General features: G+C 62.9%; 48 protein-coding genes and 3 tRNA genes (1 of these 51 cut by a window edge). 39 read left to right on the top strand and 12 right to left on the bottom strand.

Translation table 11 applies throughout. The annotated features are described in order from the left end of the window. From AB5Y53_RS03975 to AB5Y53_RS03945, 7 genes are all read left to right on the top strand, one after another. Positions 1-1,110, top strand: the 3' portion of a protein-coding gene (locus tag AB5Y53_RS03975; protein WP_368181166.1) for a M3 family metallopeptidase. 741 nt of this gene lie to the left of the window's left edge; the window shows 1,110 of its 1,851 coding nt (coding positions 742-1,851); its start codon lies off the left edge, out of view; its stop codon occupies positions 1,108-1,110. Positions 1,111-1,509: 399 nt separating this feature from the next. Then, a complete protein-coding gene (locus AB5Y53_RS03970; protein ID WP_029313677.1) occupies positions 1,510-1,986 on the top strand; it encodes a murein L,D-transpeptidase family protein in 477 nt (158 codons plus the stop codon). A gap of 121 nt (positions 1,987-2,107) precedes the next feature. Then, entirely contained in the window at positions 2,108-2,821 is a 714-nt protein-coding gene (locus AB5Y53_RS03965; RefSeq protein ID WP_161469990.1) for an AzlC family ABC transporter permease, read from the top strand. 2 nt (positions 2,822-2,823) lie between these two features. Continuing rightward, positions 2,824-3,159: an AzlD domain-containing protein gene (locus AB5Y53_RS03960; RefSeq protein ID WP_010672834.1), complete on the top strand. Its 336-nt coding sequence runs from the start codon at positions 2,824-2,826 to the stop codon at positions 3,157-3,159. A 122-nt stretch (positions 3,160-3,281) separates the two neighbouring features. Next, complete coding sequence (locus tag AB5Y53_RS03955; protein ID WP_368181165.1) at positions 3,282-4,811, top strand: YjjI family glycine radical enzyme; 1,530 nt, start codon at positions 3,282-3,284, stop codon at positions 4,809-4,811. Between the two features lie 10 nt (positions 4,812-4,821). Then, a complete protein-coding gene (locus tag AB5Y53_RS03950) occupies positions 4,822-5,703 on the top strand; it encodes a YjjW family glycine radical enzyme activase (protein ID WP_368181164.1) in 882 nt (293 codons plus the stop codon). A 117-nt stretch (positions 5,704-5,820) separates the two neighbouring features. Further along, positions 5,821-6,144: a DUF1820 family protein gene (locus AB5Y53_RS03945; protein ID WP_010672837.1), complete on the top strand. Its 324-nt coding sequence runs from the start codon at positions 5,821-5,823 to the stop codon at positions 6,142-6,144. 16 nt (positions 6,145-6,160) lie between these two features. Here the strand turns inward: AB5Y53_RS03945 and AB5Y53_RS03940 are convergent, their stop codons facing one another. After that, a complete protein-coding gene (locus AB5Y53_RS03940; RefSeq protein ID WP_042880335.1) occupies positions 6,161-7,093 on the bottom strand; it encodes a LysR family transcriptional regulator in 933 nt (310 codons plus the stop codon). 58 nt (positions 7,094-7,151) lie between these two features. Then, a complete protein-coding gene (locus AB5Y53_RS03935) occupies positions 7,152-8,348 on the bottom strand; it encodes an aromatic amino acid transaminase (RefSeq protein ID WP_368181163.1) in 1,197 nt (398 codons plus the stop codon). 393 nt (positions 8,349-8,741) lie between these two features. Between AB5Y53_RS03935 and bcsG the strand changes: the two genes are divergently transcribed. From bcsG to bcsC, 7 genes are read left to right on the top strand one after another with little or no spacing between them, the layout of a single operon-like run. Continuing rightward, the gene (gene bcsG, locus AB5Y53_RS03930) at positions 8,742-10,388 is read left to right on the top strand and encodes a cellulose biosynthesis protein BcsG (protein ID WP_368181162.1); all 1,647 of its coding nucleotides are present in this window, start codon (positions 8,742-8,744) and stop codon (positions 10,386-10,388) included. Between the two features lie 14 nt (positions 10,389-10,402). Next, complete coding sequence (gene bcsR, locus AB5Y53_RS03925) at positions 10,403-10,627, top strand: cellulose biosynthesis protein BcsR (RefSeq protein ID WP_042014611.1); 225 nt, start codon at positions 10,403-10,405, stop codon at positions 10,625-10,627. After that, positions 10,624-11,286 carry a cellulose biosynthesis protein BcsQ gene (bcsQ, locus tag AB5Y53_RS03920; RefSeq protein ID WP_368181161.1) on the top strand — a complete coding sequence of 221 codons (663 nt, stop codon included), beginning with the start codon at positions 10,624-10,626 and terminating at the stop codon, positions 11,284-11,286. The genes bcsR and bcsQ overlap by 4 nt, the downstream gene beginning before the upstream one ends. Further along, positions 11,283-13,850 carry a UDP-forming cellulose synthase catalytic subunit gene (bcsA, locus tag AB5Y53_RS03915; protein ID WP_368181160.1) on the top strand — a complete coding sequence of 856 codons (2,568 nt, stop codon included), beginning with the start codon at positions 11,283-11,285 and terminating at the stop codon, positions 13,848-13,850. Before bcsQ ends, bcsA begins: the two co-directional genes overlap by 4 nt. Beyond that, a complete protein-coding gene (bcsB, locus tag AB5Y53_RS03910) occupies positions 13,850-16,072 on the top strand; it encodes a cellulose biosynthesis cyclic di-GMP-binding regulatory protein BcsB (RefSeq protein ID WP_368181159.1) in 2,223 nt (740 codons plus the stop codon). Before bcsA ends, bcsB begins: the two co-directional genes overlap by 1 nt. Positions 16,073-16,075: 3 nt before the next feature. After that, a complete protein-coding gene (gene bcsZ, locus AB5Y53_RS03905; protein WP_234936730.1) occupies positions 16,076-17,185 on the top strand; it encodes a cellulose synthase complex periplasmic endoglucanase BcsZ in 1,110 nt (369 codons plus the stop codon). Then, positions 17,170-20,610: a cellulose synthase complex outer membrane protein BcsC gene (gene bcsC / locus AB5Y53_RS03900; protein ID WP_368181158.1), complete on the top strand. Its 3,441-nt coding sequence runs from the start codon at positions 17,170-17,172 to the stop codon at positions 20,608-20,610. Before bcsZ ends, bcsC begins: the two co-directional genes overlap by 16 nt. 28 nt (positions 20,611-20,638) lie before the next feature. Here bcsC and AB5Y53_RS03895 read toward each other — a convergent pair whose 3' ends face one another. Continuing rightward, positions 20,639-20,914, bottom strand: coding sequence for a metal/formaldehyde-sensitive transcriptional repressor (locus AB5Y53_RS03895; protein WP_041214512.1), 276 nt, complete (start codon positions 20,912-20,914; stop codon positions 20,639-20,641). Between the two features lie 71 nt (positions 20,915-20,985). On the opposite strand from AB5Y53_RS03895, the gene dmeF reads away from it, so the two are divergent. Then, positions 20,986-21,927, top strand: a complete 942-nt coding sequence (dmeF, locus tag AB5Y53_RS03890; protein ID WP_103260817.1) for a CDF family Co(II)/Ni(II) efflux transporter DmeF — start codon at positions 20,986-20,988, stop codon at positions 21,925-21,927. 15 nt (positions 21,928-21,942) lie between these two features. On the opposite strand, the gene AB5Y53_RS03885 is transcribed toward dmeF, so the two are convergent. Further along, positions 21,943-22,344 (bottom strand): hypothetical protein, encoded by a 402-nt coding sequence (locus AB5Y53_RS03885; protein ID WP_201927438.1) that lies wholly within the window; start codon positions 22,342-22,344, stop codon positions 21,943-21,945. Between the two features lie 261 nt (positions 22,345-22,605). On the opposite strand from AB5Y53_RS03885, the gene pulA reads away from it, so the two are divergent. Next, a complete protein-coding gene (gene pulA, locus AB5Y53_RS03880; protein WP_368181157.1) occupies positions 22,606-26,658 on the top strand; it encodes a pullulanase-type alpha-1,6-glucosidase in 4,053 nt (1,350 codons plus the stop codon). Positions 26,659-26,851: 193 nt separating this feature from the next. On the opposite strand, the gene AB5Y53_RS03875 is transcribed toward pulA, so the two are convergent. Beyond that, a complete protein-coding gene (locus AB5Y53_RS03875; protein ID WP_368181156.1) occupies positions 26,852-29,269 on the bottom strand; it encodes a zinc/cadmium/mercury/lead-transporting ATPase in 2,418 nt (805 codons plus the stop codon). A gap of 253 nt (positions 29,270-29,522) precedes the next feature. On the opposite strand from AB5Y53_RS03875, the gene tpx reads away from it, so the two are divergent. Further along, positions 29,523-30,023: a thiol peroxidase gene (gene tpx / locus AB5Y53_RS03870; RefSeq protein ID WP_010672853.1), complete on the top strand. Its 501-nt coding sequence runs from the start codon at positions 29,523-29,525 to the stop codon at positions 30,021-30,023. 146 nt (positions 30,024-30,169) lie between these two features. After that, positions 30,170-31,390: a DEAD/DEAH box helicase gene (locus AB5Y53_RS03865; RefSeq protein ID WP_368181155.1), complete on the top strand. Its 1,221-nt coding sequence runs from the start codon at positions 30,170-30,172 to the stop codon at positions 31,388-31,390. A 96-nt stretch (positions 31,391-31,486) separates the two neighbouring features. On the opposite strand, the gene AB5Y53_RS03860 is transcribed toward AB5Y53_RS03865, so the two are convergent. The 3 genes from AB5Y53_RS03860 to AB5Y53_RS03850 form a co-directional block, all read right to left on the bottom strand. Further along, positions 31,487-33,046 (bottom strand): PAS domain-containing methyl-accepting chemotaxis protein, encoded by a 1,560-nt coding sequence (locus AB5Y53_RS03860; protein ID WP_042864414.1) that lies wholly within the window; start codon positions 33,044-33,046, stop codon positions 31,487-31,489. A gap of 151 nt (positions 33,047-33,197) precedes the next feature. Beyond that, positions 33,198-33,497 carry a hypothetical protein gene (locus AB5Y53_RS03855; protein ID WP_323922242.1) on the bottom strand — a complete coding sequence of 100 codons (300 nt, stop codon included), beginning with the start codon at positions 33,495-33,497 and terminating at the stop codon, positions 33,198-33,200. Between the two features lie 110 nt (positions 33,498-33,607). Next, positions 33,608-35,212, bottom strand: a complete 1,605-nt coding sequence (locus AB5Y53_RS03850; protein ID WP_368181154.1) for an ABC transporter substrate-binding protein — start codon at positions 35,210-35,212, stop codon at positions 33,608-33,610. A 173-nt stretch (positions 35,213-35,385) separates the two neighbouring features. On the opposite strand from AB5Y53_RS03850, the gene AB5Y53_RS03845 reads away from it, so the two are divergent. Together AB5Y53_RS03845 and AB5Y53_RS03840 are read left to right on the top strand one after the other, a co-directional pair. Next, positions 35,386-36,093 carry a ParB-like protein gene (locus AB5Y53_RS03845; RefSeq protein ID WP_368181153.1) on the top strand — a complete coding sequence of 236 codons (708 nt, stop codon included), beginning with the start codon at positions 35,386-35,388 and terminating at the stop codon, positions 36,091-36,093. A gap of 85 nt (positions 36,094-36,178) precedes the next feature. Next, positions 36,179-36,607 carry a DUF2753 family protein gene (locus tag AB5Y53_RS03840; RefSeq protein WP_010672859.1) on the top strand — a complete coding sequence of 143 codons (429 nt, stop codon included), beginning with the start codon at positions 36,179-36,181 and terminating at the stop codon, positions 36,605-36,607. Positions 36,608-36,609: 2 nt separating this feature from the next. On the opposite strand, the gene AB5Y53_RS03835 is transcribed toward AB5Y53_RS03840, so the two are convergent. Then, a complete protein-coding gene (locus AB5Y53_RS03835) occupies positions 36,610-37,359 on the bottom strand; it encodes an enoyl-CoA hydratase-related protein (protein WP_368181152.1) in 750 nt (249 codons plus the stop codon). Positions 37,360-37,448: 89 nt separating this feature from the next. On the opposite strand from AB5Y53_RS03835, the gene AB5Y53_RS03830 reads away from it, so the two are divergent. From AB5Y53_RS03830 to AB5Y53_RS03820, 3 genes are all read left to right on the top strand, one after another. After that, positions 37,449-37,889: a copper chaperone PCu(A)C gene (locus tag AB5Y53_RS03830; RefSeq protein ID WP_039039478.1), complete on the top strand. Its 441-nt coding sequence runs from the start codon at positions 37,449-37,451 to the stop codon at positions 37,887-37,889. A 92-nt stretch (positions 37,890-37,981) separates the two neighbouring features. Further along, on the top strand, positions 37,982-38,611 hold the full coding sequence (locus tag AB5Y53_RS03825) for a TIGR04219 family outer membrane beta-barrel protein (RefSeq protein ID WP_010672862.1): 630 nt from the start codon (positions 37,982-37,984) through the stop codon (positions 38,609-38,611). A gap of 18 nt (positions 38,612-38,629) precedes the next feature. Further along, positions 38,630-39,310, top strand: coding sequence for an SDR family oxidoreductase (locus tag AB5Y53_RS03820; protein WP_069652447.1), 681 nt, complete (start codon positions 38,630-38,632; stop codon positions 39,308-39,310). Between the two features lie 194 nt (positions 39,311-39,504). Here AB5Y53_RS03820 and AB5Y53_RS03815 read toward each other — a convergent pair whose 3' ends face one another. The 3 genes from AB5Y53_RS03815 to AB5Y53_RS03805 all read right to left on the bottom strand — a co-directional run bounded on the left by AB5Y53_RS03815 (position 39,505) and on the right by AB5Y53_RS03805 (position 44,202). After that, positions 39,505-40,134, bottom strand: coding sequence for a PolC-type DNA polymerase III (locus AB5Y53_RS03815; RefSeq protein WP_368181151.1), 630 nt, complete (start codon positions 40,132-40,134; stop codon positions 39,505-39,507). Between the two features lie 196 nt (positions 40,135-40,330). Further along, positions 40,331-42,055, bottom strand: a complete 1,725-nt coding sequence (locus AB5Y53_RS03810) for a proline--tRNA ligase (RefSeq protein ID WP_124244076.1) — start codon at positions 42,053-42,055, stop codon at positions 40,331-40,333. Between the two features lie 137 nt (positions 42,056-42,192). Further along, positions 42,193-44,202 (bottom strand): methyl-accepting chemotaxis protein, encoded by a 2,010-nt coding sequence (locus tag AB5Y53_RS03805; protein WP_368181150.1) that lies wholly within the window; start codon positions 44,200-44,202, stop codon positions 42,193-42,195. 232 nt (positions 44,203-44,434) lie between these two features. Between AB5Y53_RS03805 and ruvA the strand changes: the two genes are divergently transcribed. The 16 genes from ruvA to AB5Y53_RS03725 all read left to right on the top strand — a co-directional run bounded on the left by ruvA (position 44,435) and on the right by AB5Y53_RS03725 (position 56,536). Then, positions 44,435-45,049 carry a Holliday junction branch migration protein RuvA gene (gene ruvA, locus AB5Y53_RS03800; RefSeq protein WP_368181149.1) on the top strand — a complete coding sequence of 205 codons (615 nt, stop codon included), beginning with the start codon at positions 44,435-44,437 and terminating at the stop codon, positions 45,047-45,049. Positions 45,050-45,057: 8 nt separating this feature from the next. Beyond that, positions 45,058-46,068, top strand: coding sequence for a Holliday junction branch migration DNA helicase RuvB (gene ruvB / locus AB5Y53_RS03795; RefSeq protein WP_041211014.1), 1,011 nt, complete (start codon positions 45,058-45,060; stop codon positions 46,066-46,068). A gap of 941 nt (positions 46,069-47,009) precedes the next feature. After that, on the top strand, positions 47,010-48,566 hold the full coding sequence (locus AB5Y53_RS03790) for a cytochrome ubiquinol oxidase subunit I (RefSeq protein ID WP_010672869.1): 1,557 nt from the start codon (positions 47,010-47,012) through the stop codon (positions 48,564-48,566). A gap of 12 nt (positions 48,567-48,578) precedes the next feature. Next, a complete protein-coding gene (cydB, locus tag AB5Y53_RS03785; RefSeq protein WP_010672870.1) occupies positions 48,579-49,715 on the top strand; it encodes a cytochrome d ubiquinol oxidase subunit II in 1,137 nt (378 codons plus the stop codon). A gap of 14 nt (positions 49,716-49,729) precedes the next feature. Next, positions 49,730-49,846, top strand: a complete 117-nt coding sequence (gene cydX, locus AB5Y53_RS03780; RefSeq protein WP_005331536.1) for a cytochrome bd-I oxidase subunit CydX — start codon at positions 49,730-49,732, stop codon at positions 49,844-49,846. Further along, complete coding sequence (locus AB5Y53_RS03775; RefSeq protein ID WP_039039483.1) at positions 49,833-50,144, top strand: cyd operon YbgE family protein; 312 nt, start codon at positions 49,833-49,835, stop codon at positions 50,142-50,144. The genes cydX and AB5Y53_RS03775 overlap by 14 nt, the downstream gene beginning before the upstream one ends. Positions 50,145-50,430: 286 nt before the next feature. Then, positions 50,431-50,838: a tol-pal system-associated acyl-CoA thioesterase gene (ybgC, locus tag AB5Y53_RS03770; protein ID WP_010672872.1), complete on the top strand. Its 408-nt coding sequence runs from the start codon at positions 50,431-50,433 to the stop codon at positions 50,836-50,838. Next, the gene (tolQ, locus tag AB5Y53_RS03765) at positions 50,828-51,514 is read left to right on the top strand and encodes a protein TolQ (protein WP_010672873.1); all 687 of its coding nucleotides are present in this window, start codon (positions 50,828-50,830) and stop codon (positions 51,512-51,514) included. The genes ybgC and tolQ overlap by 11 nt, the downstream gene beginning before the upstream one ends. Beyond that, on the top strand, positions 51,514-51,960 hold the full coding sequence (gene tolR / locus AB5Y53_RS03760; RefSeq protein WP_010672874.1) for a protein TolR: 447 nt from the start codon (positions 51,514-51,516) through the stop codon (positions 51,958-51,960). The genes tolQ and tolR overlap by 1 nt, the downstream gene beginning before the upstream one ends. A 5-nt stretch (positions 51,961-51,965) precedes the next feature. Then, positions 51,966-53,096: a cell envelope integrity protein TolA gene (tolA, locus tag AB5Y53_RS03755; protein ID WP_042014603.1), complete on the top strand. Its 1,131-nt coding sequence runs from the start codon at positions 51,966-51,968 to the stop codon at positions 53,094-53,096. Positions 53,097-53,188: 92 nt separating this feature from the next. Beyond that, the gene (gene tolB, locus AB5Y53_RS03750; RefSeq protein WP_010672876.1) at positions 53,189-54,514 is read left to right on the top strand and encodes a Tol-Pal system beta propeller repeat protein TolB; all 1,326 of its coding nucleotides are present in this window, start codon (positions 53,189-53,191) and stop codon (positions 54,512-54,514) included. A 48-nt stretch (positions 54,515-54,562) separates the two neighbouring features. Then, positions 54,563-55,087, top strand: a complete 525-nt coding sequence (gene pal / locus AB5Y53_RS03745; protein ID WP_010672877.1) for a peptidoglycan-associated lipoprotein Pal — start codon at positions 54,563-54,565, stop codon at positions 55,085-55,087. 157 nt (positions 55,088-55,244) lie between these two features. Next, complete coding sequence (gene ybgF, locus AB5Y53_RS03740) at positions 55,245-56,054, top strand: tol-pal system protein YbgF (RefSeq protein ID WP_041211017.1); 810 nt, start codon at positions 55,245-55,247, stop codon at positions 56,052-56,054. Positions 56,055-56,228: 174 nt separating this feature from the next. Next, a tRNA-Lys gene (locus AB5Y53_RS03735) sits at positions 56,229-56,304 on the top strand. A gap of 32 nt (positions 56,305-56,336) precedes the next feature. After that, positions 56,337-56,412 (top strand) — tRNA-Val (locus AB5Y53_RS03730). A 48-nt stretch (positions 56,413-56,460) separates the two neighbouring features. Beyond that, positions 56,461-56,536 (top strand) — tRNA-Lys (locus AB5Y53_RS03725). The last annotated feature ends 9 nt before the right edge of the window (positions 56,537-56,545 follow it).

Raw genomic sequence — 56,545 nt, 5'->3', positions numbered from 1 at the left:
CAGCTCGACCCTTACGTGCCCTTCTCCCGGGCGCTGAAGGATTGGGTCGAGAGCTTCCGCCGGCTCGGCATTCAGTACCGCGGCGCCACCCTCACCCTGGATCTGCTGACCCGGGAGGGAAAATACGAGAACGGCTTCTGTCACGGCCCGGTGCCGAGCTTCTGGCAGGAAGGGGAGTGGGTACCGGCGGTGGTCAATTTCACCAGCCTGGCCAATCCGGCCCAGGTGGGCAGCGGCTGGAGCGGGCTCAACACCCTGTTCCACGAGGGAGGCCACGCGGCGCACTTTGCCAACGTCACCGGCAACGCCCCCTGCTTCTCCCAGGAGTTTCCGCCCACCTCCATGGCCTATGCCGAGACCCAGTCTATGTTCTGCGACAGCCTGCTGGACGACGCGGACTGGCTCAAGCGCTACGCCAGAAACGCGGCGGGAGAACCCATCCCCGATGCGCTTATCCAGGCCATGATTGAAGCGCGCCAGCCATTTCGCGCCTTCAACGAGCGCCAGATCGCGCTGGTGGCCTACTTCGAGCGGGATCTCTACGCCATGGCAGATGGCGAGCGCACCCCGGCAGCCGTGCTGGCACTGGCCCGCCGCTGGGAGCGCCAGATCCTGGGGGTGGAGAGCCCGCGCCCGCTGCTGGCCATCCCGCATCTTCTGAACCAGGAGTCGGCCTGTGCCTATCACGGCTATCTGCTGGCGCTGATGGCGGTGGAGCAGACCCGCGCCTACTTCCTGAAACGCGACGGCTACCTCACCGACAACCCGCGCATCGGGCCGGATCTGGCCGCCCACTACTGGGGACCGGGCAACGGCATGACCCATGACGAGACGCTGCAGAGCCTCACCGGCGAGGGGTTCAGTGCGGTGCCGCTGGCAGAGGCGTGCAACCGGAGTGCCGCCGAGGCGTGGCAACAGGCACAGACGTGCATGGCGGCGGCGCGGCAGCGCCCACCGGCAGGGGAGGGTGCGCCCCTCGACGCCCATATCCGGGTGGTACACGGGGCCGAGCTAATCGCCGACAACAGCGAGTCCGAGGCGCGCATGCTGGCAGACTTCGAGGCCTGGATCCGGCGCCTTGAGGCCGCCGAACCAGTGACCCTGACCTGAGCCCGGTATCGCACCGTCAAAAGAGCCCCATAAGGGGCTTTTTTTTTGTGGGTTGAGATGGGCTGACCCCATGGTGCCAGCCGGGGATTGGCGGGTGGACAGGCTCAAGTGTCCCTGGCGGCGCTGCCCGCTGGTTTTTCTTCCTGCGCCATCTTCCTGGCCTTGACGATCAGCGCTGAGGCGCCCGGTTGCGGGCAAGAGGCGACGCCCTGCCCTTGGCAGGGTGTCTGCATGGCGGGTTGACGGCCATTTCCCCCTGCTGGCCACAGATATGTTTCTCCCGATATATTGAGTATTCACGGCGATCCCATATCATGGCGCTCGCTCGCCACCAGAGGGTGGCGGCATTCAGATGATTTGCTAACAAGAGAGCCCAGAAGGCTCGCAGAGGGATGGATAGTGAGAGCCGTATTGCTGTGTTTGCTGGGGCTGTGGCCCGCGTTGAGTTTTGCCACTCTGTCCGCCGATATGGTGGTGGTGAAGAAGTCGAGTTACAGCCTGACCCTGATGAAGGATGGCAAGGAAGTGAAGCGCTACTGGATTGCCCTGGGCCCGGCTCCCAAGGGACACAAGCAGCGTGAAGGGGATCAGCGTACCCCGGAAGGTCGCTATACCCTGGACTACAAGAAGAGCAACTCCGGTTTCTACAAGGCCATTCACATCAACTACCCGAATCTGGACGACATCAAGCGCGCCAACGAGCTGGGTGTGAACCCGGGCGGCATGATCATGATCCACGGCCAGCGCAACAGCCTGGGGGATCGCAGGGTGCAGCCGTCCAACTGGACCAATGGCTGCATCGCGGTGCTGAACCACGAGATGGACGAGATCTGGAACGCCATCGAGCCCGGCACTCCCATCATCATCGAGCCCTGATCCTGTCTGCCAACGCCCGCTCTCATGCGGGCGTTGCATTTGTCGCAGACCATGACGTGACACTGCCTCCTGCGCCGTGTTAGTTTTTCCGGTTCGCATTGGCTGTGACAAGGATGATCCCATGATGTCGGAAACCCGCCTCCCTGTGCCCGAGCGCACGGGGGCGCTCTGGTGGCGTGCCACCCTGGATATGCTCCCGCTCTCCATTTCCGTCATCCCCTGGGGAATACTGTGTGGCGCCCTGGCGCTTCAGGCGGGTATGAGCCCGCTCCAGGCACAGCTGATGTCGCTGCTGGTCTATGCGGGGGCGGCCCAGCTCTCGGCCACCACCTTGTTCGGGGCGGGGACGCCGCTGCTGCCCATCATGGGCTCCACCATGGTGATCACCTCCCAGCATCTGCTCTATGGCTTTACCTTCCGGCGCGACGTGCTGCCCCTCTCCCTGCGCTGGCGGGCCAGCCTCGCCTTCTTCCTGACCGACGAGATGTTTGCGGTGGCGCTGAAAGACAGGGAGCGCAGCGGCGCCTTCAATCCCGCCTATGCGCTCATCGCGGGCTTTGTCTTCTATCTGTTCTGGAACATGGCGACCCTGCTCGGCATCGCCGCCGGCCAGTACATTGACGGGCTGGACAAGATGGGGCTCGACTTTGCCATTGCCGCCACCTTTATCGCCATGACGCTCCCCGCCATGAAGAACCTGCCCATGGTGGCGGCCACTCTGGTGAGCGGCGGGACGGCGCTCGTCACCAAGCCGCTGCTGGCGGAGATCCATATCATCGTCTCGGCCCTGGCCGGCATGGTGGTGGGCTATGTGCTGCACCGGATGAGGAGGTGATCATGGGCTGGCTGATGATAGGGCTGCTGGCCCTGATCACTTTCTTCAACCGTTTTGCCTTCTTCTCGCGGTTGACCCGCTATCAGCCGGGGGCCGAGATGGGGGCTTTCCTCAGCTTCTCGGCCCAGTCGGTGCTGACCGCCATCTGGCTGCCCATCGTCTTCAGCTATGAGCCCGGCCACGGGCTGGACTGGGATCCGGACTACCTGGCCGCCACCCTGCTGGTGACGGTGCTGACCCTGCTGCGCCTGCCTACCCTGGTGGTGGTGGTGGTCGGCATGGGGGGCTTCTTCCTGCTGCGCTGGCTGGGGGGAGTGGCTCTGTTCTGGCCCTGGTGAAGGGCGTGCCGTGATCCGGCATGGCGGATGTCTTGATGGGATATCCGCCCTGTTGGGAATGTCACTTCAAAAAAGGCCTCTCAAGTGTGAGGATTTTGGTTCCACCCGCCGAGGAGCGAGCCATGTCCTTCACCGAAACCTGCCAGCGCATCGTGCGCGACCCCCTGCTGTCACCGGCCCAGAAGAGCCACGCCCTGGCGCTCGCCGCCGAAAACGCGTTGCCTTACCCCGAGTTGCCTGCCGCCGTGCAGGATGCCATGGCACAAGGGGTGCTGTGCGACATGTTCGAGGGACACGCTCCCCACAAACCGCGCTATGTGCTGCCGGATTACGAGCGGTTTCTGCGCCTGGGCTCGGCCTGGCTGGAGCTGGCGCCCCCCCTGGACTTCGACGAGGCCCTCGATGCCCTGCGCATCCTCTACCACCACGTGCCCTCCGTCACCGGCATGCCGGTCTGGCTGGGGCGCCTCGATCAGCTGCTGCTCCCCTTTGTCGGCGAGCTGGATGACGAGACTCTCTACCGCAAGCTGAAAGGGTTCTGGATCTATCTGGACCGGGTGCTGCCGGACGCCTTTATGCACGTCAACATTGGTCCCGACGACAACCGGATCTGCCGCCTGATCCTGCGCATCGACAACGAGCTCAAGCAGGTGGCCCCCAACCTCACCTTCTTCCACGATCCGGAGCAGACTCCCGACGATCTGCTGCTGCTGCTGGCGGTGAAGAATATCGCCGAGTGCAGCAAGCCGCATATCGCCAACTACCCGGTCCATCGCGATACCTTCGACCAGCGTGGTTTTGGCATCGTCAGCTGCTACAACGCCCTGCCGCAGGCCGGTGGCGCCAACACCCTGGTGCGGATCTCCCTCAAGCGAGTCGCCGAGCAGGCACAGGGGATCGATGATTTCCTCGGCTGTCTGCTGCCCCACTACTGCCGTCTCACGTCCCAGCTGATTGCGGTGCGCGCCGCCTTCCTGCACGAGGAGTCCGGTTTCTTCGACAGCTTCCTGGTCAAGGAGGGGCTGCTGGATGAGGATCGCTTCGTCCCCATGTTCGGCATCTACGGCATGGCGGAAGCGGTCAACATCTTGATGGATAAAGAGAATCTGCCGGGCCGCTACGGTCACGACGAAGAGGCAAATCAGCTTGGCTATCGCATCTCGGCCCAGCTTTCGGAATATGTCACTACGACGCCGCAGGCCCATGCCTGGGGTGGGCACGCTCTGCTGCACTCACAGGGCGGCCTCAGCATCGATGTGGCGGTGACCCCGGGGGTGCGGATTCCCTACGGGCAGGAGCCGGATCCGGCCAGCCATGTGCTGGCGCTGGCGCCGCACCACGGCTACTACCACTCGGGGATCAGCGAGATCCTGACCCTGGATCCCACCATCCGCCAGAATCCGCAGGCGCTGCTGCAGCTCTGCAAGGGGGCGCTCGCCATCGGCATGCGCGAGTTCACCGCCAACGTGGCCGACAGCGATCTGGTTCGGGTGACCGGCTACATGATCCGCAAGAGCGACGTGGGCCGCTTCGCAGAGGAGGGCTCGCGGTTGCAGACCACCTGTCTTGGTGCCGAGGCGAGTGACGTGACCGCTATTCGCCAGCGGGCACCGCGAGTGGTGGCCAATGAGTCGACCATCAGCCAGTACTGAGCCGAGTCCGATGGATGAAGCTCTGCTGACGCGCAGCGCCCTGGTGAGCAGGGTGCTGCCTTTTTCCTGCGTAGACGGCCCCGGCAACCGGCTGGTGCTGTTTTTGCAGGGCTGCAACTTCCGCTGCCCCGGCTGCCACAACCCCCACACCATGGGGTTGTGCGATCACTGCGGTGACTGCGTGCCCGGTTGCCCGGGCAGAGCCCTGGCGATGCAGGAGGGGCGGGTGAGCTGGCAAGCCGAGCTTTGTGCCCACTGCGACCGTTGCCTCGATGTCTGCCCTCGCCACGCCAGCCCCAAGACGCGCCAGATGTCGGTGGCCGAGGTGCTGGCCCTGCTGCGCCGCTATGGCCCGCTGCTCACCGGCGTCACCGTCTCCGGCGGGGAGGCGACCACCCAGTTGCCGTTCGTGATCGCCCTGTTCACGGCCATCAAGGCTGCGCCGGATCTGGCCCGTCTCACCTGCCTGCTCGACAGCAACGGATCCCTGGGGGAAACGGGTTGGCAGCGGCTGATGCCGGTGCTGGACGGCGCCATGATAGACCTCAAGGGGTGGCGCGAGCCTGTGCATCTGGCCCTGACCGGGCGGGGCCGCGAGCGTGTGCTGGCATCGCTGCAACTGCTGGCGCAGGCGGGCAAGTTGGCGGAGGTGCGGCTGCTGCTGGTGCCGGGGCGGAGCGATTTTCTCGATGCCACCGGCGCGCTGGAGGAGGCGTTGACGGCCTTCTTGCTGTCGCTGGGGCCCGTGCCCATCCGCCTCAACGGCTTTCGCCACCACGGGGTGAGAGGGGAGGCGCTGTCATGGCCAGAAGCCGGGTCGGCTGACCTGACAGTGCTGGCCAACGCATTGAAGGCCAAGGGTTTTGGGTCGGTGATGCTGCCTGCGATCTGAGCTCTGCGGCACGTCGGGATGCTGAGACCCGATATGACGCAACTGTGAACTCTGTCTATAGGGGCTGTCCGAGGGGACGGCTAGAATGGGCAAACCGTCCATCACCAACAGATACCCATGAGTGAATCCAACGCCCTTTATCGAGTGCAGTTCATTTGTCACAGCGAGCGTTACGAAGTCTATGTAAGAGAGGTGAATCAGGGCCAGCTGTTCGGCTTCATCGAGATCGCCCACTTCGTGTGGGACAACCACACGGCGCTCATCGTCGACCCCAGCCACGAGAAGCTGAAGAGCGAATTTGCCGACGTCACCCGCACCCTTATTCCCATGCACCACGTGCTGCGGGTCGATCAGGTGCGCAAGCAGGGGGCCGCCCGCATCACCGAACTGGGCAACAACGTCACCTCTTTCCCAGGCCCCATCTATACCAAGAAGCCCTGATTCCTGCGGCCAGGCATCATTTTGGGGCGTCCAGCTCCCGGGCCAGTTGCAGGATGCGCTGACGGAACCAGCGCAGGGCGGGATCTTCCCCCAGGGGGCCATACCACACCAGGCTGTGGGTCACGGCGCCGTAATCGAAGGGAACGGGGCGGCTCACCAGCCCCTGGGTACAAGCCCGGGTAGCCCAGCCCTTCACGGCCGTGAGAATGAGATCGCTCTGGCGCAGCAGGGCGGCGGCGCTGCCAAAATCCGGCAGGGTGGCCCCCAGTCTGCGCCGTACCTGGCGCTGGGCCAGACTCTGCTCGAAGAAGGGATCGGCCAGCTCCTGATCGCGAATGGCGATGTGGCGCCAGCTCAGGTAGGCATCGAGATCCCAGGGGCGCGTCAACGCCGGATGATCCGCGCGCATCAGGCAGACCAGCTCGTCCTCCCGCAAGGTTTCCCAGACGAGGCCGGGCTGATTGACCCCGGGCTGGCTCTGATCGTGGGGCAGGATCACGAAGTCGAGCTTGCCCGCCGCCAGAGCAGCCAGTCCCTGCTCGTCCTTGTTACGCACGACGGGCATCAGCCCCGGCACCTCCTGCATCAACTGACCCAGTACGGCCCCCATGGGCCAGATCATGCTGCTCTCCCGCATCGCCAGGTTCAGCTCCCCCTGCCAGTTGGCAGGGGCAAATCCTTCCTGGCTGGTTAGGCCGTTGAGCTCCCCCAGCAGGCGGCGCAGAGTCGGGCCGAGGCGCTCGGCAAACGGGGTCAGCAGCAACTGGTTGCCCTGGCGGTAGAGCAGTTGATCCCCCAGCAGTTCGCGCAACTGGTTGAGGGTCTTGCTGACGGTGGAGGGGGTGGTGCAGAGGCGCTCGGCGCTGCGGGTGACACTGCGGGTGTCGAGCAGCAGATGCAGGGTCACCAGGTGGCGACCGCCGAGGCGGGAGAGGGCAATGAGATCCATCACGGTTCCACGGGCAAGGGGACAAATGAAAAGCCCCGCCTGAGCGGGGCTTGCGGGCTTAGCCCTTGAGCACGGCGGCCATGGCGTCGGCCACGTAGTCGACGTTGCGGCTGTTGAGGCCCGCCACGCACATGCGACCGGAGCGCACCAGGTAGACGGCGAACTCTTCCCGAAGGCGGTCCACCTGCTCCGGCGTGAAGCCGGTGTAGCTGAACATGCCGCGCTGGTTGATGAAGTAACTGAAGTCGCGGCCCGGCACCTTGGCACTCAGCACCTCGAACAGCTTCTGGCGCATGGCCTTGATGCGGGTGCGCATCTCGGTCACCTCACCGACCCACATGGCGTGCAGTTCGGGCTGGCTCATCACGGCCGCGGTGATCTGACCGCCGTGGGTGGGGGGGCTGGAGTAGTTGCGGCGCACGGTGGCCTTCATCTGGCCGAGCACCCGGCTCGCCTCTTCGGCATCCTGGCAGATGACCGACAGGCCGCCGCAGCGCTCGCCGTAGAAGGAGAGGTTCTTGGAGAAAGAGTTGCTGACAAAGAAGCTGACACCGGCGGCCACCATGGCGCGGATGGCATAGGCATCCTCTTCCAGCCCGTCACCGAAGCCCTGATAGGCGATGTCCATGAAGGGGATCAGGTTCTTCTCGACCACCAGGGCGATCACCTGGTCCCACTGGGCACGGGAGAGATCCACCCCGGTCGGGTTGTGGCAGCAGGGGTGCAGCAGCACGATGCTTTTCGCCGGCAGGCTGCTCAGGCAGTCGATCATGGAGTCGAACAGCACGCCGCCGGTGGCCGCATCGTAATAGGGGTAGTCGTGCACCTTGATGCCGGCCCCCTCGAACATCGCCTTGTGGTTGTCCCAGGTGGGATTGCTGACCCACACCTCGGAGGTCGGGAAGTAGCGCTTGAGCAGATCGGCACCGATCTTCAGGGCGCCGGAGCCGCCGATGGTCTGGATGGTGGCGATGCGACCCGCCTTGACCGCTTCGTGGTCGGCGCCAAACAGCAGGTGCTGCACCGCGGTGCGGTAGTTGGCGGCGCCTTCCATCGGCTGGTAGGGGCGCGGGGCCGGGGCGGCGGCGCGCTGCGCTTCGGCCTGTTGCACCGACGGCAGCAGCGGAATGCGGCCCTGCTCGTCGTAATAGAGGCCAATCCCCAGGTTCACCTTCTGTTCGCGGGTATCTTTGTGGAAGGTTTCGACTAGCGTCAGTATGGGGTCGCCAGCATAGGCATCGACGTGTTCAAACATGGGGGGTCCTTGAAGTTGACTGTCCAATTCGGCCGGCCATCAGCCGGGCCGATATGATGGCGCAATCCAGAGGTGGCCTCAAGTTGTTCGAGATGGCGACAGGGCTGACAAAGTCTGTCGCAGTGGTGAATGCGGGGCCCTTGCCAGGATCCTGCATCCCGTCTGCACGTTCCCCCCATTTTGTCAGAGAAGGCTGCCTTATCGGCATCGTTTGGATAATATATGGATGCATACGGCCCCTCTCATTCCCCTCCCACCCATCCGGGGGAGCCAGGTTCGGCGCCGCCTGAGACAAAAGAAATAGTTGCATAATAGTCAGGCTATTCTTTTGACAACCATTGCAGTGTGCCCGGCCCCTTCGGGGGGTCCACGATAACAGGTGACTCATCGCCGATGACCCGACATGTTTCTGATGCCGATTCCCCCTGGCTGGACTGGCACGGCCTGGGTGGCTGGAATGTCTATTTTCTTGCCAAGTTCGCCCTGCTCTGGGGGGGATATCTCAACTTCCACCCCCTGATCAACCTGGTGTTTGCCGCCTTCCTGATCTTTCCTCTGCCAAGGGCCGGGTGGCGCCGTGCGCGGCACTGGCTGGCGTTGCCGGCGGGGGCGGGGATCTTCTATCACGATACTTGGTTGCCGGGGATAGAGAGCATTCGTGCCCAAGGCAGCCAGGTCTTCTCCTTCACCCTGGATTACTGGGCTGAGCTACTCGGGCGTTTCATCAATTGGGAGATGGTCGGCGCGGGGTTCGTGCTGCTGACGCTCTATCTGTTCATCGCCCAGTGGTTGCGCTTCACCCCCTGGATCCTGCTGGCGCTGCTCTGGCTCTGGGTCTCTCCCCAGGTGAGCAATCCCTTCGCGAGCAGCAAGGGGGCGAGCGAGCACGTCGTGAACACGTCCCGGGAGGAAACCCGCCCCTCAGTGCTGCCCATGGAGGAGCAGCTTGACCAGAGTGCCCCGCCGACCAACGAGAACCTCAACGCCTATCTCGATGACTTCTATCGGGAGGAGCAGGAGAGGCTGGTGCACTTCCCGGAGAGCCTGCCAGCCCAGGCGACCCCCTTCGATGTGCTCATCATCAATGTCTGCTCCCTGGCCTGGCGTGACGTGGAGGCGAGCGGCCTGACCGGGCACCCGGTCTGGTCCCACTTCGACATTCGCTTCAACCGCTTCAACTCCGCCACCTCCTACAGCGGCCCGAGCTCCATTCGCCTGCTGCGGGCCAGTTGCGGGCAGACCAGCCACCAGGGGCTCTATGTGACGGCGCCGAAGCAATGCCTGCTGTTTGAGAACCTGGCCCAGCTCGGCTTTGCCAAACAGGTGGCCATGGAGCACTCGGGGGATTTTGGCAACTACCTGACCGGCCTGCAGCAGTATGCCGGGCTGGATGTGACCCCCATGGACAAGAAGGGGTTGGCCCATGACCTCGCCTCCTTCGATGGCGAGCCCATCTATCGCGGGGATGCCCTGTTCGGCCGCTGGCTGAACGAGCGGACACAGAGTCAGGCGGCACGCAACGTCACCTTCTTCAACCTCATCGCCCTGCACGATGGCAACCGCTATGTGGCGAGCCGCCAGATAGCGCCCTACAAGGCGAGGCTCAAGACCCTGCTGGATCAGCTGGACGACTTCATGACGACGCTGGAGCAATCCGGCCGCAAGGTGGCCGTGGTGATGGTGCCTGAGCACGGCGCCGCTCTCACCGGCGACAAGATGCAGATGGCCGGGCTGCGGGACATTCCCAGTCCGAGCATCACCCAGGTGCCGGTGGGGGTTGCCCTGCTTGGTACCAAGGCGCCCCACGAAGCGACCCGCAACGTGGACACCCCCAGCAGCTTCCTGGCGGTATCAGAACTGGTCTCCAGGCTGGTGGGGAAGGATGTGTTCGGGAGCGAGACCATCGATTGGGATGCCTTGCTGGGCGACCTGCCGCAGACCCCGTCGGTGTCCGAGAACCAGGGCTCGGTGGTGATCGAATATCAGGGCAAGTACCACATCAAGCTGGGGCAGGGGGACTGGGTCCCCTATCCCCAATGAAACCGGAAGTGACGATGCGCAGCGAACGGCAATCAGACATGCAGACCCCCTTCGGCGTCCCGGTGGAGGGGTCGGTGATCAATGACGTGGCCATGGTCCAGCAGGCCTTTGGTGTCAGCCTCTCCTACCAGGATATTGCCGCCAGGGAGCGGCTCGCCGCCTTGTGCGCACGCTTCCCCCTGCTGGCGGAGGTGGCCGTGAAAGGGCCCGAGGGGACTGGCGAGGGGAGGTCTGCATGAAGGTGATCGCCCTGCAGGGGATCCGGGGAGGTGTGGGGACCACCGCCATCGTGGCGGGGCTTGCCCAGGCTGCTCATGAGCAGGGGGCAAGGGTGCTGGCGGTGGATCTCTGCCCGGACAACCAGCTTGGCATCCACCTTGGCCTGCCCCATGACGATCCGGGAGGCTGGAGCCGGCTGACCCAGCCGGCGCGGGAGTGGCGAGGTGCGCTTCACCGCCGGGAGGAGGGACTGGATCTGCTCTCCCATGGCGGGGGGGAGGGGGCGTCGGCCGAGTGGCTGGCGGTGATCGATGGCTATGATCTGGTGCTGCTGGATCTGCCCCGGGGCATGGCCCCCGTCATCCCCTGCAGGCGCTTGCTGGTGGTCAATGCGGATGCCAACTGCCATGTGCGGCTTCACCGCCACCTCTGGGCGGCCGATGAGCGTCTGCTGGTGACCCAGTTCTCCAGCCAGCGGGCCCTGCAGCAGGGGTTGCTGGATCTCTGGCTGGCAGGGGGGCTCCCTCTGCTCAATCTTCATCTGCACAGGGACGAAGCCATGGCGGAGGCCATGGCCGCCAAGCTGCCGGTCGGCCGCTATGCCCCCACCAGTCTGGTTGCCCACGAGCTGGCCGCCCTGGCGACCTGGTGTCTGGCAGAGGGGGAGGCCCCCCGATGAGAGTGCGGCTGCTGACGCCGGCTGCGGGCCTCTGGTGCTCGCAGCGCTATCGCACACTGCGTGAGCGGGGGGCTTCCCGCCCGGGGGCGGCCGCATTGACCCTGGGCTGGCTGCTGGCCTGGGCTCTCTTCCCCCTCGAGCGTCATGGCTGGCAATGGGTGCTGGGCCATGCCCGGGGGCTCTATCCCCAGTTGACGCACCCCCGGGTGGGGGATCCCCTGCGCGTTCTGTTGCAGAGCCTCTGGATGATAGTGCGTCGCCCACAGCCCATCCCTCTGCGCTGGCCTGCCTCCTGGCAACGGCTCTGGCACCGGGGCACTCAGACTCTCGGTGCCTTCCTGGCCCGTCAGGAGGAGAAAGGGCTGGCCGCCGCCAGGGCCACGCCCCGCGAGGCGCGCTGGAAGAGCGTGCTGCTCTGCGTGGTGGCCGGGAGCCTCTCCCTGCTCTGCGTCACCCAGCCGTTCACCCTGCAGGCGCAACTGGTGTTCGTCCTCTTGCTGGCGGCCATGGCCTTCATCCTGCGCGCCGTGCCGGGCCGTTATCCCATGCTGATGATGATGGTGCTCTCCCTCACCATCTCCTGCCGCTACATCTGGTGGCGCTACACCTCGACCCTCGACTGGTTCGACCCCGTCAGCCTGGCCTGCGGCCTGCTGCTGCTGGCCGCCGAGACCTATGCCTGGCTGGTGCTGCTGCTCGGCTACTGGCAGACCGCATGGCCCCTGCACCGCCCTCCGGCACAACTGCCGACGGATCCGGCCCAGTGGCCCAGCGTGGATCTGATGATCCCCACCTACAACGAGGATCTCGCCATCGTGAAGGGGACTGTCTACGCCGCCATGGGGCTTGACTGGCCCGCCGACAAGCTGACCATCTGGCTGCTTGACGACGGGGGGCGGGCAGCGTTTCGCGACTTCGCCGAGGAGGCCGGGATCCGCTATGTGGCCCGGTCGACCCATGAGCACGCCAAGGCGGGCAACATCAATCACGCCCTCAAGATGGCCACCGGGGATCTGGTCGCCATCTTCGACTGTGACCACCTGCCGACCCGCTCTTTCCTGCAGATGACGGTGGGCTGGTTCTACCGGGATCCCCGTCTGGGCGTAGTCCAGACCCCCCACCACTTCTTCTCCGCCGATCCGTTCGAACACAACCTGCAACGGTTTCGCAAGATGCCGAACGAGGGGGCTCTCTTCTACGGCCTGGTGCAGGATGGCAACGACATGTGGGACGCCAGCTTCTTCTGCGGCTCTTGCGCCGTCATCAAGCGCACCGCCCTTGACGAGATCGGCGGCATCGCGGTGGAGACGGTCACCGAGGATGCCCACACCTCCCTGCGGCTGCACCGCCTCGGCTACACCTCGGCCTATATCCGGATCCCGCTGGCGGCGGGACTGGCCACCGAAAGCCTCTCTGCCCACATCGGTCAGCGCATCCGGTGGGCGCGCGGCATGGTGCAGATCCTGCGTCTGGACAACCCCCTCTTCGGCAAGGGGCTCAAGCTGGGGCAGCGGCTGTGCTACTTCAATGCCATGCTGCATTTCCTCTCGGGCATACCGAGGCTCATCTTCCTGACGGCACCGCTCGCCTTCCTGATCCTGCACGCCTACATCATCTATGCCCCGGCGGCGGCCATCGCCCTCTACATGTTGCCGCACATCTTCCACAGCGCCCTGACCAACTCCCGGTTGCAGGGCAAGGTGCGCCACTCCTTCTGGGGCGAGGTCTATGAGACGGTGCTGGCCTGGTACATCGCCAGGCCGACCACTGTGGCGCTCTTTGCACCCCACAAGGGGACGTTCAACGTGACTGCCAAGGGGGGGATGACGGAGGAGGTGTTCCTCGATCTGTCGGTCTCCCGCCCCTATCTGCTGCTGATCCTGCTCAATCTGTGCGGGCTGGGGTTCGGCCTCTGGCGCATCGGCACCGGCCCTGCCGACGAGGTGCCGACCCTGATCCTCAGCATGATCTGGACCCTCTACAACATGACCATACTGGGCGGCGCCCTGGCGGTGGCCTTCGAGTCGCGGCAGGTCCGTGCCAACCCCAGGGTGGAGATGGTGATGCCGGCGGCCATCAGGCTGGCGAACGGTCACCTCTACCCCTGTACCGTCAGGGATTACTCCAACGGGGGGGTCGGGGTGCTGCTCGAGGCGCCCCTGCCCCTGGCCGACAAGGAGAGGGTCTGGTTGCTGCTGCGCCATGACCAGCGGGAGCAGGCGTTCGCCGCCAAGGTGCAGCGGGTGTTCGGCTGCAAGCTGGGACTGGAGCTGGAACCCATGGCGCAGGCGCAGCATGTCGAGTTCATCCAGTGCACCTTCGCCCGGGCCGATACCTGGTCCCTGTGGCAGCAGCGTCTGGGCAAGGATCGCCCCCTCCACAGCCTGATCGACATTACCCTGCTCGGCTGGGGGGCTTACTGGCGTCTGGCCCGTACCTCACCCTTCGGCTTTGTTTGTATCCTCCTCGAGAAGCTGGCTCGCTGGCTCCTCTCCTTCGTTCCCCGTCGCGTCTCCCCAGATTTCCGGGCCGGGACTCCGACCTCACAGACAGTGAAAGGATGATGAAACCACAACGCTACCTTATTCCTCTCCTGCTGATGGCGCAGGGTGCGACCGCCGCCGAGGCCGTCGGCCCCCTGCCGCCCGTTCCCGCTCCGGTGCGCACCCAGGGGATGAGCTTCGAACAGATGGCGTCATCGCCAGGCACCCTGTCCCTGCGCGGCAATGCGCCAGACGGACTGGCCGACTTCACCGTGCGGCGGGACGAGGTGGTGACCCGGGCCACCCTGGACCTGAACTTCACGCCATCGCCCTCCCTGCTGCCGCTCATCTCCCAGGTCAAGGTCTATCTCAATGACGAGCTGATGGGGGTGACGGCCCTCAACCAGGATCAGATGGGGACGATGACCCATGCCAGCATCGAGCTGGATCCCCGCTATGCCAAGGATTTCAACCGCCTCAAGGTGAGTTTCGTCGGCCACTATCAGAAAGTGTGCGAGAACCCGGCGAGCGATACCCTCTGGCTCAACGTCAACCGGGACAGCAAGCTGACCCTGCAGTTGCAGACCCTGCCGGTGCGCAACGAACTCTCCTTCTTCCCCATGCCGTTCCTCGACGTGCGGGACAATGGCAAGCTGACTCTGCCCATGGTGTTCACGGGCTCAGTGCCCCCGGAGCAGCAGCAGGCGGCGGCGGTGCTGGCCTCCTGGTTCGGCACCAAGGCCCAGTGGCGAGGCCAGCATTTCCCGGTGCTCATCAACCAGTTGCCGGATCGCAACGCCGTGATCTTTGCCACCAATGACGCGCGCCCCGATTTCCTGGTGGACTATCCCGAGGTGAAGGGACCCACCATCGACATGATCAGCTCCCCCGACAATCCCTATGTGAAGCTGCTGCTGATCCTGGGGCGGGATCAGCAGGATCTGCTGACGGCGGTGCAGGGGCTGGCGCGAGGCGATGTCATGCTGCGTGGCCAGAGCGTCATGGTGGACGAGGTGAAGCCGCTCTCGCCGCGTCAACCCTACGATGCCCCGAACTGGGTGCGACTGGATCGCAAGATGCGCTTTGACGAGCTCACGGAGTACCCGGGCCAGTTGCAGGCAACGGGGCGCACGCTGTGGCCCATGAGCCTGACGCTGCGCCTGCCGCCGGATCTCTATCTGCTGGGGGAGAACGGCATCAGGACGGAGCTGAAGTATCACCACACCTCGCCCACCCTGCGCGACGGTTCCCGGCTGGATGTGGGGGTCAACGGCCAGCTCATGAAGTCGTTCACGCTCGAGCCCGGCGAGGTCAAGAGTGAGCGGTTGCTGACCCTGCCGCTCTGGTTTGCCGACGACGGCGACACCATGGCGCTGCGCATGCCCGGGCTCAAGACCACCCAGGCCAACAGCCTGAGCTTCTCGTTCGAGTATGCCCAGCAATACATGGGAGGAACGGAGGATGGCCGTTGCGACCTGGTGATGCCGCCTGCCCATCAGGTGCGCATCGACGAGGGCTCCACCATCGACTTCACCGGCTATCGCCACTTCATCGAGATGCCCGACCTCAAGGCGTTCGCCTATGCCGGCTTCCCGTTCAGCCGGATGGCGGATCTCGCCGACACCCAGATTGTCATGCCGGCCAGACCCCATCCCGAGCAGATCACCACCTTGCTCGATGCCGTCGGTGCCATCGGGGCCGAGACCGGGTATCCGGCGCTCTCCCTGCAGGTTCTGGACGACTGGGAGCGGGCGCGCACCGCGGATCGGGATACCCTGCTCATCGGCACCCTGCCGGAGGAGTTTCGAGGGGAGCTGGCTCCCGACGCCCTGCTGCAATCCACGCGCAGCTGGGTCAACGAGCCAACCCGCCAGCACAAGGGGGATCTGCTGCACACCATGGCCGATCGCCAGCCCCAGGCCCGGGTGGGCATGACGGGCAACAGGGCCATCGCCGTCATCCTGGGGCTGCAATCGCCGACCCATGATCAGCGCAGCCTGGTGGCCTTGCTGGCGGATGGACCGGCGGGGGTCACATTGCTCAATGATGCCCTGCAGACCCGGACCCTGCGCGATCAGGTGGCAGGCTCGGTGGCCATCATCCGGGAATCCGGGGTGAAGAGCCTGGTGGTGGGGGATCGCTACGAGGTGGGTTACCTGCCGTGGTGGGAGCGTCTCTGGCAACTGTTTGCCCGTTATCCGGTGCGTCTTGCCGGGCTGACCCTGCTCTGCATGCTGGTACTGGGCTGGGGCCTGCGGGTGCTGCTTGCCAGTGCCAGCCGCCGCCGTCTGAAGGAAGATTAAGAGATGACTCAGATGAAAAATGTCTGTGGTGCCCTGCTCCTCTGGGCCCTTTGTTCCCTCCCGGCGCAGGCCGTCTGCCACTGGCCGGAGTGGGATCACTTTCGCCAGCACTACATCAGCGAAGAGGGCAGGGTCATCGATCCTGCCGACGGGCGCCGCATCACCACCTCGGAAGGCCAGAGCTATGCCCTCTTCTTCGCCCTGGTCAACGATGACAGGGAGACCTTTGCCCGCCTGCTCGACTGGACGGAGCGGCAGCTCGCCCGCGGGGATCTGACCGGCTTCCTGCCATCCTGGCTCTGGGGCAGGCAGCAGGACGGCAACTGGGGCGTGCTGGACGCGAACAGCGCGTCCGATTCGGATCTCTGGATAGCCTACAGCCTGCTGGAGGCAGGTCGCCTGTGGGACAACCACAGCTACTCTGCCCTCGGCACCCTGTTGCTGCGCCGCATCGCCCGGGAAGAGGTCGCCACGCTGCCGGGTCTCGGCCCCGTGTTGCTGCCCGGGGCGAAAGGCTATGAAGGGGAGGGACGCTGGACCCTCAATCCCAGCTATCTGCCTCCACAACTGCTGGCCAGATTCGCCTCCTTCCAGGGGCCCTGGGGCGAGATGCGGGCCCTCTTGCCCAAATTGTTGCAGGAGAGTGCGCCCCGAGGCTTTGCGCCGGACTGGGTGGACTGGCAGGCCGACAAGGGATGGCAGGTGACGGCGGACAAGGGCGACACCGGTGGCTATGACGCCATCCGCGTCTATCTCTGGCTCGGCATGCTGAGCGAGGAGGATCCCGCCAGGGCTTCCCTGGTGGCCCATTTTGCCCCCATGCTGGCGCAGCTGACCGAATCGGGTCATCTTCCCGAGCGGGTCTCCAGCCAAAGTGGACAGGTTCAGGGCAAGGGGCCGAGCGGCTTTGCCGCCGCCCTCCTGCCCCTGTCACGGGGCTTGCCGGCGCAGGTCACCTTGCGCAAGCAGGTCTCCGATCACGGGCTGGATGCGGATGCCTACTACGGCAGCGTGCTGACCCTGTTCGGCGCAGGCTGGGATCAGGGGCGTTATCGCTTTGCCGCCGACGGTACCCTGCAGCCGGATTGGAGCGAGTCATGTCAGGCAGAGTGACCCTGGGGTGCCTGCTCGCCTGCCTGATGAGCGGAGCCCTGGCGCAAGGGACGGTACAGCCGGTGGCCTGGCTGCTGGAGCAGGTCAGGATTGGCGAGGCCCGTGGGCGGGAAGATCTCGTCAGCAACAGCCTCTATTCTCTCTCCCTGGTGGAGCCCGATCATCCGGAGCTGCTGGCAGCCCAGGCCCGTCAGGCCCTGCGCCAGGGCAAGGTCAAGGAGGCTGGGGCACTGCTGGCCCGCCTTGGCAAGCAAGACCCCGACTCTGCGCTCTATCGTCAGGGCATGGCCAACCTGGCCCTGAACGAACCGGCCAGGCGCCAGCAACTGCAACAAGCCAGGCTGCTGACCAGCGCCGGCAGGCTGGAGGAGGCCGAGCGTCTCTATCGCTCCCTGTTCTCCGGTGATTTGCCCCCCAATCTCGACGTGGCGGTGGATTATGCCCTGTTGCAGACACGGATCCCGGCCATGAAGGCAAAGGGGCTGGCGGCCCTGGAGGCACTCAACCGGCAATATCCGGGTGAGCCCAGAGTGCGGGGCGGGCTGGCTCGCCTCTATCTGGCGGAGGGTCGGCGCCAGGGGGCGCAGAACCTGTTGCGCGAGATGGCACGAGATCCCTATCAGCGGGACGAGGCCGCCGAGATCTGGCTCGCGGACATCGAATCCCTGCCCATCGGTCCCGGGAGCATCGCTGCCTTGCAGGAGTACATGGTGCTCTTTGGCGAAGGGGATACCACCAAGGCGGAACAGCTGCTCGCGGCCCAGGAGGAGAAGTGGGCCTCGCCCGCCTATCGCGCACGCCAGTCGGCGCTCGCAAGCACAGCGGGAGGTGGTGCCTCCATCTCCCGCTTGCAGCGTGCCCTGGCTGCCAACCCGGGGGATCCTGAACTCATGGGCGCTCTCGGGCAGGCCTACTCCCGCAACGATCAGCGAGCGCTGGCCATCGCCCAGTTTGAACGGGTGCTGGCACACCCCGAGGTGACCGACAAGGACAAATGGCGCAACCTGCTGGCCACCAACCGCTACTGGCTGCTGGTGAGCCAGGGGCGCAGCGCCCTGGAACGGGAGCAGTGGGATGAGGCGGCGACCCTGTATCGCCGTGCCATCGCCCAGGATGGGCGTGAACCCGAAGCCTGGCTGGGGCTCGGAGACAGCGAGCGTGGCCGTCATCGCGATGCCGACGCGGAGTCCGCCTACCGCAAGGCGCTCGCCATGGGGAGCGCGCGGGAGCGGGCACTGGCCCGCCTGTTCGATCTCTACAAGGAGCAGGATCCGGCACGTGCCCTGGCCCTGCTGGAGCAGCAGGGCACCCCCGGGATGCAGGCCGAAGGGCGGCGGCTCAAGGCCGGGCTGTTGCAGGAGGAGGCCGATCAGCTCGATCGGACCGGCAAGCTGGCGGCGGCGCTGCGCCTTCGCGAGCAGGCACTTGCGCTGACCCCGGAAGAGGTGTGGCTGGCCTATCGAGTGGCCGATACCCGGGCCCGCCTCGGGGAGGCTGGCAGCGGGGAGCTGCTCTTGCGGGAACGGCTGGCGGCGCACCCGCAGGATGCCACCCTGCGCTACGCCACCGCCCTCTATCTCTCGGGGCAGGACAAGATGGTGGAGGCGAGAGGGGTGCTGGCCGCCATCCCTAGGTCCGGCTGGACACAGGACATGGATGCGCTGGATCAGCGCCTCGCCCGTGACGAGGTGCTCGCCAGGGCGAGGGCGCGTCACGAGGCCGGGGATGATGAGGGGGCCGAACGCCTGCTTCAGCCGTTGCAGCCGGATGAAGAGGTAAGCCTGATGCTGGCGGAGTGGGCCACGGATCGGGGGGCCTATGCACTGGCGGAGCAGCGCTATCAGGAGGTACTTGCCCGCACGCCGCAACAGCCCGAGGCCAGGCTTGGCATGGCCGAACTGGCCCAGGCCAGGGGCGATCTGGCAAAGGCCCGTCACTGGCTGCCCGCCTGGCCGGTCAGCCCGCTGCCCCCTGAGGGGGCCAACTACTACCGCCGGGTAGCCAATCTCTATCAGGCGCTGGGAGAGGGCGAGACAGCCCGCGCCATCTTCACCGACTACGAACCCCTGGTGGCGCTGCAACCGGCCTCCCAGCAGGCGGCACTGTTCTGGCGCGATGCCGCCCGCCAGCGCGTTGCCGAGCATGATGTGGAGGAGGCCCTGGTGCGGGATCGCAAGGGGCTGGTGGCCGCAGGTCTGGCCCCCCGCGAGGATCTGGAGGGGGGCGAGCTGACCCGGCTGGCCCGCAGTCAGGATGGGGAGGGGTGGCTGACATCCGGCCTGCGCAGCGATCTCGACAGGCATTACCGGCAGAGCCAGACCACCTTCTCCCTCGACAGCGATTACTGGGGCTCCAGCGGTACCGGGGGCTACTCGGATTTGCGGGCGCTGACCCAGATGGCGCAACTGGATACGCCGCTGGCCGGTGGTACCGCCTTCGGCCGCCTTGAACTGGTCGACATGGATGCCGGAGATCTGCCGGACTCCCCTTACCGGGCGCAGTTCGGTACCTGTGCGGCCAGGGACTGCCGCGGGGACGCGCACCAGCAGAGCCGGGGGACCACCCTGGCGGCAGGCTGGCAGCGGGGGGCCTGGGCGTTCGATCTGGGGACCACGCCCCTCGGTTTCGAGGTGGTGGACTGGGTCGGGGGCGCCACCTTGACCGGTGACTGGCACACGCTGGGGTGGGGGATGACCCTCTCGCGTCGGCCCGTCAGCAGCTCGCTGCTCTCCTATGGGGGAACGGTGGATCCGGGCACGGGCATCAGCTGGGGCGGGGTGCGGGCGAACGGGGTCCGCCTCGATCTCAGCCGGGATCTGGGAGGGGCCGTCGGGTTCTGGGGCAGCGCCCAGCAGCACCTGCTGACCGGCAAGAACGTGCCCGACAACTGGCGCACCCGGCTCATGGGAGGGGGCTATTACAAGTTCGTCAACGAGACCCATCGCCGTGCCAGCGTGGGGATCAGCACCATGCTGTGGCACTACCAGCAGGATCTGGGGGGCTATACCCTGGGGCAGGGGGGGTATTACAGCCCGCAGGGGTACTTCTCGCTCTCGGTGCCGGTCAGCTACCGGCAGCGTACCCCGGACTGGTCATGGGAGCTGGGGGGATCGGGATCCTGGTCCTACGCCCGAACCGACGACAGCCGTCGCTACCCGCTGGAAGGCCTGCTGCCCGCCGGTTTGCCAGACAGAAATGCGCCTGTGAAAGGAGGCAGTAGCAGTGGATTCGGCTACACCCTGAATGGTGTGGTGGAACACAGGCTGACGGAACACTGGCGCATCGGTGGCCGGGTGGACATCCAGCAGGCGGATGACTATGCCCCCAGCCATGTCACCCTGTTCCTGCGCTACACCTTCAAGCCCTGGCAAGGGGATCTCGACATGCCGCCAAGGCCTCTCACCCCCTACGCGGACTTCGACTGACAGGGGCGCCCGTCATCACCGGGCGCCCTTATTTCAGATAGGAACGCAGTACCCTCACCACCTGATCCAGATCCTCCAGCCGCTCGGCATGGGTCGCCTCCTCGGCGCCAAGATGCTCGCGCATGTGTCCCTCCAGCACCTCCAGCATCAGGCCGTTGACGGCGCCGCGGATGGCGGCGATCTGCTGCAGGATGGCGGCGCAGTCTGTTTCCTGTTCCAGGGCGCTCTCCAGGGCGCCGGTCTGTCCCTTGATGCGCCTGACCCGTGCCAGCAGCTTCTTCTTGTCGTGAACCGTGTGTGACATCCAGGATCCTCTCGATTAATAAAACTATACTGGGGTATAGTATATAGCATCCTTGTTTTCAGGAGAAATCCATGCCATCCCTCGCCTCATCCCACTGCCACCACCCCGTCGTCCACGAAGGGAATCCCCTGGCCGAACAGAAGACCCGCTGGGCCGTGCTGCTCACTGTCGTCATGATGGTGGCGGAGATCGGTGGCGGCTGGTTCTACAACTCCATGGCGCTGCTGGCCGACGGCTGGCACATGAGCTCCCATGCCCTGGCCCTCGGCCTCTCGGTGCTGGCCTATCGCGCTGCCCGCCACTTCGCGCGGGATCACAGGTTCAGCTTCGGTACCTGGAAGATAGAGGTGCTGGGGGGCTTCAGCAGCGCCCTGCTGCTGGTGGGGGTGGCGGGATTGATGCTGTTCGAGTCGGTGGCCAGGTTGCTGGACCCCAGCCCCATCCATTATCAGCAGGCGATCGGCATTGCCCTGCTGGGCCTGCTGGTGAATCTGGCCTGTGCCTGGCTGCTCAGGGACGATCACGGCCATCACCATGGTCACGACCACCATCACGGTCATCACGACCACTCGCACGATCACCACCACGGCCATCAGGATCTCAACCTGCGCGCCGCCTACCTCCACGTGCTGGCGGACGCGGCCACCTCGGTGCTGGCGATTCTGGCGCTGGTGGGAGGCATGTTGTGGGGGGCGGACTGGCTGGATCCCCTGATGGGCATCGCCGGGGCCGTGCTGGTGGCGGTGTGGGCCAGGGGGCTGCTGCGTGATACCGGGCGCGTCTTGCTGGATGCGGAGATGGATGCGCCCCTGGTGGACGAGATCCGCGAGGTGATTGCCGAGCTGCCTGGCGCCGAGATCCGCGATCTGCACGTCTGGCGGGTGGGGCAGATGCAGTATGCCGCCGCGATGTCGTTGCAGATGGCGACCCCGGTCCCGGCACAGGCGATCCGCGAGCGCCTCGCCATCCACGAGGAGCTGGTGCACCTGACCATCGAAGTGTCTGCCGACTGACACCCCTGGCGGGTGTCAGCGGGGAGGCTCGCTCCCCTGATCCTGCCAGAGGGAGCCCAGCATCAGCCTCAGCAGCAGTCCCGGCGGGTCGTCGAGCAGGCGGCCCGGCTCCAGCAGCAGGTGGCCGTCGGCACGAAAGCCCAGGCTGGCGTGGACCTTGCCTTCCTCGCCACACACCTGGAGGAGGCCGTTCAGGGACCCCCTCTCGCCGGGTTGACAGCGCAGCCGCAGCTCCCGTGGTTCCCCCAGCAGGGTGAAGGCGCGGGCGAGGGGAGGGCTCTCTTCATAATCCGGCCAGTTGAAGAAGTGATAGCGTTCGGCGAGCACGCCGGCCTGCTGGCAGAACTGATCGAACAACTGGGCAATGCCCTGATACTCCTGGTCCAGCCGCCTGGCCTGCTCCTCAATCCGTTTCATCACCCAGCCCCCTCTATCCATTTGATTGGACATTGATTTCGTCACTCGCTCCCCTCTTCCCGCTGGTATGGGCCGAAAGCGGTGCCAGGTCTGTGAGCGCGATCGAATTTTCGTTATGAAAACGTTATCTTGTTGATGCGGATTGGTTTTTTTTGCCCATCCGCTCACATTTACGGCAATTCCCGCTGATTAATATGACACCGCTCGGCAATGACCGGGTACTCGGATATCGAGACTAACTACAGCGGGAATTATAAAAAAATGGATATGAAAAAGACCAAAGTGGCGCTGGTAACAGCCTCACTGCTCGCGCTTTTGTCAGGCTGTAACGACAACAGTTCTTCTGCTCCTGCCCCTCAGGATGAGCCCGTCGCTCGTCTTCCCAACGTCCAGCCCCCGGCCGAACTGCTGACGGCCGGCCCCGACGAAGCGGTCATCGCCCTGGTGGATACCCAGACCAGCGCGGCGCGCGGTGTCACCGGCCCGTTCGCCAGCCACAGCCTGCACCTGTGGAACAACGATGCCTGCAACTCGACCTCGGAGGGCGGCCTCAACACCGGTTGGGATGACAAGAGCAAGACGCCGTCCGCGGCGGACAGTTTTGGTCCGGCCTGGGTCGTACCGCTCTCCAAGATGGAAGGCTGCATCAACTTCATCGCCCGCAACGGCGATCTCGCGAACCTGACCGGCAGCGACATGAAGGTGGTCTTCAGCGATCACCCGGATCGCACCGTGGCCATCGTCGCCGGCAAGAACGAGATCTTCGGCAGCCGGGCGGAAGCCTTCACCGCCGCCTTCGGCGTGGCGGGGGCCAGTGCCCACCTCATCGACGACAACACCCTGATTTGGCAAGGGGGCAAGGACAAGCCCTATGTGCGCCTCTACTACACAGAGTCAGGCACCATCACCGCAAACAGCGAGGGTGTATTCGATTTCCCCTACCTCAAGCTGACTCCGACCAGCCTGACCGAAGAGCAGCAGGCCAAATACCCGCACCTCAAGGATGCCGCCGCCTTCGCCCTGCCTGCGGGGAAAGATCTCAAGCCCCTGCTCAAGGGTGAGCTGGTCGCCATCGGGACCGATGCGGACGGCATCCTGCAGGGGGCGACCCTGGTGCAGAGTGCCGGTGCCCTCGATGCCCTTTACAGCGAAGCGGCTACCAAGCTGGCCTACGGCGCCGTGGTGGAGGGAGGCAATGTCACCTTCCGGCTCTGGGCACCGACTGCCAAGTCGGTCAAGCTGGCGCTGTTCGACGAGCAGCACAAGTCGCTTGGCGAGCGCGCCATGACTCTGGACGAGGCCAGCGGCAGCTGGAGCGTGCAGGGGGGCAGCGATCTTGTCGGCAAATACTACCGCTACGACATCCAGGTCTATCACCCGGTCAGCCGCAAGCTGGAATCCTATCAGGTGACCGACCCCTACTCCCTGAGCCTGGCGATGAACTCCGAGTTCAGCCAGGTGGTGGATCTCGACGATCCGGCCCTCAAGCCGGAAGGCTGGGACAGCCTCAAGGCGCCCCACAGCCAGAAGAACCCCGCCGACATCACCATCTATGAGGCCCACGTCCGGGATCTGACCGGCAACGACGAGTCGACGCCGGTGGAGCACCGCGGCAAGTTCCTCGGGCTGACCGACAGCGACAGCGTGCCCGTCACCCACCTGAAATCCCTGGCCAAGAGCGGCGTCAGCCACCTGCACCTGCTGCCGGTGTTCGACATCGCCACCGTCAACGAAGATCCGGCCAAGGTGGCCAACATCGGTGATGACTTCAGCAAGCTGTGCGAGGTCAATCCCGAGGTCAAGAACTCCAGGTTTGCCAGCCACTGTGGTGGCGGCGAGACCATCGAAGCCGTGCTCGGTGATCTGCAAGCCAGCGACAGCAAGGAAAACCCCGTGGTGCAGGAGCTGTACGGCTACCTGCGCGGGGTGGACTCCTTCAACTGGGGCTATGACCCCTACCACTACACCACCCCGGAAGGCTCCTACGCCACCAATGCGGAGGGGACGACCCGGATCAAGGAGTTCCGCGAGATGGTGCAGGCCATCAAGCAGAACATCGGCATGAACGTGGTGATGGACGTGGTCTACAACCACACCAACGAAGCGGGTCTCGGTTCCAAATCCGTGCTCGACAAGATTGTGCCCTGGTACTACCAGCGCCTCAATCCGGAGACCGGTTCGGTGGAAAACTCCACCTGCTGCTCCAACACGGCGCCGGAACACGCCATGTTCGCCAAGCTGATGGATGACTCCCTGGTCACCTGGGCGCGGGACTACAAGATCGATGCCTTCCGCTTCGACCTCATGGGCCATCACCCGAAAGATCAGATGGTGCAGGCCCTGGCCGAGGTGAAGAAGGTCAATCCGGACATGTACTTCTACGGCGAGGGGTGGAACTTCGGCGAGGTACAGGATGACAAGCGCTTCGTACAGGCGACCCAGAAGCACCTGGCCGGTACCGGCATCGGCTCCTTCTCCGACCGGCTGCGTGATGCGGTGCGCGGCGGCAGCCCGTTCGACGGCGGCGAAGCCATTCGCAAGACCCAGGGCTTTGGCAACGGCGCCCTGGTGGATGCCAACGAGCTGGACGGCGTCGATCTCGCCACCGCCCTGCATCAGTCCGATCTGGTGCGCCTCGGCATGGCGGGCAACCTCAAGGAGTTCGTGCTGACCGACAAGGACGGCATTCCGAAGAAAGGCTCCGACATCGACTACAACGGTCAACCGGCGGGCTATGCCCAGGATCCGACCGAAATCCAGAACTATGTCGACAAGCACGACAACCAGACCCTGTTCGACAACCTGGTGTACAAGGCACCCGACGGGGCCGACCTGGTGCGGATGCAGGGGGTCTCTCTGGCGACCGCCATGCTGGGTCAGGGCATTCCCTTCACCCACGCGGGTGTCGAGCTGCTGCGTTCCAAGTCCATGGAGCGGGACAGCTACGACTCCGGTGACTGGTACAACCGGGTCGACTACACCCTGGGCGACAACAACTTCAACAAGGGCTTGCCGCGCAAAGACAAGGACGAGGCCAACTACGAGCTGCTCGAGCAGGTGCTTGGCCAGCACGCCAAGCCGGGTTCGGCCGAGATGCATCAGATGGTGAACTTCTACCAGGAGCTCTCCGAACTGCGTCAATCCTCTCGTCTGCTGCGTCTTGGCAGCGGCGCCGAGGTGATCAAGCGGGTCGACTTCCGCAACACCGGCCCTGAGCAGATCCCGGGTCTCATCGTGATGAGCGTGGATGACGGGGTGGGCGCCGGTGCGGATCTGGATCCGGCCATCGACGGCCTGGTAGTGATGATCAACGCCACCAATCAGCCCCAGAGCATCGGCGATTTCCGTGACGGCAAGGATCAGCCCATCGATCTGACCGGCATGGTCCTGAGCGGTGCCCACCGTGACTCCGACAGCATCGCCAGCGGGGCGGCCAATGACAGCGGTCAGCTGACCCTTGGCGCCTGGTCGGCGGCGGTGTTCATCAAGCCGCAGAGCGGTGCCCAGGGCGCGGGGCTGCCGGTGAGCAAGAAGACGGATCTGAGCACCTTGCCTCCCTTCGGTGACACCGAGGTGTTCGTGCGCGGTTTCCTGAATCAGTGGGATCCGGTCAACAAGATGAACTTCAGTGGCAATTTCACCTATGAGTTCACCACCGAGGTGACGGCGGATCAGCTGGGGTCGACCCAGGTGAAGATCGCTGGCAACGAGTGGAGCGGCCCCGTCAATTACGGCAAGTGCAGCGATACCGACCAGCTTGCGACCGGCCAGGTCAATACGCTCTGTGCCAATGGCGGGGATCTGCCGTTCAACGTGGAGAAGGCTGGCACCTACAAGTTTGTCTTCACCGCTATGAACAAGGACAAGCCCACCCTGAGCGTCAGCTACACCGAACCGGCGCAGAGCTGCAAGGTGCTGGATACCGTCGCGGGCAATCCGCTCGGCTTCCCGCTCTATGTGCGCGGCAGTCTGAGCGACTGGAACGCCCAGCCGGCCTACCAGCTGAGCTACAAGGGGATGGAAGGCAACCTCGCCATCTACCAGGCCGCCTTCAACTACGCGGGCAGCTTTGACTTCAAGTTTGCCAACGACGATGGCAACTGGAGCAAGCAGTTCTTCGTGAAGGATGCCGGTGGCACCCTGATCGCACTGGAGCCCGAGCAGGTTTACCCGCTCCAGCACGGCGACGGTGGCATGGGCAACAACAGCATCACGCTGGAACAGGGTCTGTGGAGCTTCCTGGTGAAGGTTGACCCGACACAGACTTCCGGCGAGGTGGGCAGCGTCATCATCCAGGAGTGCAGCGCCAAGTAAGTCTTTCCCATCGAGCCCGGGGCTGGCTCGGCAGCCCCGGGTTGAATTCCGCCTCGCCAAGGGCGGGATAACACCGAGAGAGTAAGCAAAGCGCGACTGCCGACCGGCAGCCGCGCTTTTTCTTTGCTGTGGGCGAGGCAATAAAAAAGCCGCCCCGTTGGAGCGGCTGTTGGTTGTGCAGTTTACGGCCGGCCTAGCGTTTTCGCAGCAGGCGCAGAGCGTTGGCGGTGACCAGGGCGGTGGCGCCGGTGTCGGCTAGCACCGCAATCCACAGGCCGGTGATGCCGAGCAGGCTGGTGACCAGGAAGATGGCCTTGAGCCCCAGCGCCAGCGCGATGTTCTGGTGGATGTTGGCCAGCGCCGCGCGGGAGAGCCGGATCATGGCGGCGACCCCGCCGAGCTGGTTGTGGGTCAGCGCCGCATCGGCGGTCTCCAGCGCCACGTCGGTGCCACCTCCCATGGCGATGCCGATGCTGGCCCGCTTCATGGCCGGGGCGTCGTTGATGCCGTCGCCGATCATCGCGACTTTCTGGCTGAGGCCGAGCTTGGCGATCTCATCGACCTTGCCCTCCGGCAGCAGGCCGGCGCGCCAGCCCATGCCGAGCTCGCCGGCGATGGCCTCGGCGGCGCGGGGGTTGTCACCGGTCAGCATGATGCTCTGCAGGCCGAGCTCGCTCAGCTCTTGCAGCGCCGCAGCCGCCTCCGGCCGGATCTGGTCGCGCAGGGCCAGCAGGGCGGCCGGGGTGGCGTCAGGCTGACCGAGCACCACCACCGTCTTGCCTTGCTGTTCCAAGGTGGCGACCCGGGCCTGCATCGCGGCATCCAGAGTAGCGACCCGGCTCGGTGCCAGCAGCTGCCAGAGGGTGCCGTCGATGCGACCTTCCACGCCCATGCCGGGCAGGGCGCGCAGCGCCTGGGCGGCAGCGAGGCTGAGGCCCCGTTCGCTGGCCGCCGTCACCACGGCGCGGGCCAGCGGGTGGTGGGAGCCCTGCTCGATGGCTGCCGCCAGCGCCAGCAGGTCGGCCTCAGGCTGGCCATTGAGGCTCACCAGTTCGGTCAGTTGCGGCTTGCCCAGGGTCAGGGTGCCGGTCTTGTCAAAGGCCAGGGTATCGATGTGGGCGAGGCGCTCCAGGGCGGCGCCCCCCTTGATGAGGGCCCCCTGCCGGGTGGCTGCCGCCAGCGCCGAGGTGACCGCCGCCGGGGTGGAGATGACCAGGGCGCAGGGGCAACCGATCAGCAGCAGCGCCAGCCCGCGATAGACCCACTCGTCCCAGCTCTGGCCGAAGGCGAGCGGCGGTACCAGCACCACCAGCAGGGCGACCAGCATCATGGCCGGGGTATACCAGCGACTGAAGCGGTCGATGAAGCGCTCGATGGGGGCGCGTTGGGTCTCGGCCTCCTCGATGAGGTGCAGGATGCGGTCGATGGCGTTGTTGCCGGGTTCGGACACCACCTCGAGGCGCAGCACCCGATCCGCCGCCAGACTGCCGGCGGGGACCTTGTCACCCCGGCGGCGCTCCACCGGGATGGATTCGCCGGTCAGGGCGCTCTCGTCAAAGGCGCCGAGGGGGTCGAGCAGGCGGGCATCGGCGGCCAGGCGGGCGCCCGGGGCGATTTCGATGATGTCACCGGGGCGCAGCTGGTCGGCAGCGACTTCTTCCCGCACCTCGCCCTCGGCAGTGGTGCGGATGCGCAGCGCCTTGTCGGGCACCAGCGCCATCAGGGCGGTGACCCCGGCGCGGGCGCGGCCAGCGGCGTAGGCTTCCAGATGTTCCCCCAGCATGAACAGCAGCAGCACCATGGCCGCTTCGGCGGTTTCGCCGAGGAACAGGGCCCCCACGGCGGCGACCGTCATCAGGGTCTCGATGGCGAAGGGGGAGCCGCTTCTGGTCAGTGCCCACGCCTTGCGGGAGATGGGCCACAGCCCCCAGAGAGTGGCCAGGGTAAACAGCGGCTGACCGATCTGGCTCGGCAGCAGGGCCGCCATCCCCATCAAGCCGGCGAGCGACAGGGGCTGCCAATACTTGGCGAGCAGGGTCTGCAGCGGGCCGCGCTCGCGGCCGGGCTGCTGCTTGCCGCTGCGCTCGCTCTTGAGCTGGAAGCCGGCGGCCAGCACGGCGGCGGTAACGGGGTCGGGGGAGAGGCCGGGGGCCAGATCCACCACCAGCTTCTCGGTGGCAAACAGCACCCGAGCCTGCTGTACGCCCTCCAGCCGGCTGACGGCGGTCTCTATCTTGCGGGCACAGCTGGGACAATCCATGCCCAGCACCTGCCAGCTATGGCGGCGGCTGTTCTGCTCGGGGGTCGTCAGCGGCGGCTCGGTCGCGGCGGCCGTGTGGGCGTGCCCCTGCTCATGATGATCGTGGTCGTGGTCGTGGTCGTGGGCTGTGTCGGTGGCGCAAGCGCCTCTGGGGGGCTCTTCATCACCCGGGCCGTCTGCGCCACTTTGCCCCTGATGATCGTGGTGGGTCGGGTTGGCGACACCACTGGCCTGTGCCCCGTTGTCGCAGCAGTGGCTGGTGTGGCTGTGCTCGGCCTGTGGGGTGACGGCCTTGCTGACGGCCTTGATGGGGGCGGCGGCGTGTTGATGGCTGCAGCAGGATTTGCTCATGATGCGTTCCTCTTGAGGGATCCCGCCCCTGCGGGATCCTGGATGACTGAGCCGAGTGTAAACCTTGGTGTAAAGTCCAAGGTCAAGCCCTCTTCTCCTCTTTGTCCGGGTCCATGCCAGTGGCCGCTGATCTGCCCCTGGAGCAGGGGGATGCAAAGGGATGCCAAATCCCTTTCATTAGCGGGTGTTTGTCATCCCGTGGCGGGCCTATACTGGGGACCCTGGATCCCACATCAATTATCAAGGACCTAACATGAGCAATACCGTCACCCTGCAAGGCAACCCCGTCTCCGTCTCCGGCCACTTCCCCGTTGCCGGTGAGCAGGCCAAGCCCTTCTCCCTGGTTGCTGGCGATCTGTCCGATGCGACCCTGGCGACCTTCGCCGGCAAGCGCAAGATCCTGAACATCTTCCCGAGCGTCGACACCCCGACCTGCGCCACTTCCGTGCGCAAGTTCAACGAGCAGGCAAGCGCCCTGAACAACACCGTCGTGCTGTGCATCTCCGCCGACCTGCCGTTCGCCCAGGCCCGTTTCTGCGGCGCCGAGGGTCTGGACAAGGTGGTGAACCTCTCCACCCTGCGCGGTGTCTCCTTCCTGCAGGACTACGGCGTGGCCTTCTCCTCCGGCCCGCTGGTGGGTCTGGCTGCCCGTGCCATCGTGGTACTGGATGAGCACGACAAGGTGCTGCACAGCGAGCTGGTGGCCGAAGTCGCCGACGAGCCGAACTACGCCGCCGCCCTGGCCGTTCTGTAAGTCGCGCCACAGGCTGATTGCCTGACGGCCTGCCCCGTTCACACGGGGCAGGCCGTTTTTATTGCGCTCCCGAACCTTTTACTTATGGGGTGGGTCTGGCTAGACTTCGCCTCCACATCCTCGTTCAGCCTGTATCTGCGATCCCCATGACGTTTGACGAACTCGCCCTTGACCCCGCCCTGTTGCCCCTGCTGCCCGCCGCGCTGGAAAAACCGACCCCCATTCAGCAGCTAGCCATTCCTGCTGCCTTGTCAGGACGGGATCTGCTTGCCCTGGCCAGGACCGGCAGTGGCAAGACCCTGGCATTCGGCCTGCCGCTGCTGCAGAGGCTGGACGCAGCCAGCGACCGGGTACAGGGATTGGTACTGGTCCCCACCCGGGAGCTGGCAAGCCAGGTGAGCGCCGCCCTGCAGGAGATTGCCGACGGGTTGGGGGTGCGCCTTCTGACCCTGTGTGGCGGGGTGGCCCAGGAGTGGCAGGAGCGGGAACTGGCTCTCGGCCCCCAACTGCTGGTGGCGACACCCGGACGGTTGCGAGACTTGCTGGCCCAGCAGGCGCTGGGGCTGGGTGCCCTGCGCATGCTGGTGCTGGATGAGGCGGATCGCCTGCTGGAGATGGGGTTCTGGCCCGATATCCAGTGGCTGATGAAGGCGATGCCGGAGGCGCGGCAGCAGATGCTCTTCTCCGCCACCTTGCCGGTCGAGCTGGAGAGCCTGGCCTCGGGCCTGCTGCAGGATCCGGTGCGCATCGAGGCCGAGCCGCTCAACAGCCTGGTGAGCGACATCGAGGAGCGGCTCTATCTGGTCAACAGGAGCAGCAAGGTGCCTGCGCTGATCGCCCTGCTGGAGGCCGGAGAGTGGCCCCAGGTGCTGGTCTTCATCAGTGCCAGGGACGACGCGGACGGGGTGGCCAAGAAACTCGCCAGGGCTGGCATGACGGTGGCGGCCCTGCACGGAAACAAGGATCAGGCCGTGCGGGAGCAGGCGCTGGCGGATTTCAAGGAGGGCAGGGTGCGGGTGCTGGTGGCCACGGACCTGATGGCGCGCGGCATCCACGTGGAGGCATTGCCGGTGGTGATCAATCTGGATCTGCCGGACCATGCCCCCGTCTACGTGCATCGTATCGGTCGTACCGCCCGTGCCGGGCAGAGCGGTCTGGCCATCTCCCTTACCTGCCACGGGGATGGGGAGGCGCTCGAGGGGATCCGGGCCCTGACCGGTCGGCCCCTGCCCCTGGCGGCGCTGGCAGGTTTCCCGGTGACCGACAAACCCGCCAGCGGGGAGAGCAAACGGGCGCCAAGAGACAAGCAGGCGAACCGTCGCACCCAGGGCAAGCGCAGCATCAAGCAGTTCAAGGGCAAATCCTGAGACGGACTTCTTGCCCCCGGCGGGAGCCTGTCGTCGTGAAGGAGAGGAGAGATCGGCAGCGCGCCCGGGGGCGCGCCAAACTACACGGCAAGGGGGTCAGTCGTGGAACTGGTTGATCAGGCGGGAGAGGTTTTGCAGCCGCTCCACCAGCAGGGTGATGCCATCGAGGGCTTGACGGCTGTTGTCCGCGGTGTGGCTCGCCAGTTGGTGGATCTGGTGGATCCCCTGATCCAGGGTGCTGGTGACATCCGCCTGCTGGCTCACCGCCTGGGCTATCTCGTCGCTAGTGTGGGTCACCCGGGCCAGCATCCGGTTGATCTGGTCGAGCACCTCGGCGGTGGCCCCCATGTGCTGCTGGCAGAGCACTGATGTCTGGGCCCCCTGCTCCATGCCATCGGACAGTTGCCGGGTGCTCTGCTGCAGCGCCCCTATCATGTCGCTTATCTCGCCGGTGGAACTGCGGGTCTTCTGGGCCAGGGCCCGTATCTCGTCGGCCACCACCGCAAAGCCGCGCCCCTGTTCACCGGCCCGTGCCGCCTCGATGGCCGCATTGAGGGAGAGCAGGTTGGTCTGATCCGCAATCTGCCCGATCACCTCCAGAATGCCGTTGATTTTCTGGCTGTCCTGGGTCAGGCGCGCCAGCACGCCCTGGCTGGCGTCCAGCTCCTGATGAAGCCTGTCGACCGAATCCCGGGTGGTGGCCAGCGCCTGCTGGCCACTGGCGGACACCTGCTGGACCTCGCCCACCAGCGCATTGGCCTGGTGGGCATTGTCAGCCACATCGCGGATGGACTGACTCATCTGGGTGATGGCCGCCGCCAGTTGCTCGCTCTGGGCCCGCTGCTGTTGCAGGTGAGTGTCTATGGTCTGGATATGCCCCCTGTCATCTTCCGCCGCCTGCAGGATCTGCTGGTTGGTGTCCGCGCTGCGACCTACCACGGCGCGCAGCTCCGCCTTCTTCATGCGCAGCAGCAGTTCAAGGGCGGCCAGGCTGTCCTGACGCCTGGCATAGAGTACCTGGCAAAGGGCGCTGCCCTGCTCCTCGCCCGCCATGGCCAGCAGTCTGGCCAGCCGCCGTTGCAGATGCCAGCCATGCCCCATCTGGGCCAGCAAGCAGAGCAGGGTGATGACTCCCCACCCCGGCTGGCCGGTGACCAGACTGGCCCCCATGCCGAGCAGGGCGGTGCCAGAGAGCAGCAGACACAGCTGCCCCGGCTCCAGGGTCAGCCGGGTCAGCCAGGGCAGTGCCTTGCCGTCACGGATCCGGGCATAGAGCTGCTCTGCCCAGGCGATGTCGTGATCCTGGGGACGGGTGCGGACAGACTGGTATTCGATGATCTGCTGCTGATCGTTGAGAATCGGCGTGACGTAGGCGTTGACCCAGTAGAACTGACCACTCTTGGCGCGGTTCTTTACCAGCCCCATCCAGCTCTTGCCTTGTTGCAGGCGGCGCCACATGTCGGCGAACGCGGCCTTGGGCATGTCGGGGTGGCGGACCAGATTGTGGGGCTCCCCTTCCATTTCGGTCGCGCTGTAGCCCGCCACATCGCAAAAGTGCTGGTTGGCATAAGTGATGTGACTGGCGGGATCCGTGGTCGAGATCAGTGATATGTGATCGGGGAAACGGATCTCCCCTTCGTGCCGGGTTGTGGTCATGTGCGCATCCTGAATGAGCCAAGTAACTGATAAAATTATTTTTTATTTTTGTGATTGTTACGGCGTCATTGTAGATGCGGACTGTTGCACCACCTTGGCTTGGGTCAATAAATCAACACGGGAAAGGCTGAAAAAAGTCGTAGATGGCGGCTCAGCCGCGGGGAGTGAAGTCGTGGATCTCCCCCGTCCTCGGCTTGAAGCGGGGGTCATTGTCTTCTGCGCTGGCGACCCAGGCCATGGCCTGGCAGAAACTCTCCTGCTTGGCGAAGGCATCCCGGGCCTGATCGATGGCTCGTTCGGCATTGCGTCGCTCCATCTTGCTGGCCTTGCGGTCGCTGAACTGCTTCTGCTGGCTCAACATCCATTCGAGGAAGGCCTGGCGGCATTCGGTTTCATCGGTGGCCTTGGCGGGAAGGGCAACAAACAGGGCAATCAGGAGCAGAGCACGCATGGCAGGATCGGATCACGGGGTTGATGAATGAAAAGAGGCGGCATTTTATGCCGGGAACTTGAACAGGAACAGTGCCAGGAGGGGTCAGATGTCCCGACCCCTCCCCGGACTCAGTGTTTGACGAGGTAGAGCTGACGGCTGTAGGCCACATCTTCCGGGTTGTTGATGGGATACCCCTTGAGCCAGGGCTTGATGAGCCGGGCATTGGTGTACTGGTAGATGGGGGCGATGGGGGCCTCCTTCTGCAAGATGGCCTCGGCCTCATCAAACAGGCGGGCTCGTTCTGCGGGATCCTGACTGTTGGCCGCCTGCGCCAGCAGCTTGTCGTAAGCCGGGTTGGCGAACCGGGCCATGTTGCCGCTGTGGCCCGATCCCCAGAGCCCGAGGAAGGCGGAGGGGTCGTTGTAATCGGCGACCCAGGAGGAGCGGATCACCTCGAACTGGCCGCTTTGACGGCTGTCGAGATAGGTTTTCCACTCCTGGTTGGTGAGCTCGACCCGGGCCCCCAGTTTCTGTTTCCACAGGTTGGCGATGGCCAGCGCCATCTTCTTGTGAATTTCCGCCGTGTTGTAGAGCAGGGTCAGCCTGAGGGGATTGCTTGGGCCGTAGCCCGCTTCTTTCAGCAGGGCTCTGGCACGCTCGTCCAGCGCTTGCTGACTGCTGGTGGAGAGCAGATTGGGCTTGGGGTCGAAGCCGGCGGTCACGTCCGGGGTGAAGTGGTAGGCCGGTTTCTCCCCGGTGCCCAGCACCTTGTCGGCAATCAGGCCCCTGTCGATGGTATAGGAGAGCGCCTGGCGAACCCGTACATCATTGAGGGGCGGGCGCTGGGTGTTGAAGGCGTAGTAGTAGGTGCCGAGCTGTTCCGGGGTATAGACCTCCCCCGGGATCTGGGCCATCAGGCTCTGGTACTGCTCCTTGGGGAAGGATTCGGTGATGTGCAGATCCCCGGCCAGATAGCGGTGGGTGGCCGCGCTCTCCTGGTTGATGGGCACGAAGGTGACGCGGGTCAGCACCGTGTGGGCGCGATCCCAGTAGTAGGGATTGGGCGTCAGCTCCAGTTTCTCGTTCACCACCCGGTGACTCAGCACGAAGGCGCCGTTGCCCACCAGCTTGCCGGGCTGGGTCCACTGGTTGCCATATTGTTCCATGCTGGCCTGGTGCAGGGGCGACAGGCTGGGATGGGTCAGCAGGCTCAGGAAATAGGGCACCGGCTGGGAGAGGGTCACCTTCAGGGTATGGTCATCGACGGCCTTCACCCCGAGTGCATCGGGGGCCAGTTTGCCTGCCACTATGTCGTCCACCTTGTCGAAGCGAGCGAGCTGGGCGAACCAGGCGAAAGTGGCGGCTTCCCTGGGGTCAACCAGCTTGCGCCAGCCATAGACGAAGTCGGCGGCGCGCACGGGGTCGCCGTTGGACCAGCGGGCATCCTGCCTCAGGTGGAAGGTGAATGTCTGGTTCCCCTCGTTGTCCCAGCGGGATGCCACCCCGGGCAGCACCTTGCCGTCCGGCCCCTGGGTCAGCAGCCCCTCGTAAAGGTCCCTGAGGACCTGCAGCTCCGGCAGTCCCACCAGCTTGAGGGGGCTCAGGCTCGCCGGTTCATCCTTGAGATGACGGACGACGGCCTGTTCGGCGGCGAGTGGGGTGCCGGGCGGCACATCGGCGGCCTGGACGCAGGCACAGCCCAGCAGGGCCAGCAGGGGGCTCCATCCTTTCATGGTGAATCCTTCAAAATGTGTGAAGCGGGGAGAAAACTCGGCGAGAATGCATCGCCGGCAGATGGGAAATCATGATATCCCCTTTGCTGGTCAGACCGCCAGCATGAGTCCCATGATATCCGATGCGGCTGTCAACGAAGGGGCGCCGTGAGCGCCAGGAAAAGGAGAGAATGATGAGAGCATGGATCTTGTTGGTCTGCGTGCTGACCCAGGGCGCCTGGGCGTTGTCCCCGTGCGAGAAGAGCAGCCCGGTGGGAAGCTGGTGCGAGGTGAACATAGAGGCGCTGCACCCCACCCAGGGCGGCGTGGGGCAGTTGCAGGTGGATACCACTGCCCGGGAGCTGGCGGACAAGAGCGAGAAGCAGCTCGACAAACTGATGAAAAAGAAAGAGATCCCTATCGTCATCGCGCCGGATGGGGGTTACTGGCTGGTGGACAGGCACCACCTGACCAAGGCGCTGTGGCAGCAGGGGGTGAAGCAGGTCAGGGTCAAGGTGATTGCACGGTTGCAGGACAGGGCCAATTTCTGGAGCCAGATGCAGAACAACCACTGGGCCTGGCTCAAGGATGAACGGGGTCAACCCCTGACTCCCGAGCAGTTGCCCGGTCATATCGGTGAATTGCCGGATTATCCCTACCGCACCCTGGCGGGGCTGTTGCAGGATGCGGGCTACTTCAGCAAGAAGGATCAGGTCTACTTCGTCGAGTTTGCCTGGGCCAGCTGGCTCGGCCAGCAGATGGCCTGGCAGCCGATCGATGAGGTCAACCTCGCGGATCGCCTCGCCGAAGCCAAACGGCTGGCGTGCAGCAGCAAGGCGGCGGATCTACCTGGTTACCCCGGCAAGCAGTGTCGCGTCAATCAGCCCAGAACGGCGGGTTGAGGGATCCTGCACAAAGGGTCTGGTTGATATTTGTTCTCGATTGGCCATGATACAAACTCCACTCGTGTCGGCAAAGGAGAGGAACATGGAACATCAGAACTGGCAACGCTACATGCTGGAGGCGGAGAACGCCCTTGGCATGGGGGCTCTGGGCACGGCGATCTGCCTCTATCAGCAGGCCCTGGGGGAAGTGTATGAGCTGGCCTCTGGGGATCTGGACGAACTGGCCAGCATGCGGGTCGCCACCTGTCACCGCATGGCCGATTTCTGGCGTGCCATGGAAGAGCCCGCCTATGAACTGCGCTACCTCAAGCTCGCCTCCGAGCTGGTCACCGCCCTGGTGCCCCAGTGCCCCAACCGGGAGTGCGAATCCCTCATCAGTGAGCTGGGCTGCTGTCGCGCCGCCCTGCTCTCCTTCTTGAAGCGCCATCCCAATCCGGAGATTGCCCGGCTTATCCAGGTGCAGGACAGGGTGCAGGGCTGCGAGTTGATAGGCCGGTTCCGTCTCAACTGAGTTCAGCGCCGTTTTTGCAGCTTGCTGGCGATGCGGCTTTGCGCCTCTTCCCCTTGCAGGGCCTGGGCGAAGGCGCGCGCTTCCAGGTCGATGACGAAATGCACCGCCTGTTTGAGCTCCTGCTTGAGCAGCGCCTTGCTCTTCTGGAGCGCCATCGGCGGCTTGGCCGCCAGTTTCAGTCCCTGCTCCCGAGCGAAGGGGAGCAGGTCCGCCGGGGCCAGCACCCGGTTGGCGAGCCCGAGACGCAGCGCCTCTTCTCCATCGATGGCCTCTGCCAGCAGCAACAGCTCCGCCGCCTTGAGGTGACCGACGGCGCGTGGCAGCAGCAGGCTGGCGGCAAACTCCGGCACCAGTCCCAGCTCGACGAAAGGCAGCTGCAGCCGGGCGTTGTCACCCAGATAGACCAGGTCGCAGTGCAGCAGCAGGGTAGTGCCGATGCCGACTGCCGGGCCGCCCACGGCGGCGATCACCGGTTTGGGGAAGTCGGCCAGGGTGTGCAGAAATTGCAGGATGGGATCGTCCGGCTCAAGGGCGTGCTTGCCAACAAAGTCGGCCAGATCGTTGCCGGCGGTGAAGCACTCCACCTGGCCCTGAAACAGCAGCACATGGACCTCTTCGTCCCGGGCGGCCTGGCGCAGTGCGTCGGTCAGCGCCAGATACGTCTCCGTGTTGAGGGCATTGCGCTTTTCCGGTCGATTGAAGGTCAGGGTGAGCAAGCCGTCCTGCTGTTCGGCCAGAATTGTGAGGGCCATGTCTGAATCCTTGTTGTCGGGGGCTGTCAAAAGCTTGCCACAGGGGTAAGCTTTGTCTCGTTTAACAACATCATAAAAGGATTTCAACCATGTTTAAACGTGCGTTTTATTCCACCATGGCACTGCTTCTGGCCGCCCCGGCCCTGGCCAAGGTCGACGCGGTCGATGGTTATGTGCGCCTGCTGCCCCCTGGCTCGCCGAACACGGCGGCGTTCATGGTGCTCAGGAACGATGGGGACAAACCGGTGAAACTGGTGGCGGGTGCGTCCCCTGAGGCGGGCCGTGTCGAGCTGCACACCCATTTGCACGAGAACGGCGTCATGAAGATGCGCCAGGTGGAGAGCATCGAGATCCCGGCCAAGGGGGAGGCCGTGCTCAAGCCCGGCAGCCTGCACATCATGTTGTTCGACATCCATACCCTGGCCCAGGGCACGCCCTTCCCGCTGACCCTGACTCTGGACGATGGTCAGACGCTGTCACTGAGCCTGCCCGTGAAGCCGGTCGAGCCCATGAAAGGGATGAAGCACTGACATTTATGGACGCTTGTTCAGCTTTTTACTCTAGGTATTCCTTGCCCAGCGGGTAAAATGATGGCCTTTCCAGTCCAAAATGGAGCGAAGTGATGAAGAAGACCCTGATTGCCGGCACTGTGATGGCCCTGCTCAGCCATGGGGCCATGGCCGCCAATGACTGGCGTTTTGCGGCGGGTGCCGATCTGTGGAATGCCCAGGGAAGTGGCCAGGTCAGCAGCGTGGGTGCCGATGGCAGCTACGACGAGAACTACAACTGGAGCGGCTACCTGCAACTGGAGCACGGCATCCTGCTGCTGCCCAACGCCAAGTTTGAAATGTCCGACTTCAGCAGCAGCGGTGGCAGCTTCAACAACGATCTGCTGGCTTACGACCTGAGCCTCTACTATCGCCTGTTCAACAACGATCTGTTCCAGATCGATCTGGGTCTGACCGGTCGTCGCTACGACGGTGATTTCAACACCCAGCACTACTCCTATGACAAGGATGTGCTGATGGCCTACACCGGGGGTGAAGTACGCATCCCGGGGACCGGCTTTGCGGCGTTTGGCGATATGCGGGTGCAGGATGCCGACAACTACGACTACCGTCTGGGCGGTTCCTACAAGTTCTCTTCCGTGCCGCTCAAGATCCGCGCCGGCTGGCGTGAGGCCGAGATGGACTTCGATCGCGTCGATCAGACCATCGACGGCTGGTTCATCGGTGGTGAATTCACCTTCTGATCTCCCTGAGGAGCACACATGGGCCACATCATAGTGACTGGCGCGGGGTCCGGACTGGGCCGCGCCCTGACCATAGGGCTGGTTGAACGCGGCCATCAGGTTTCCATGATGGGTCGCCGTTACCAGAAACTGCAGGAGCAGGAAGAGCTGCTCGGCAAGGCGGTGATCGGCATTGCCGCCGATCTGGCGCACCACGAAGAGGTGGATGTCGCCTTTGCCGCTGCGGTGGAGTGGGGCGGCCTGCCCGACATGGTGATCCACTGTGCCGGTGTCGGCGAGTTTGGCCCGGTGGGTGTCTACACCGCCGAGCAGATCCGCCGGGTGGTGGAGAGCAATCTCATTTCCACCATACTGGTGGCCCAGCAGACGGTGCGCCTCATCGGTGACAAGGGCGGGGTGCTGGCGAATGTGCTCTCCTCCGCAGCCCAGACCGGCAAGGCCAACGAGAGCCTCTATTGCGCCTCCAAATGGGGAATGCGCGGCTTTCTCGAATCCTTGCGGGCCGAGCTGAAGAGTGCTCCCCTGCGACTGGTGAACCTCTATCCGAGCGGGATCCGCAGCGAGTTCTGGGAGAATTCGGATCACGTGGACCCGAGCGGCTTCATGACGCCGGAAGACGCGGCAGCCTACATGCTGGATGCGCTGGCCGCGAGAAGCAGCTGCCATGTGACCGATCTCTTCATCGGTCGCAATGCCTGAAGCGCCGTGAACCGGCCCCGTCGCCAGATGACAAGGAAACAAAAAGCGCGCCATTTGGCGCGCTTTTTCATTGATGTGCAGTGCTAAATTATCTGCTTGCCTGCCTCTCTTTACGCCGGGCCATCATGGATTTGAAGGTGGGTAAATTCAGTGCCGACATGGCGTGGATGGTTGATGATGCATGTCGGCACATATTATTTCCGAGTCGCATATTCCCGCAGGAAGGATGGAATCACCTGTTTTGGCTTCTTGCCAAGGGTCAGCAGCAATTCAAAGTCCGGGTCGATAATGCCATGTCGACACGCCAGCTCTTCCAACAAGGCAAGCCAGAGGTGGGCCGTCACCTCGGCATCCGCCAGGGCACGGTGAAACACCCCATCATTGGGCAGACTCCGGTATTGCACCAGGGTACCCAGCTTGTGATCCGGGGCATCGGGAAACAGGCGCCTCGATAGCAGCAGGGAACAGGCGAACTGGCCGCGGTATTGCGCCGGCAATCGCTCTATTTCCGCATCCAGAAAGCGCTTGTCGAAGGAGGCGTTGTGGGCGACCAGATTGTCATCACCGATAAAGTCGACGAAATCCGCCATCACCTCGTTACAGGGGGGAGCCTGTTTCAGCATGGCATTGCTGATCCCGGTATATTGCTCGATGAAGCTGCTCACGTTGAAGCCCGGATTCATCAATGCCGAGAAACGCTCACTGATATGGCCATCCTTGATTCTGACGGCACCGATCTCGATGGCTCTATCCCCTTGTCCGGGTGAAAGCCCTGTGGTCTCGAAGTCGAGCACGACAACGGTATTGGCTGAGGCGAAGGACATAACTTCTCGGGCAAGCTGGGTAAAGAGCGCCAGTCTAGGAAATCAGCCGTGCCGTGTACAGGGCAATGCAGTTATCTCATTGGTTCACGCTGGAGACGCATTTTTGTGCATCATGGCTGAGAGCCATATAAAAAGCCCCGAGTGCCGTGGCACTCGGGGCTTTCCTATGAAAAGCGAAAGGCGGTATGTCGCGTTATCAGCGACCCAGCTTGGCCTTGAGCAGGGCAACGATCTCGCCGATGGCCACTTCCTGCTTCTCGCCGGAGCGGCGGCACTTGTACTCCACCACGCCGTTGTCGAGACCACGGTCACCGATGACGATGGCGTGGGGCACACCGATCAGCTCCATGTCGGCGAACATCACACCCGGGCGCTCCTTGCGGTCGTCAAACAGCACGTCCACACCGGCGGCTTTGAGCTCGGCGTAGAACTGTTGCGCCTGCTCGGCCACGCGCTCGGACTTGTGCATGTTCATCGGCACGATGGCCACTTCGAACGGGGCGATGGCGTCCGGCCAGATGATGCCGTACTGGTCGTTGTTCTGCTCGATGGCGGCAGCCACCAGACGGGAAACCCCGATACCGTAGCAACCCATTTCCATGGTGACGGACTTGCCGCCTTCGTTCAGCACGCTCGCCTTCATCGCTTCGGAGTACTTGGTACCCAGCTGGAAGATGTGGCCCACTTCGATACCGCGCTTGAGCAGCAGCTTGCCCTGGCCGCACGGGCTCGGGTCGCCTTCTACCACGTTGCGCAGGTCGGCAACCTCGAAAGAGGTGATGTCGCGATCCCAGTTGGCACCGGTCAGGTGGAAACCGGTCTCGTTGGCGCCGCAAACAAAATCGCTCAGATGGGCGGCGCTGCGATCGACGATGATGCGACCGGCAAAGCCGACCGGGCCGATGGAGCCTGCGTCGCAACCGGCGGCCGCTTTGATCTGTTCGTCATTGGCGAAGGTCAGCGGGTTAGCCACGCCAGAAAGCTTCTCGGCCTTGATTTCGTTCAGCTCGTGGTCGCCACGCAGTACCAGAGCGATGACAGCCTGTTTTCCGTGCTCGTCTTCCTCGGCCAGTACCAGCAGGGTCTTGGCGATGGCGGTCGGCGCCACGTTCAGGAAAGCGGCCACTTCGTCGATGGTGTGGACGGCCGGGGTGGCCACCTTGGTCAGGGCTTTGGTTGCGGCAGCGCGCTCGCCAGCCGGTGCCAGGGCTTCGGCCATCTCGATGTTGGCGGCGTAATCGGATGTATCGGAGAAGGCGATCAAGTCTTCACCGCTCTCGGCCAGCACCTGGAATTCGTGGGAGCCGGTGCCCCCGATGGAGCCGGTATCGGCCTGCACCGGGCGGAAGTTCAGACCCATGCGAGTGAAGGCGGTGCAGTAGGCCGCATGCATCTTCTCATAGGTATCGACCAGGGAAGCCTTGTCGATGTGGAAGGAGTAGGCATCCTTCATCAGGAATTCGCGGCCACGCATCACGCCGAAACGGGGGCGCACTTCGTCGCGGAACTTGGTCTGGATCTGGTAGAGGTTCAGCGGCAGTTGCTTGTAGCTGTTCACTTCGTAACGGACCAGCGCGGTGATCACCTCTTCGTGGGTCGGACCCAGCACGAAGGGGCGGTTGTGACGGTCGGTCAGGCGGCACAGCTCGGGGCCGTAGTCATCCCAGCGGCCGGACTCCTGCCACAGCTCGGCGGGCTGTACCACCGGCATGGACACTTCGACGGCACCCGCATTGTTCATCTCTTCGCGGACGATGTTTTCAATCTTCTTCAGGACCCGCAGGCCGGTCGGCAGCCAGGCGTACATGCCGGAAGCGAGTTTGCGGATCATCCCGGCGCGCAGCATCAGCTGGTGGCTGACAACTTCAGCGTCGGAGGGGGTTTCCTTGAGAGTGGAAAGCAGATATTGGCTGGTACGCATCGCGGTAGACCTTCGCTAGTTCGGGCGGCTTGGCCCTGGAAAATTTCAAGTGCGGAATTTTAACAGGCGAAGCCCCCCGGCCCAAGGGCTAAATTCAGCGGCGCTGGGGGGAGGGCGGGGGCCTTGCCCCGCCCGCACTAGACCCGAAATTGCGACAGCAACTGCTGTTGCTGCTGGCTGGCCTGATGGAGGGAGGAGGCCAGTTGCAGGCACTCCTGGGCTTCCTGTTCGCCCGTCTGGGCCTGCAGGCTGATATCCGAAACCTTGCCCGTGGTGTGTCCCAGGGTGTGGGAGAGCTGACTGGTCGCCTCTGCCACCTGTTGCACCATGTCGGCGAGCTGATCGATGGCCTCTTCTACCTTGAACAGGATCTGTTTGGTGTTGTCGGAGTCCGCCATACCCGATTCCACGGTTTTCAGGTTGCGTTGCATCATCAGATAGGCCTGCTCTGTCTGCTGCTGGATGCTGTTGATCACGTCCGTTATCTCGGCGCTGGAGGTGGCGGTGCGATTGGCCAGGGTGCGCACCTCGTCGGCCACCACGGCAAAACCGCGCCCCATCTCGCCCGCCCGGGCGGCTTCGATGGCGGCATTGAGAGCCAGCAGGTTGGTCTGCCCCGAGATATTGCTGATGGTGGAGATGATCTGGCCAATCTGCCCTGCCTGCTCCTTGAGGGCGTTGATGGCGGTGGCACATTCACCCACCTCCATGACCACCCGCTGCATGCCGGCGGTGGCGGAGGAGACATACTGGCTGCTTTGCGTGGTGAGCTGGCGCACCTCGTTGGCGTTGTGTGCCGCCAGGTTGCAGTTGTCCGAGATGGTGGTAGCCACCTGCACCATCTGCTCGCTGTCGTGGTGCAGCGCCTGGGCATGCGCTGCGGTCTGGCGGCTGCTCTGGCTGATGGCCTGGACCCGGTTGACCGAGGTGCGCACGTGCTGGTTGATGTGCTGGTTGTTGTCCATGGTGGCGCTGATCATCTTCTGCAGCTTCTCGATGAAGCGATCCACGCTGCCCGCCAGGGAGCCAATCTCGTCGTCGCGTGAGAGGTTGATGCGGGCATTGAGATCTCCTTCCCCGGCGGCGATGTCCTGCATGCGCTTGTCGACCTGGAGTAGCGGGCGAACAATGGTGCGCACCAGCCAGAAGCCGCAGCAGGTGACGATCAGCAGGCTGAGCAGCAAGCCCCCCAGGATGAGTCCCCTGGTGTAGTCGATGATGGCGTTGAGCTGGTGAACCTGATCCTCGACGGTGGCGTCCCCCTGGGCCTCGACCTCGACCAGCGCCAGCCTGAGCTGGTCGGCGCTGTGTTCGTAACGGGCCAGCTGGTTCTGATAAGCGCTCAGGGCTGTGGTCCATTCACGGATCAGGCGGGCATTGTCGGCTTGCAGGGCACGATACTGGGTGGAGAGCATTTGGCCTGCAAACTCCCCGTCGCCGGGCACATCGAACTGGCCGGTTGCCAGCATGCCGTCAACCGCGTCCTGATAGAAGCGGGTGGCTTGTGCCAGCTCGGCCTGGATGGCAGGAGTAGGGCCTTCGCTCTGCATCTTCTCCAGCGCATAGAGCTGGCGCAGGAATCCGATGTTGGCCTCCATGCCGCCATCGGCCGCCTGCCAGCGGGTCGCGAGGCCGCCGTTCCAGCTGATGGCCTGATCCGGTGAGCGGGTGAGGCTCTCGACGGCCTCGTCACCGATCACCTCCAGCCTGGTCGAGAGGCGTGACATGCGTTCAGAACTGGCGCGCAGCGCCTCATCGGTGCTTGTGAAGGTGCGATAGAGGGTCAGCAGCTGTGCCTGCTCTTGCTGATAGGTCTGCTCATGCTGCTTCAGTGTGGTAATGGCCGCCCCATCGATGAGCCCGCCTTGCTCCACCCGGCGCAAGGCGTCGCTGGCCGCTTCTTTTGCCCGTTGCAGTTCCGGTGCGTCGAGGGGGATCCCCGAGAGCATTTTCTGGATATAGAGCGACTGGTTGCCGAGTTCGATGGAGCCCTCCATGGCACCATCTGCCGTCTGCCAGGCGGCACCCAGGACGTAGGAGAGCAGATCAGCCAGCCGCTGGCTGCCATACCAGCCGATCGCCCCCATGCCCAGGGTGCAGCCGAGCAGAATGGTGAGTCCGAGGTTGGATGTGGTGACGATTTTCATGATTCAAGCCTTCCCTGGTGCCGAACAAGACCATTTCAGTGTTCAATCAATGACGCAGATGTGCCATCCCCGATGGAAAATAAAGTGACAGACAGTGTTCTGAACGAGGGAAGTGGCCGGGTATGAAGAGCTGGTCATCCCATGATCTGCATGGACCTATGCTGGATACTTATCCAGTTATTCTTTATGCTATGACCCAATTTGCGAGAGTCTGTGTGGCGAGGAAAAGAACATGATCGGTCGCTTGAGAGGCGTCATCATCGAGAAGCAACCCCCCGAGGTGTTGCTGGAAGTCGGAGGGGTGGGATATGAGGTTCATATGCCCATGAGCTGCTTCTATGATCTGCCCGAACTCGGGAAGGAGGCCGTCATTCACACCCACTTCGTGGTGCGTGAAGATGCCCAGCTGCTCTACGGCTTCAACCACAAGCAGGAGCGGGCGCTGTTTCGCGAGCTGATCAAGACCAACGGGGTCGGCCCCAAGCTGGCCCTGGCCATTCTCTCCGGCATGACGGCCACCCAGTTTGTGATGAGCGTCGAGCGCGAGGAGATAAGCTCCCTGGTCAAGTTGCCCGGCGTGGGCAAGAAGACCGCCGAGCGCCTGGTGGTGGAGATGAAAGACCGCCTCAAGGGCTGGGTCAGCCACGATCTCTTCTCCCCGGCCGAAATCACCCTGCCCGCGAAAGAGAGCCCGCTGCGTGCCCCGGATGCGAGCGAGGAGGCGGCCAGTGCACTGATGGCCCTCGGCTACAAGCCGCAGCAGGCCAGCCAGATCGTCAGCAAGGTGGCCGCCGACGGCATGTCGGTAGAGGAGATCATTCGTGAATCCCTGCGCAGCCTGGTGTGAGGTAGACAATGATTGAAGCGGATCGCCTCATCTCGGCCGGTGCCGCCCGTGAGGACGAGATCATCGATCGGGCCATCCGGCCCAGAAAGCTGGCCGATTACACCGGACAGGATCACGTCTGCGATCAGATGGAGATCTTCATCGAGGCCGCCCGCCAGCGCGGGGAGGCCCTCGATCATCTGCTGATCTTCGGGCCTCCCGGCCTTGGCAAGACCACGCTGGCCAACATCGTTGCCAACGAGATGGGGGTCAACATCAAGACCACCTCGGGCCCCGTGCTGGAGAAGGCCGGCGATCTGGCGGCGCTCCTCACCAACCTGGAACCGAACGATGTGCTCTTCATCGACGAGATCCACCGTCTCAGCCCGGTGGTGGAGGAGGTGCTCTATCCGGCCATGGAGGACTACCAGCTCGACATCATGATAGGGGAGGGGCCAGCGGCCCGCTCCATCAAGCTCGATCTCCCTCCCTTCACCCTGATCGGTGCCACCACCCGGGCCGGCTCCCTCACCAGCCCCCTGCGTGACCGGTTTGGCATCGTGCAGCGCCTCGAGTTTTACAACGTCAAGGACCTGACCGACATCGTCTCTCGCAGCGCCCGCTGCCTCGGGCTCGACATGACGGAAGACGGCGCTCTCGAGGTAGCCCGTCGCTCCCGGGGGACACCGCGGATTGCTAACCGTTTGTTAAGGCGGGTACGGGATTTTGCCCAGGTGAAGTCTGACGGGCGAATTGACGGACCCATTGCGGCCCGTGCCATGGACATGCTGGATGTGGACAACGAAGGTTTCGACTTCATGGATCGCAAGCTATTGTTGGCCGTCATCGACAAGTTTATGGGTGGGCCCGTCGGGCTCGACAACCTGGCCGCCGCCATCGGTGAGGAGAAGGACACCATAGAAGACGTGCTGGAACCTTATCTGATCCAGCAAGGCTATCTGCAACGTACACCCAGAGGGCGGATCGCAACTCAGAGAGCCTACGCACACTTTGGCCTGGAACGACCGGCAGATCAGTAGACGTTGCGATATGAAACAAAAAGCCGCCCTTGAGGCGGCTTTTTGTTTTGCGGGCAAAAAAAAAGCCCACGGCACAGGCGGTGGGCAAAGACAATTCAGGATGGATGTTCACAGACAGTGAGCGCGTCTCCAGACCGGTCGGGAAAAAAACAGAGGAGCCGTCGCGAGGCTTCAGAGTCGGTTCATTTGATAGAGTTGAACGAAAGAAAGCTTGTAGTAACGGATGGTCTTGGCAACAAACTTTTTCATCATTAATCCCAACAAACAGGTTCGAAATGTTCATCGAATACGTACCGGGAACCCGGAATGACCGGCCTGTATTCAGAGGTATGCCCTCACTGCGAGGCGCATTGTAGGAGCTCTTTCCGGGTGGGGCAAACAAGAAAATCTATGGACTTTTGATTAGATAAACTAATGATTTTGGTGGGGGTGTCAATCCGCATAAACATGTGTTTTTACTGGGTTTAAATTGATTTTTGGATGAGCCTGGCCATTTATTGAAATAATCGAGATGCGAAGGCTTTATTTCCGGGGTTGCGTATTTGTTTAACAGAATTGAAACTATTTTGGTTGATCATAAAATTGATTTAAATCAATTATTTACGACTTATCGTTTTTTGTGATGAAGCTCCCATAATTAATGGGGAAAGCCCTATAAGTTACCTTGAAAAAACATGTATTGAGGGTGGTTTTACATTGATTTCAATCAAATAAAGGTGATATAAAACAGCGATCATTATAGGCGGGAATAGAACCCTGGTTATTGTTTATTAGATGTTAAACATTAGCTTTTTTTGTTCCTGTATATTGCCTTGTTGTTAATGTGGTGGCAGTCGAATCCGGTCAGTCCGCGAGGGGTGACCGACCGTTCGGGGACTTCCAATGGAAGCTTTGTCCTTAAAACTTAAAATAGCCGTGCCAATAATCGGTGAGGAAACATCATGATTGCTGAGCATGTGGTAGACCTATCGCGGTTCCAATTTGCTGCGACGGCCCTTTATCACTTCCTGTTTGTACCCTTGACGCTGGGGATGGCCTTCATCCTGGCGATCATGGAGTCTGTCTATGTGATGACCAACAACACAGTGTACCGGGACATGACCAAGTTCTGGGGCAAGTTGTTTGGTATCAACTTTGCCCTCGGGGTTACCACCGGGCTCACCATGGAGTTTCAGTTCGGTACCAACTGGGCTTACTACTCCCACTATGTCGGCGACATCTTCGGGGCCCCGCTGGCCATCGAAGGCTTGATGGCCTTCTTCCTGGAGTCCACCTTCGTCGGTATGTTCTTCTTCGGTTGGGATCGTCTCAGCAAGCGCCAGCACCTGGCGGCTACCTGGCTGATGGCGCTCGGGACCAACCTTTCCGCACTGTGGATCCTGGTCGCCAACGGCTGGATGCAGAACCCGGTGGGTGCCGAGTTCAACTTCGAATCCATGCGCATGGAGATGGTGAGCTTCGCCGACCTGGTGTTCAACCCGGTTGCCCAGGTCAAGTTCGTCCACACCGTGGCGGCAGGCTATACCACGGGCGCCATGTTCGTGCTCGGGATCTCCTCCTATTACCTGCTGAAGAATCGTGATGTGGCGTTCGCTCGTCGCTCCTTCGCCATCGCGGCCGCGTTCGGCATGGCCTCCATCCTCTCCGTGCTGGTGCTGGGTGACGAGTCCGGCTACGAGACCGGGGAAGTGCAGAAGGTGAAACTGGCAGCCATCGAGGCCGAGTGGAACACGGAGCCGGCTCCGGCATCCTTCACCCTGTTCGGGATCCCGAATCAGGAGGAGATGCGCACCGACTACGCCATCAAGATCCCCTATGCCCTCGGCATCATCGCCACCCGTTCCCTCGACGGTCAGGTGACTGGTCTCAAGGATCTCAAGAGCGAGCATGAGCTGCGCGTGCGCAACGGCATGACCGCCTACGACCTGCTGACCAAGCTGCAATCCGGTGACAAGTCCGACGATACCCGCGCCCGCTTCGACGAAGTGAAGCAGGATCTGGGCTACGGTCTGCTGCTCAAGCGTTACACCCCCAACGTGACCGACGCCACCGACGAGCAGATCAAGGCTGCCGTGGATGACTCCATCCCGCAGGTACTGCCGCTGTTCTTCGCCTTCCGCATCATGGTTGCCTGCGGTATCCTGATGCTGGTGCTGATCGGTCTGGCCTTCTATGACAGCACCCGCCACAAGATCGGTGAGCGCAAGTGGCTGCTCAAGGCGCTGCTGTACGGCATTCCGCTGCCTTGGATCGCCATCGAGGCTGGCTGGTTTGTCGCTGAGTATGGTCGTCAACCCTGGACCATCGCCGAGATGCTGCCGACTTATGTCTCTGCATCCAACATTCCTGCGTCCGAGATCTGGTTCTCTCTGATCGGGATCTTCCTGTTCTACACAGTACTGCTGATCATCGAGATGTACCTGATGTTCAAGTATGCGCGCCTGGGCCCAAGCAGCCTGAAGACGGGCAAGTACCACTTCGAACAGAGCAAGGCATAAGGAGAGTGACCCATGTTTGATTACGAACTGTTGCGTCTGGTCTGGTGGGTGCTGGTCGGCGTGCTGCTGATCGGGTTTGCCATCACCGACGGTTTCGATATGGGGGTGGGCGCCCTGCTCCCCTTCGTCGGCAAGAAGGATGTGGAGCGTCGCGTGATGCTCAACACCATGGGGCCGCACTGGGAAGGCAACCAGGTCTGGTTGGTGACCGCCGGTGGCGCCCTGTTCGCCGCCTGGCCCATGGTCTATGCGGCGGCCTTCTCCGGCTTCTACATCGCCATGATCCTGACCCTGATGGCGCTGTTCTTCCGTCCGGTCGGCTTCAAGTACCGCTCCCTGCAGGAAGACGCCAAGTGGCGCTCCAACTGGGACTGGGCTCTGTTTGCCGGTAGCGCCATTCCCCCTGTCATCTTCGGGGTGGCGTTCGGCAACCTGCTGCAGGGTGTACCGTTCAGCTTCAACCAGTTCCTGATGATGACCTATCACGGCAACTTCTTCGGTCTGCTCAATCCGTTCGGCCTGCTGGCCGGTCTGGTGAGCCTCTTCATGATCATCACCCAGGGTGCAACCTGGCTGATGATGAAGACCGAAGGTGAAGTGCTGGCGCGCTCTCGCACCGCCGCCATGATCTTCTCCCTGCTGACCCTGGTGCTGTTCGCCCTGGCCGGTGTCTGGGTGAGCGGCATGGATGGTTATGTGATTGTGGGCTCCGTCGCCACCGACGCCGTCACCAACCCCCTTCACAAGGAAGTGGTGGTGCAGGCCGGTGCCTGGATGCAGAACTACAACCTCTATCCCTGGATGATTGCTGCGCCCGTGCTGGGTCTGGTGATGTGTCTGTTGACCGCCGTGGCGGCCAAGCTGGACAAGGGGTGGGTGGCGTTCCTGTTCTCCTCCCTGGCCATCGCCGGCATTATCCTGACCGCGGGCTTCTCCATGTTCCCGTTCGTGATGCCCTCGAGCCTCGAGCCGTCCCAGAGCCTGACCATGTGGGATTCCACCGCCTCCTTCAACACCCTCAAGGTGATGACGGTAGTCGCAGTCGTCTTCGTGCCGACCGTGCTGGCTTACACCATCTGGACCTACATCAAGATGTTCGGCCGGGTGAGTAACAAGCACATCGAAGACAACCAACAATCGCTCTACTAAGAAGGTGCCCTGATATGTGGTATTTCACCTGGATCCTGGGGCTGCTGCTGGCCTGTGCGTTTGGGATTATCAATGCGCTCTGGCTGGAGCACACCGAGAACCTGGATCGTCAGATTGATGAAGACAAGTGACAGGCTCGCCCGGCTGGCCGCTCCTCTGGAGCGCCAGCCATGGCAAGGTCTGATGCTGCTGGCGGCGGCCCTGCTGGCTGTCGCCATCTTGCAGGCGCCCAACCTGGTCGCGGCCAACACCAGTGAGCACGGCCTTTGGCTTGCGCCCTGGCTGATGTGGGCGGTCTGTTGCGGTGTCATGCATGGACTGGGGTTTCACCCGCGCAGCCTGGTGGGTCGCGTGCTGTTCTTCCCCTGGCTCGCCCTGCCCAGCCTGCTCTGCGGGCTCTGGCTGACCAGCAGCTACTACCTGCCATAAATGATGAAGGAGGTCGGCATCAGCCCACCTCCTTCTTCTTTTTTGAGGGGCGTGCCGCCGCCCGGTCAGAGCGACAGAACCTCGCTCGTCACGCCGCTCGCAGCCACTTCTCTTTTCCGCTTTTCTTGCGATGCTGACAGCCCTGTGGTCTTCGGCCTGTCGGCGCCGCAGCACGCCATAAAAAACAGGGGGAGAGGGGATTTCCCTGTCTCCCCCTGCTTCTTTCCTATTCAGCCCTGCGCTATGATAGCCCCCCATCTGACTGTCGAATGGATCACAGATTTTTATGGGGGAAGTCTCTGAGTTTCCGGTGCGTGTCTACTACGAAGACACGGATGCCGGAGGCATCGTCTACAACGCCAATTATCTCAAGTTTATGGAACGGGCCCGCACCGAATTCCTGCGCGCAGGCGGCATCGAACAGGATGTCCTGCTGCAGGCGGGGATCGCGTTTGTGGTGAGTCGCACCGAAATCGACTTTCGCGCGGCGGCCCGCTTCAATGAACTGCTGACCGTAATGACGCAAGTAACTGAAGTGAAACGCGCTTCCATGCGTTTTTCACAGCAGATCCTGGCGGCTGATGGACGGCTGATCACTCAGGCCATGGTACAGATCGCCTGTGTCAGTCATCCGCAAATGAAACCTGTTGCAATACCTGAAAAAATCAAGGGAGTGCTGTTAAGTGCACGCTGAAATTTCGTTTATTGGCCTGTTCTGGCAAGCCAGTCTGTTGGTGAAACTGGTCATGATGACCCTGATGGGCATGTCGGTCGTCTCCTGGGCGCTGATCATCCAGCGCTCCAAGGCCATCAAGGCGGCCAACCTCGCCTCGGAGCAGTTTGAAGACAGATTCTGGTCCGGGGTCGACCTCAATCGTCTCTACCAGGAGTCCTCCTCCCGTCGTGACGACATCGAAGGCATGGAAGACATCTTCTACTCCGGCTTCAAGGAGTATGCTCGCCTGCTCAAGGCCGGTGCCCGCGGTCAGGATGCGGTGATGGACGGTACCTATCGCGCCATGCGCGTTTCCCTGTCCCGTGCAGTGGACGATCTCGAGTCCAACCTGCCGGTCTTGGCGACCATCGGTTCCATCAGCCCCTATATCGGTCTGTTCGGTACCGTCTGGGGGATCATGAACGCCTTTATCGCTCTGGGCCAGGTTCAGCAGGCGACCCTACAGATGGTGGCACCGGGTATCGCGGAGGCGCTGATCGCCACCGCCATGGGTCTGTTTGCCGCCATCCCGGCCGTTATCTTCTACAACCGCTTCACCAACAAGGTCGAACGGCTGGAAAACGCCTACGCCAACTTCATGGACGAGTTCACCACCATTCTGAACCGCCAAATCGCACAGCAGGGTGAGAAGTAATGCAAACCTATCAGCGGCTCAAACGCAAGAAGGTCGCCGAGATCAACGTGGTGCCCTATATCGACGTCATGCTGGTGCTGCTCATCATCTTCATGGCGGTCACGCCCGTGATCACGCAGGGGGTCAAGGTCGACCTGCCCCAGGCGGAGTCCGAGCAGTTGCCGGAAGACTCCAAGCCGCCTTTCATCGTCAGCGTCAATACCGAGGGTGAGTACGTCATCAAGGCCGGCGAGGCGGATGACGAACCCGTACCGAGCGGCACACCAGAGGCGATGCAGCAGTACATCACCGAGAAGGCCATGGGCTATCTGGCCATCAACCAGAACGCGCCCGTGGTGGTCGCCGGTGACAAGTCCGTGCGCTACGAGGAGGTGATCCTGCTGATGGTGGCCCTCAAGAAAGCCGGTGTGCCTCAGGTTGGTCTGATGACGGATCCGGTGAACTGACGGAGATGGATGTGAAGCGTGGTATTTCCGGTTATCTCGTCGCGTCGCTGCTGCTGCATCTGATCATCGGCATCATCCTGCTGGTCGGTGTCGACTTCAGCAAACCCAAGCGCCCCGAGTCCAAGGGACAGATCGTCAATGCGGTCATGATGGACAGCGAAATGCTGGAGCAGCAGATGCAGCAGGTCCAGCAGCAGAAGCAGGCCCAGCCCAAGGCTGCACAGCAGCAGAAGGACAAGGAAGACGCTGAGCGCGTCAAACGCGAGCTGGCACAGGAGCAGGAGCGTCTGCGTATCGCCGAGACCAAGCGCAAGCAGGCCGAAGAGGCGACCCGCAAGGCCGAAGCCGACAAGCAGAAGAAAGAGGCTGAACAGAAGCAGGCGGAAGAGAAGGCCCAGAAAGCCGAGGAAGCCCGCAAGCTGGAAGAGCAGAAGACCAAGAAGGCCGAAGCCGAACGCAAGGCGGCGGAAGAGGCCAAGGCGCTGGCGCTCAAGAAGAAAAAAGAAGAGCTGGAGAAGAAGCAGGCTGAAGAGAAGGCCAAGGCGGAAGAGGCCAAGGCCAAGAAAGCGGAAGCCGAGAAGAAGGCCAAGGCCGAAGCCGAGAAAAAGGCGAAGGCGGAAGCCGAGAAGAAAGCCAAGGCCGAGGCCGAGAAGAAGGCGAAGGAAGAGGCTGACAAGAAGGCAAAAGCTGACGCAGAGAAGAAGGCGAAGGCCGAGGCCGACAGAAAGGCCAAGATTGAGGCTGAGCGCAAGCGCAAGGCGGCCGAAGAGGCCAAGTTGCAAAAAGAGATGGAAGCCATGATGGAGCAGCAGCTGGCCGCCGAGGCCAATGCGCGCAGTCAGGCAGCATCGGCAGCCGCCAAGGGCGAAGTCGACAAGTATGCCGCCCTCATCAAGGCCACGGTCGAGCGCTACATGATTTTGGATCCCACCATGCGGGGCAAAACATGTACTATCGGTGTCAAGTTGGCCAGTAGCGGCTTCGTCATCTCGGTGGACAACGGTCAGGGTGATCCGGCGGTCTGCCGCTCCGGCAAGGCGGCGGTTCTGAAGGCCAACCAGTTGCCGGTGCCGAAGGACCCGGCGGCATTCGAGATGTTGAAGGAGTTTAACCTCAAGTTAGAACCGAGCATCTAAGCGTGATAGAACGGGGTCAATGACCGTGGTTGGCAGCATCTGCTGATAAAGGGATTTCACCTCTCATTTTTTTGGAACAGAGTATTTAAGCCATGATAAGAAAAGTGTTTTTTGCTTTGGTTGGCTGCCTTCTGCTAGGCCAGAGCGCTCAGGCGGCCTTGGACATCGTCATCACCGGCGGTATCGACAGTGCGCGCCCCATCGCCATCGCCCCCTTCAAGTGGGAGGGCAATGGCCAGTTGCCGCAGGATATCGCGGAAGTGGTCTCCAACGACCTGATGCGCAGCGGCAAGTTCAAGCCGCTGGCCCGTGGCCAGATGCCGCAGACGCCGAGCACCAGCGGCGAGATCAACTTCGCGCCCTGGGCTTCCCAGGGGGTCGAGGCCGTGGTGGTCGGCTCCATCGCCGCCGTGGGTGATGGCACCTACAAGATCAACTTCGAGCTGGTCGACGTCCTGAAAGGCCAGCTGGCCAAGACCCAGGGCGGTGAAGCGAACGGTTACATCCTGGACAGCCGCATGGCGACCATCCCGGGTGCCCAGATGCGCCAGTTTGCCCACCGCATCTCCGACATCGTCTACGAGCGTCTGACCGGTGAGCGTGGTGCCTTCCTGACTCGTCTGGCCTATGTCTCCGTGCAGCAGGGCACCCAGTTCCCGTATCAGCTGCGGATCTCCGACTACGACGGCTACAACGAGAAGACTCTGCTGCGCTCCCGTGAACCCCTGATGTCCCCGGCCTGGTCGCCGGATGGCAGCAAGCTGGCTTACGTGAGCTTCGAGAACCAGAAGTCCGAGATCTATGTGCAGGACATCTACACCCAGCAGCGCAGTCTGATCACCAGCTTCCGTGGCATCAACGGTGCGCCGGAGTGGTCTCCAGATGGTCGTCGTTTGGCTATTGTTCTGTCCAAAGATGGGCAGCCTGACATCTATGTCGTTGATGTTGCTAGCAAGCAACTCACTCGAGTCACAAATAACCGCACCATCGACACCGAACCCTCCTGGATGCCGGACGGTCAAACTTTGCTGTTCACCTCTGAACGTGGTGGCAAACCCCAGATTTATAGCGTAAATTTGGCGACTGGCATGACTCGCCGGATGACCTGGGAAGGGGATTCCAACCAGGGGGCATCCATCACACCGGACGGCAAGTCCATGGTGATGGTGACCCGGGTTCAGGGACAATATCGCATCGCTCGCCAGGATATGGAAAATGGAGCCATGCTGGTACTGACCCAGAGTGCTCTGGATGAATCGCCAAGTGTGGCTCCCAATGGCAGCATGATCATTTATGCCACCATCTATCAGGGTCGTAAGAGTCTCGCATTGGTGTCGACCGACGGTCGCTTCAAGGCAGTGCTTCCGACCAGTAGCGGTGAAATTCGTGCACCAGCTTGGTCGCCCTTCTTGAATTGATAAAAATCGATTGTTTTTTGTTTTGTTATAAAGGTTTAAGGAAATAGCATGCAACTCAATAAACTGCTCAAGGGTCTGGCCATCGCACTGCCACTGTTCACCCTGGCTGCCTGTAGCTCCTCTTCCGACTCCGACGCCGCTGGCGCCGAGTCCGGCATGACCGACGGCATGGGCGGTGTACAAACCGGCGGCGCCAACGGCATGTTGTCCCCGGAAGAGCAGATGCGTCAGAAGTTCGAAGCGCTGCAACGCGACAACGTGATCTACTTCCCGTACGATGGTTACGACATTCAGGGTCAGTACGCCGACCTGCTGGATGCCCACGCCAGCTACCTGCGTGAACGTCCGAGCGTCAAGGTACTGATCGAAGGCCACGCCGACGAGCGCGGTACGCCGGAATACAACATCGCGCTGGGTGAGCGTCGTGCCAAGGCTGTTGCCAAGTATCTGCAAACCCTGGGTGTGCAGGCCGAGCAGCTCTCCATCGTCAGCTATGGCGAAGAGAAGCCGCTGGATCTGTCCCACACCGAGGAAGCCTTTGCCAAGAACCGCCGTGCGGTCCTGGTTTACTAAGGTTTGAGTCGAACGAAGTTCGTTTATATGCAAGCGGCCATTTCGATGGCCGTTTTATTTGCACTAAACGTCAAGGTTTGATCCGAATGAAATCTGTATCAGCGAGCGACTATGCGCTGGCCGTTTTATTTGCACTAAACGCTAAGGTTTGATCCGAATGAAATCTGTGTACAAGCAAGCTGGTGTTGCGCTGGCCGTGTTGGTTGCTTTGAATGCGCAAGCGGCGGCACCCGTGAGCGATCTGAGCGGGGATTCTGGCAGCAGCGGCGTGGTGCTGAGCGGCAACAATGGTGCCATCGTACCGACCGGCAGCCTGGAAGACCGGGTTGCTCTGCTGGAGCGTACCCTCAACGCCCGTCTGCGTCTGCAGGCCGAATTGCAGCAACAGGTCGACTCCCTGCAAGGGGAGGTCTCCGAGCTGCGTGGTCAGCTGGAACAGCAGACCTACCAGATGGAGCAGTCCCAGGAGCGCCAGCGCCAGCTCTACCAGGAGCTCGACAAGGTGGCCAACAGCCAGCCTGCCGCAGCGCCCGCAACACCTGCTGCAGGTGCTGCAACGCCTCCTGCCGCGGCTGCCAACTACTCCACCAACCAGGATGAGAACCAGGCCTACGACGCGGCCGTGAACATGGTGCTCAAGGAGAAGAACTACGACAAGGCCATTCCTGCCTTCGAAGGGTTCATCAAGCAGTTCCCGAACTCCAGCTATGTTCCCAATGCCCACTACTGGCTCGGCCAGCTGATGTTCAACAAGGGCGACAGGGCGGGGGCCGCGAGCCAGTTCTCCACGGTGGCGAACAAATACAGCAAGTCACCCAAGCGGGCCGATGCCCTGCTGAAACTCGGCATGCTCGCCCAGCTTGACGGCAAGAAAGCAGAGGCCAAGGCCTTCTATGAGCAGGTAATCAAGGGTTACCCCAACACCTCGCCGGCCCAGCTGGCCAAACAGAGTCTGGCCAAGCTGTGACATTGCTGCATGTCACTGTTTTCGTAACACTCTTGTAAAGAACTCTCTGCTTTGTATGCGCAGTGAACAATCAGATTTAATTTAAGATTTTTCTATTGCGCCAGGATGATAAATCCGTAATATAGGCCGCCGTCAGAGCCGGAGCAGTAATGCAGTCGGCACTGGTCGTGGTGAGGGTCGTTAGCTCAGTCGGTAGAGCAGTTGACTTTTAATCAATTGGTCGCTGGTTCGAATCCAGCACGACCCACCATTTCTTCACAGCAGGTGAAGACAATATTCCCAGGTCGTTTAGCTCAGCTGGGAGAGCACCTCCCTTACAAGGAGGGGGTCACTGGTTCGAGCCCAGTAACGACCACCATGTTGTAACGCTGGCCGCCACATGCGGTTGGTGAAAAGTTCAGGATGTGGGTCGTTAGCTCAGTCGGTAGAGCAGTTGACTCTTAATCAATTGGTCGTAGGTTCGAACCCTACACGACCCACCACTCTGAACA

The sequence above is a fragment of the Aeromonas sp. R7-5 genome, assembly GCF_040908015.1.
Lineage (GTDB): Bacteria > Pseudomonadota > Gammaproteobacteria > Enterobacterales > Aeromonadaceae > Aeromonas > Aeromonas caviae.
The sequence above is the reverse complement of the archived record's forward strand: the minus strand, read 5'-3'. Positions and strand labels throughout refer to the sequence as shown.

Bases quoted from the DNA above. Each gene is read 5' to 3' on its own strand.
- AB5Y53_RS03965 (WP_161469990.1), top strand. From the start codon at position 2,108: ATGATGTCGGAAACCCGCCTCCCTGTGCCCGAGCGCACGGGGGCGCTC.
- AB5Y53_RS03960 (WP_010672834.1), top strand. From the start codon at position 2,824: ATGGGCTGGCTGATGATAGGGCTGCTGGCCCTGATCACTTTCTTCAAC.
- AB5Y53_RS03955 (WP_368181165.1), top strand. From the start codon at position 3,282: ATGTCCTTCACCGAAACCTGCCAGCGCATCGTGCGCGACCCCCTGCTG.
- AB5Y53_RS03950 (WP_368181164.1), top strand. From the start codon at position 4,822: ATGGATGAAGCTCTGCTGACGCGCAGCGCCCTGGTGAGCAGGGTGCTG.
- AB5Y53_RS03945 (WP_010672837.1), top strand. From the start codon at position 5,821: ATGAGTGAATCCAACGCCCTTTATCGAGTGCAGTTCATTTGTCACAGC.
- AB5Y53_RS03940 (WP_042880335.1), bottom strand. From the start codon at position 7,093: ATGGATCTCATTGCCCTCTCCCGCCTCGGCGGTCGCCACCTGGTGACC.
- AB5Y53_RS03935 (WP_368181163.1), bottom strand. From the start codon at position 8,348: ATGTTTGAACACGTCGATGCCTATGCTGGCGACCCCATACTGACGCTA.
- bcsG (WP_368181162.1), top strand. From the start codon at position 8,742: ATGACCCGACATGTTTCTGATGCCGATTCCCCCTGGCTGGACTGGCAC.
- bcsR (WP_042014611.1), top strand. From the start codon at position 10,403: ATGCGCAGCGAACGGCAATCAGACATGCAGACCCCCTTCGGCGTCCCG.
- bcsQ (WP_368181161.1), top strand. From the start codon at position 10,624: ATGAAGGTGATCGCCCTGCAGGGGATCCGGGGAGGTGTGGGGACCACC.
- bcsA (WP_368181160.1), top strand. From the start codon at position 11,283: ATGAGAGTGCGGCTGCTGACGCCGGCTGCGGGCCTCTGGTGCTCGCAG.
- bcsB (WP_368181159.1), top strand. From the start codon at position 13,850: ATGAAACCACAACGCTACCTTATTCCTCTCCTGCTGATGGCGCAGGGT.
- bcsZ (WP_234936730.1), top strand. From the start codon at position 16,076: ATGACTCAGATGAAAAATGTCTGTGGTGCCCTGCTCCTCTGGGCCCTT.
- bcsC (WP_368181158.1), top strand. From the start codon at position 17,170: ATGTCAGGCAGAGTGACCCTGGGGTGCCTGCTCGCCTGCCTGATGAGC.
- AB5Y53_RS03895 (WP_041214512.1), bottom strand. From the start codon at position 20,914: ATGTCACACACGGTTCACGACAAGAAGAAGCTGCTGGCACGGGTCAGG.
- dmeF (WP_103260817.1), top strand. From the start codon at position 20,986: ATGCCATCCCTCGCCTCATCCCACTGCCACCACCCCGTCGTCCACGAA.
- AB5Y53_RS03885 (WP_201927438.1), bottom strand. From the start codon at position 22,344: ATGAAACGGATTGAGGAGCAGGCCAGGCGGCTGGACCAGGAGTATCAG.
- pulA (WP_368181157.1), top strand. From the start codon at position 22,606: ATGGATATGAAAAAGACCAAAGTGGCGCTGGTAACAGCCTCACTGCTC.
- AB5Y53_RS03875 (WP_368181156.1), bottom strand. From the start codon at position 29,269: ATGAGCAAATCCTGCTGCAGCCATCAACACGCCGCCGCCCCCATCAAG.
- tpx (WP_010672853.1), top strand. From the start codon at position 29,523: ATGAGCAATACCGTCACCCTGCAAGGCAACCCCGTCTCCGTCTCCGGC.
- AB5Y53_RS03865 (WP_368181155.1), top strand. From the start codon at position 30,170: ATGACGTTTGACGAACTCGCCCTTGACCCCGCCCTGTTGCCCCTGCTG.
- AB5Y53_RS03860 (WP_042864414.1), bottom strand. From the start codon at position 33,046: ATGACCACAACCCGGCACGAAGGGGAGATCCGTTTCCCCGATCACATA.
- AB5Y53_RS03855 (WP_323922242.1), bottom strand. From the start codon at position 33,497: ATGCGTGCTCTGCTCCTGATTGCCCTGTTTGTTGCCCTTCCCGCCAAG.
- AB5Y53_RS03850 (WP_368181154.1), bottom strand. From the start codon at position 35,212: ATGAAAGGATGGAGCCCCCTGCTGGCCCTGCTGGGCTGTGCCTGCGTC.
- AB5Y53_RS03845 (WP_368181153.1), top strand. From the start codon at position 35,386: ATGAGAGCATGGATCTTGTTGGTCTGCGTGCTGACCCAGGGCGCCTGG.
- AB5Y53_RS03840 (WP_010672859.1), top strand. From the start codon at position 36,179: ATGGAACATCAGAACTGGCAACGCTACATGCTGGAGGCGGAGAACGCC.
- AB5Y53_RS03835 (WP_368181152.1), bottom strand. From the start codon at position 37,359: ATGGCCCTCACAATTCTGGCCGAACAGCAGGACGGCTTGCTCACCCTG.
- AB5Y53_RS03830 (WP_039039478.1), top strand. From the start codon at position 37,449: ATGTTTAAACGTGCGTTTTATTCCACCATGGCACTGCTTCTGGCCGCC.
- AB5Y53_RS03825 (WP_010672862.1), top strand. From the start codon at position 37,982: ATGAAGAAGACCCTGATTGCCGGCACTGTGATGGCCCTGCTCAGCCAT.
- AB5Y53_RS03820 (WP_069652447.1), top strand. From the start codon at position 38,630: ATGGGCCACATCATAGTGACTGGCGCGGGGTCCGGACTGGGCCGCGCC.
- AB5Y53_RS03815 (WP_368181151.1), bottom strand. From the start codon at position 40,134: ATGTCCTTCGCCTCAGCCAATACCGTTGTCGTGCTCGACTTCGAGACC.
- AB5Y53_RS03810 (WP_124244076.1), bottom strand. From the start codon at position 42,055: ATGCGTACCAGCCAATATCTGCTTTCCACTCTCAAGGAAACCCCCTCC.
- AB5Y53_RS03805 (WP_368181150.1), bottom strand. From the start codon at position 44,202: ATGAAAATCGTCACCACATCCAACCTCGGACTCACCATTCTGCTCGGC.
- ruvA (WP_368181149.1), top strand. From the start codon at position 44,435: ATGATCGGTCGCTTGAGAGGCGTCATCATCGAGAAGCAACCCCCCGAG.
- ruvB (WP_041211014.1), top strand. From the start codon at position 45,058: ATGATTGAAGCGGATCGCCTCATCTCGGCCGGTGCCGCCCGTGAGGAC.
- AB5Y53_RS03790 (WP_010672869.1), top strand. From the start codon at position 47,010: ATGATTGCTGAGCATGTGGTAGACCTATCGCGGTTCCAATTTGCTGCG.
- cydB (WP_010672870.1), top strand. From the start codon at position 48,579: ATGTTTGATTACGAACTGTTGCGTCTGGTCTGGTGGGTGCTGGTCGGC.
- cydX (WP_005331536.1), top strand. From the start codon at position 49,730: ATGTGGTATTTCACCTGGATCCTGGGGCTGCTGCTGGCCTGTGCGTTT.
- AB5Y53_RS03775 (WP_039039483.1), top strand. From the start codon at position 49,833: ATGAAGACAAGTGACAGGCTCGCCCGGCTGGCCGCTCCTCTGGAGCGC.
- ybgC (WP_010672872.1), top strand. From the start codon at position 50,431: ATGGGGGAAGTCTCTGAGTTTCCGGTGCGTGTCTACTACGAAGACACG.
- tolR (WP_010672874.1), top strand. From the start codon at position 51,514: ATGCAAACCTATCAGCGGCTCAAACGCAAGAAGGTCGCCGAGATCAAC.
- tolA (WP_042014603.1), top strand. From the start codon at position 51,966: ATGGATGTGAAGCGTGGTATTTCCGGTTATCTCGTCGCGTCGCTGCTG.
- tolB (WP_010672876.1), top strand. From the start codon at position 53,189: ATGATAAGAAAAGTGTTTTTTGCTTTGGTTGGCTGCCTTCTGCTAGGC.
- pal (WP_010672877.1), top strand. From the start codon at position 54,563: ATGCAACTCAATAAACTGCTCAAGGGTCTGGCCATCGCACTGCCACTG.
- ybgF (WP_041211017.1), top strand. From the start codon at position 55,245: ATGAAATCTGTGTACAAGCAAGCTGGTGTTGCGCTGGCCGTGTTGGTT.